The sequence below is a fragment of the Streptomyces sp. NPDC059994 genome (assembly GCF_042737755.1).
Taxonomy (GTDB): Bacteria; Actinomycetota; Actinomycetes; order Streptomycetales; family Streptomycetaceae; genus Streptomyces.
The window spans coordinates 1-51,779 of sequence record NZ_JBHWUR010000048.1; the positions used below are offsets into that span (position 1 = coordinate 1).

At 69.2% G+C, this 51,779-nt stretch carries 45 protein-coding genes and 3 pseudogenes; 16 read left to right on the forward strand and 32 right to left on the reverse strand.

From position 1 onward, the window contains the following. Positions 1 to 892: 892 nt before the first annotated feature. From ACFWA7_RS22810 to ACFWA7_RS22820, 3 genes are all read right to left on the reverse strand, one after another. Positions 893 to 1,435, reverse strand: a complete 543-nt coding sequence (locus tag ACFWA7_RS22810) for a DUF6207 family protein (RefSeq protein ID WP_385824850.1) — start codon at positions 1,433 to 1,435, stop codon at positions 893 to 895. A gap of 63 nt (positions 1,436 to 1,498) precedes the next feature. Beyond that, positions 1,499 to 2,617, reverse strand: a complete 1,119-nt coding sequence (locus tag ACFWA7_RS22815) for a fatty acid desaturase family protein (RefSeq protein WP_385824852.1) — start codon at positions 2,615 to 2,617, stop codon at positions 1,499 to 1,501. 7 nt (positions 2,618 to 2,624) lie between these two features. Further along, positions 2,625 to 3,680 (reverse strand): ferredoxin reductase, encoded by a 1,056-nt coding sequence (locus ACFWA7_RS22820; RefSeq protein ID WP_385824854.1) that lies wholly within the window; start codon positions 3,678 to 3,680, stop codon positions 2,625 to 2,627. Between the two features lie 87 nt (positions 3,681 to 3,767). Between ACFWA7_RS22820 and ACFWA7_RS22825 the strand changes: the two genes are divergently transcribed. Next, the gene (locus tag ACFWA7_RS22825; protein ID WP_385824856.1) at positions 3,768 to 4,907 is read left to right on the forward strand and encodes a PucR family transcriptional regulator; all 1,140 of its coding nucleotides are present in this window, start codon (positions 3,768 to 3,770) and stop codon (positions 4,905 to 4,907) included. 502 nt (positions 4,908 to 5,409) lie between these two features. Continuing rightward, on the forward strand, positions 5,410 to 5,748 hold the full coding sequence (locus ACFWA7_RS22830; protein WP_385824858.1) for a thioredoxin family protein: 339 nt from the start codon (positions 5,410 to 5,412) through the stop codon (positions 5,746 to 5,748). A gap of 429 nt (positions 5,749 to 6,177) precedes the next feature. Here ACFWA7_RS22830 and ACFWA7_RS22835 read toward each other — a convergent pair. Continuing rightward, positions 6,178 to 6,995 (reverse strand): IS5 family transposase gene (locus ACFWA7_RS22835; protein ID WP_385824892.1). Its coding sequence is split into 2 segments (ribosomal slippage): positions 6,178 to 6,650 and positions 6,650 to 6,995, totalling 819 coding nucleotides; the frame shifts between segments, so codons are not numbered across the junction. 419 nt (positions 6,996 to 7,414) lie between these two features. On the opposite strand from ACFWA7_RS22835, the gene ACFWA7_RS22840 reads away from it, so the two are divergent. The 4 genes and pseudogenes from ACFWA7_RS22840 to istB all read left to right on the forward strand — a co-directional run bounded on the left by ACFWA7_RS22840 (position 7,415) and on the right by istB (position 10,025). Beyond that, positions 7,415 to 7,867 (forward strand): hypothetical protein, encoded by a 453-nt coding sequence (locus tag ACFWA7_RS22840; protein WP_385546536.1) that lies wholly within the window; start codon positions 7,415 to 7,417, stop codon positions 7,865 to 7,867. Between the two features lie 529 nt (positions 7,868 to 8,396). Further along, positions 8,397 to 8,603, forward strand: coding sequence for a hypothetical protein (locus tag ACFWA7_RS22845; RefSeq protein ID WP_385824860.1), 207 nt, complete (start codon positions 8,397 to 8,399; stop codon positions 8,601 to 8,603). A gap of 111 nt (positions 8,604 to 8,714) precedes the next feature. After that, positions 8,715 to 9,227: a hypothetical protein gene (locus ACFWA7_RS22850; protein WP_385824862.1), complete on the forward strand. Its 513-nt coding sequence runs from the start codon at positions 8,715 to 8,717 to the stop codon at positions 9,225 to 9,227. Beyond that, positions 9,224 to 10,025, forward strand: a pseudogene (gene istB / locus ACFWA7_RS22855) (IS21-like element helper ATPase IstB). The gene ACFWA7_RS22850 and the pseudogene istB overlap by 4 nt, the downstream one beginning before the upstream one ends. Before the next feature lie 83 nt (positions 10,026 to 10,108). Here the strand turns inward: istB and ACFWA7_RS22860 are convergent. The 3 genes from ACFWA7_RS22860 to ACFWA7_RS22870 form a co-directional block, all read right to left on the reverse strand. Next, entirely contained in the window at positions 10,109 to 10,519 is a 411-nt protein-coding gene (locus ACFWA7_RS22860) for a RidA family protein (RefSeq protein WP_385546545.1), read from the reverse strand. 172 nt (positions 10,520 to 10,691) lie between these two features. Next, the gene (locus tag ACFWA7_RS22865; protein ID WP_385546550.1) at positions 10,692 to 10,862 is read right to left on the reverse strand and encodes a hypothetical protein; all 171 of its coding nucleotides are present in this window, start codon (positions 10,860 to 10,862) and stop codon (positions 10,692 to 10,694) included. A 56-nt stretch (positions 10,863 to 10,918) separates the two neighbouring features. Further along, the gene (locus tag ACFWA7_RS22870) at positions 10,919 to 11,527 is read right to left on the reverse strand and encodes a hypothetical protein (RefSeq protein WP_385824864.1); all 609 of its coding nucleotides are present in this window, start codon (positions 11,525 to 11,527) and stop codon (positions 10,919 to 10,921) included. Positions 11,528 to 11,626: 99 nt separating this feature from the next. On the opposite strand from ACFWA7_RS22870, the gene ACFWA7_RS22875 reads away from it, so the two are divergent. Next, a complete protein-coding gene (locus ACFWA7_RS22875; protein ID WP_385542577.1) occupies positions 11,627 to 12,154 on the forward strand; it encodes a hypothetical protein in 528 nt (175 codons plus the stop codon). On the opposite strand, the gene ACFWA7_RS22880 is transcribed toward ACFWA7_RS22875, so the two are convergent. Beyond that, positions 12,066 to 12,608: a TnsA-like heteromeric transposase endonuclease subunit gene (locus tag ACFWA7_RS22880; protein ID WP_385824866.1), complete on the reverse strand. Its 543-nt coding sequence runs from the start codon at positions 12,606 to 12,608 to the stop codon at positions 12,066 to 12,068. The genes ACFWA7_RS22875 and ACFWA7_RS22880 overlap by 89 nt on opposite strands. On the opposite strand from ACFWA7_RS22880, the gene ACFWA7_RS22885 reads away from it, so the two are divergent. The 6 genes from ACFWA7_RS22885 to ACFWA7_RS22910 all read left to right on the forward strand — a co-directional run bounded on the left by ACFWA7_RS22885 (position 12,489) and on the right by ACFWA7_RS22910 (position 18,538). Further along, positions 12,489 to 12,896: an Lrp/AsnC ligand binding domain-containing protein gene (locus tag ACFWA7_RS22885; protein WP_385824868.1), complete on the forward strand. Its 408-nt coding sequence runs from the start codon at positions 12,489 to 12,491 to the stop codon at positions 12,894 to 12,896. The genes ACFWA7_RS22880 and ACFWA7_RS22885 overlap by 120 nt on opposite strands. 746 nt (positions 12,897 to 13,642) lie before the next feature. Next, a complete protein-coding gene (locus ACFWA7_RS22890; protein WP_385824870.1) occupies positions 13,643 to 15,487 on the forward strand; it encodes an RICIN domain-containing protein in 1,845 nt (614 codons plus the stop codon). Positions 15,488 to 15,559: 72 nt separating this feature from the next. Continuing rightward, a complete protein-coding gene (locus ACFWA7_RS22895; RefSeq protein WP_385824872.1) occupies positions 15,560 to 16,114 on the forward strand; it encodes a hypothetical protein in 555 nt (184 codons plus the stop codon). A gap of 38 nt (positions 16,115 to 16,152) precedes the next feature. Next, positions 16,153 to 17,028: a papain-like cysteine protease family protein gene (locus ACFWA7_RS22900; RefSeq protein ID WP_385824874.1), complete on the forward strand. Its 876-nt coding sequence runs from the start codon at positions 16,153 to 16,155 to the stop codon at positions 17,026 to 17,028. A gap of 11 nt (positions 17,029 to 17,039) precedes the next feature. After that, complete coding sequence (locus tag ACFWA7_RS22905; RefSeq protein WP_385542562.1) at positions 17,040 to 17,903, forward strand: hypothetical protein; 864 nt, start codon at positions 17,040 to 17,042, stop codon at positions 17,901 to 17,903. A gap of 164 nt (positions 17,904 to 18,067) precedes the next feature. Next, positions 18,068 to 18,538, forward strand: a complete 471-nt coding sequence (locus ACFWA7_RS22910) for an SAM-dependent methyltransferase (protein WP_385542559.1) — start codon at positions 18,068 to 18,070, stop codon at positions 18,536 to 18,538. 318 nt (positions 18,539 to 18,856) lie between these two features. Here the strand turns inward: ACFWA7_RS22910 and ACFWA7_RS22915 are convergent, their stop codons facing one another. Continuing rightward, complete coding sequence (locus ACFWA7_RS22915) at positions 18,857 to 19,453, reverse strand: transposase (RefSeq protein ID WP_385824876.1); 597 nt, start codon at positions 19,451 to 19,453, stop codon at positions 18,857 to 18,859. Between the two features lie 192 nt (positions 19,454 to 19,645). Here ACFWA7_RS22915 and ACFWA7_RS22920 point away from each other — a divergent pair, with 192 nt between their 5' ends. Further along, on the forward strand, positions 19,646 to 19,867 hold the full coding sequence (locus ACFWA7_RS22920) for a hypothetical protein (protein ID WP_385542552.1): 222 nt from the start codon (positions 19,646 to 19,648) through the stop codon (positions 19,865 to 19,867). Positions 19,868 to 20,427: 560 nt separating this feature from the next. Continuing rightward, positions 20,428 to 20,805 carry a hypothetical protein gene (locus tag ACFWA7_RS22925; RefSeq protein ID WP_385542549.1) on the forward strand — a complete coding sequence of 126 codons (378 nt, stop codon included), beginning with the start codon at positions 20,428 to 20,430 and terminating at the stop codon, positions 20,803 to 20,805. Here the strand turns inward: ACFWA7_RS22925 and ACFWA7_RS22930 are convergent. The 21 genes and pseudogenes from ACFWA7_RS22930 to ACFWA7_RS23030 all read right to left on the reverse strand — a co-directional run bounded on the left by ACFWA7_RS22930 (position 20,739) and on the right by ACFWA7_RS23030 (position 43,555). Continuing rightward, on the reverse strand, positions 20,739 to 20,942 hold the full coding sequence (locus ACFWA7_RS22930) for a hypothetical protein (RefSeq protein ID WP_385824898.1): 204 nt from the start codon (positions 20,940 to 20,942) through the stop codon (positions 20,739 to 20,741). The two genes, ACFWA7_RS22925 and ACFWA7_RS22930, sit on opposite strands and share 67 nt — an antisense overlap. Positions 20,943 to 20,972: 30 nt before the next feature. Continuing rightward, entirely contained in the window at positions 20,973 to 21,962 is a 990-nt protein-coding gene (gene hypE, locus ACFWA7_RS22935; RefSeq protein WP_385542586.1) for a hydrogenase expression/formation protein HypE, read from the reverse strand. Between the two features lie 76 nt (positions 21,963 to 22,038). Then, on the reverse strand, positions 22,039 to 23,163 hold the full coding sequence (gene hypD, locus ACFWA7_RS22940) for a hydrogenase formation protein HypD (RefSeq protein WP_385542546.1): 1,125 nt from the start codon (positions 23,161 to 23,163) through the stop codon (positions 22,039 to 22,041). Beyond that, positions 23,160 to 23,480, reverse strand: coding sequence for a HypC/HybG/HupF family hydrogenase formation chaperone (locus tag ACFWA7_RS22945; RefSeq protein WP_385824878.1), 321 nt, complete (start codon positions 23,478 to 23,480; stop codon positions 23,160 to 23,162). The genes hypD and ACFWA7_RS22945 overlap by 4 nt, the downstream gene beginning before the upstream one ends. 66 nt (positions 23,481 to 23,546) lie before the next feature. After that, a complete protein-coding gene (gene hypF, locus ACFWA7_RS22950; protein WP_385824894.1) occupies positions 23,547 to 25,916 on the reverse strand; it encodes a carbamoyltransferase HypF in 2,370 nt (789 codons plus the stop codon). Positions 25,917 to 25,933: 17 nt separating this feature from the next. Then, the gene (gene hypB / locus ACFWA7_RS22955) at positions 25,934 to 26,758 is read right to left on the reverse strand and encodes a hydrogenase nickel incorporation protein HypB (RefSeq protein ID WP_385824880.1); all 825 of its coding nucleotides are present in this window, start codon (positions 26,756 to 26,758) and stop codon (positions 25,934 to 25,936) included. 3 nt (positions 26,759 to 26,761) lie between these two features. Further along, on the reverse strand, positions 26,762 to 27,154 hold the full coding sequence (locus ACFWA7_RS22960) for a hydrogenase maturation nickel metallochaperone HypA (RefSeq protein WP_385542537.1): 393 nt from the start codon (positions 27,152 to 27,154) through the stop codon (positions 26,762 to 26,764). Between the two features lie 157 nt (positions 27,155 to 27,311). Further along, positions 27,312 to 27,419 carry a DUF6893 family small protein gene (locus ACFWA7_RS22965; RefSeq protein WP_385542534.1) on the reverse strand — a complete coding sequence of 36 codons (108 nt, stop codon included), beginning with the start codon at positions 27,417 to 27,419 and terminating at the stop codon, positions 27,312 to 27,314. Between the two features lie 39 nt (positions 27,420 to 27,458). Continuing rightward, positions 27,459 to 28,025 (reverse strand): hydrogenase maturation protease, encoded by a 567-nt coding sequence (locus tag ACFWA7_RS22970; protein ID WP_385542531.1) that lies wholly within the window; start codon positions 28,023 to 28,025, stop codon positions 27,459 to 27,461. Then, a complete protein-coding gene (locus tag ACFWA7_RS22975) occupies positions 28,022 to 29,464 on the reverse strand; it encodes a hypothetical protein (RefSeq protein WP_385824882.1) in 1,443 nt (480 codons plus the stop codon). The genes ACFWA7_RS22970 and ACFWA7_RS22975 overlap by 4 nt, the downstream gene beginning before the upstream one ends. Further along, entirely contained in the window at positions 29,461 to 30,156 is a 696-nt protein-coding gene (locus ACFWA7_RS22980) for a DUF6084 family protein (RefSeq protein ID WP_385824884.1), read from the reverse strand. Before ACFWA7_RS22980 ends, ACFWA7_RS22975 begins: the two co-directional genes overlap by 4 nt. Then, positions 30,153 to 30,809, reverse strand: coding sequence for a DUF5947 family protein (locus ACFWA7_RS22985; RefSeq protein WP_385542522.1), 657 nt, complete (start codon positions 30,807 to 30,809; stop codon positions 30,153 to 30,155). Before ACFWA7_RS22985 ends, ACFWA7_RS22980 begins: the two co-directional genes overlap by 4 nt. Further along, complete coding sequence (locus ACFWA7_RS22990; protein ID WP_385542519.1) at positions 30,806 to 31,408, reverse strand: hypothetical protein; 603 nt, start codon at positions 31,406 to 31,408, stop codon at positions 30,806 to 30,808. The genes ACFWA7_RS22985 and ACFWA7_RS22990 overlap by 4 nt, the downstream gene beginning before the upstream one ends. Then, positions 31,405 to 33,186: a nickel-dependent hydrogenase large subunit gene (locus tag ACFWA7_RS22995; protein WP_385542516.1), complete on the reverse strand. Its 1,782-nt coding sequence runs from the start codon at positions 33,184 to 33,186 to the stop codon at positions 31,405 to 31,407. Before ACFWA7_RS22995 ends, ACFWA7_RS22990 begins: the two co-directional genes overlap by 4 nt. A 141-nt stretch (positions 33,187 to 33,327) precedes the next feature. Next, a complete protein-coding gene (locus tag ACFWA7_RS23000; protein WP_385824886.1) occupies positions 33,328 to 34,416 on the reverse strand; it encodes a hydrogenase expression protein HypE in 1,089 nt (362 codons plus the stop codon). 48 nt (positions 34,417 to 34,464) lie between these two features. After that, entirely contained in the window at positions 34,465 to 36,240 is a 1,776-nt protein-coding gene (locus ACFWA7_RS23005) for a hydrogenase maturation protein (protein WP_385824888.1), read from the reverse strand. Between the two features lie 392 nt (positions 36,241 to 36,632). Then, entirely contained in the window at positions 36,633 to 36,971 is a 339-nt protein-coding gene (locus ACFWA7_RS23010) for a PRC-barrel domain-containing protein (protein ID WP_385542580.1), read from the reverse strand. A 466-nt stretch (positions 36,972 to 37,437) separates the two neighbouring features. Beyond that, positions 37,438 to 37,640, reverse strand: a pseudogene (locus ACFWA7_RS23015) (fasciclin domain-containing protein); the annotation flags it as partial. A 199-nt stretch (positions 37,641 to 37,839) separates the two neighbouring features. Beyond that, positions 37,840 to 38,028 (reverse strand): hypothetical protein, encoded by a 189-nt coding sequence (locus ACFWA7_RS23020; protein ID WP_385542508.1) that lies wholly within the window; start codon positions 38,026 to 38,028, stop codon positions 37,840 to 37,842. Positions 38,029 to 38,125: 97 nt separating this feature from the next. Further along, the gene (locus tag ACFWA7_RS23025) at positions 38,126 to 42,382 is read right to left on the reverse strand and encodes a hypothetical protein (protein ID WP_385824890.1); all 4,257 of its coding nucleotides are present in this window, start codon (positions 42,380 to 42,382) and stop codon (positions 38,126 to 38,128) included. A 660-nt stretch (positions 42,383 to 43,042) separates the two neighbouring features. Continuing rightward, positions 43,043 to 43,555, reverse strand: coding sequence for an RICIN domain-containing protein (locus tag ACFWA7_RS23030; protein ID WP_385542502.1), 513 nt, complete (start codon positions 43,553 to 43,555; stop codon positions 43,043 to 43,045). A 439-nt stretch (positions 43,556 to 43,994) separates the two neighbouring features. Between ACFWA7_RS23030 and ACFWA7_RS23035 the strand changes: the two are divergent. Then, positions 43,995 to 44,372, forward strand: a pseudogene (locus ACFWA7_RS23035) (IS110 family transposase); the annotation flags it as partial. 19 nt (positions 44,373 to 44,391) lie between these two features. Here ACFWA7_RS23035 and ACFWA7_RS23040 read toward each other — a convergent pair. Both ACFWA7_RS23040 and ACFWA7_RS23045 read right to left on the reverse strand, forming a co-directional pair. Next, positions 44,392 to 46,821, reverse strand: a complete 2,430-nt coding sequence (locus ACFWA7_RS23040) for a SpoIIE family protein phosphatase (RefSeq protein ID WP_385542498.1) — start codon at positions 46,819 to 46,821, stop codon at positions 44,392 to 44,394. Positions 46,822 to 46,982: 161 nt separating this feature from the next. After that, positions 46,983 to 51,479, reverse strand: coding sequence for a HAMP domain-containing protein (locus ACFWA7_RS23045; protein ID WP_385824896.1), 4,497 nt, complete (start codon positions 51,477 to 51,479; stop codon positions 46,983 to 46,985). Positions 51,480 to 51,779 lie beyond the last annotated feature (300 nt).

Below are 51,779 nucleotides of genomic sequence, written 5' to 3' on the forward strand. Positions count from 1 at the left end.
GGCGGCAACAACTCCTCGACCAGCAACCACTGTTCATCCGTCAGATCCGACGGATAACCCTCCCCAGCAGCACTCATACACCCCTCAACGAGCGACCCGCACAACCGGCACGGGAGACCTCAAACGCGGTCTGAGAGGGGCAGCAGCCCAGTCCCCGCCGCTGGGGTCGTTGTACCCACCGACATAAATGATCTGAACGCCCCCAGCGCACCTGCGGACTGGCTGCGCGGGTGGTCTGGTCGATGGGGCGCTGGACTGCGACGGCGACGGTGAGACGGCAGGCGGGCTCGGCCTCGGTGTCGTGGTGTGAGCCGGCGCCGGCGACGTCGTGCGGTGGCTCTGCGTCGGCGGTGTTGTGCCGTGGCTCGGCGACGGCGGCGTTGTGGCGTGTGTCTGCGGCCGCGGCGTCGTGGTGTGGCTCGGCGAAGGCGGCGTCGTGGTGTGGCTCGGCGTCCGCGACACGAGATGCGTCACCGGGGGTTCCGCCGTGACGAAGGTCGAAGGCGTGGGGCTGGGGGATCGGGCCTGGGCCGCAAGGCCTGAAGAGAGAACAATGTGGCCGATGGCCAGACCGCTGGCCGCGATGACCGCCACCCGGCGGGCCGGCCGTATTCGCAGTTGGGTATGCCTCGGCAGCTTGATTCGCACACTGGCCTCCAAAGAACCGCATAGCGGCTCTGGCGGTAACGCTATGCGTCGGCCGTGAAGATCACCTTTGGTGCTGAGCCATGCGGGTCATGGTGATGGCGATGCCGCACCCACAGGCGGGGCAGCGGCGGGCACCCGGCTGCGCGGACCAGGGCCGGTCATTCCTCGTCGGCCGCGTCCGGGTTGCCCAGCGGACGCCGGCTGCCTGGCAGCTCAGAGAGCTGGAACGAGTACCGCCTGTCCCTCATGACGGCGCCCGAAAGCCGGCGTGACGCGGAGAGGGCCCCGCCTGCCGGGGCGTCCGCCGCCGTGCGGAGCTACACCCCGCACGAGGTCGTCGCCATAAACCTCTGGATCGGCGGCCGCCGCTACCGAGCCGCGGCCATGGCCCACTACGACACTCCCGACGGGCGGCGCGCCTACCAGATGGCATTGTGGCCCGCTCTGCCCGGGGAACGCCGTAGCGGCTGGTACTGGTGGAACCCCGCCACCATGACACGACACGACGGGACCTCACCCCATGACTCAACCCCTCCCCCCAGGACCTTCTCCCTCCCGACCTTCCCCGCCTGCGGACATTGCGGGCCTGGCACGCAACGTGGCTGGCCCGCATCGACCAGGCCATCGCCGACCTCAAACGACAGGAAACCGAACGCAAGCAAGGCGAACGGCAGCGGCCACCGGCACCCGACTGGGCAATCGAATACACCTGGCGCACGTCCAGGCAGCGCAGCCGGACACCGGGCTGCCCCGGCTCCCGTGTCGTACGGTCTGATGTCGCCCGCAACGGATTTCACCGAACCCGGCGGAGCCGCCGGTACGGCTGAAAGATCTGAACCAATACCGGGAATCAGGCCGCGACGAGCTCCTGCTCGCGGTCCGGCGTCTTGACCTTGGGCTTCTTGTTCGGCAGCGAGAGCCGGAAGACCTTGTGCCACGCGGAGAACACCTGCTTGGGCAGTGGCCCGGTGACGTACTCCAGCTCGTACTTTTCGAACAGTGCGCGCACCTTCACCGCGACCTCGGCGTACCGGTTGCTCGGCAGGTCCGGGAACAGGTGGTGCTCGATCTGGTGGGACAGGTTGCCGGTCATGAAGTGCATGGCCTTGCTGCCGCTGATGTTCGCCGAGCCCATCATCTGGCGCAGGTACCACTGGCCGCGCGTCTCGCCCTTGATCGACCGGCGCTCGAAGACCTGCACGCCCTCGGGGAAGTGCCCGCACATGATCACCGAGTGTGACCAGATGTTGCGGACCAGGTTCGCGGTGAACGTGGCGGCGAGCGTGGTGAGGAATGACGGGCCCGACAGCAGCGGGTGGATCACGTAGTCCTTGAGCACCTGCTTGCGGATCTTGCGGCCCACGGCCTTGGCCCGCGCGCGGAACTCCGGGTTCTTGCGGCGGCGCTTGTGCAGGTTCTTGGCGAGCTCCAGGTCGTACGCTGCGATGCCGTACTCGAAGAAGCAGGCGTTGATGAAGTTCCACAGCGGCTGGCCGAGGTGGAACGGGTGCCACTTCTGGTCCTCGTCGACGCGCATGATGCCGTAGCCGAGGTCGTTGTCCTTGCCGATCACGTTGGTGTACGTGTGGTGCAGCTCGTTGTGCGAGTGCTTCCACTGCTCGGCCGGCGAGACGTGATCCCAGTCCCAGGTGGTGGAGTGGATCTTCGGGTCCCGCATCCAGTCCCACTGGCCGTGCAGGACGTTGTGGCCGATCTCCATGTTGTCCATGATCTTCGCTACGGACAGACCGGCGGTGCCGAGCAGCCACGCGGGCGGGAAGATCGAGAACAGCAGCACGCCCCTGCTGACCAGCTCGAGCTTGCGTTGCGCCGAGATGACCTTGCGGATGTAGGCGGCGTCTTTCTCGCCGCGGCCGGCGATCACCTCGTCGCGGATCGCGTCCAGCTCGCGGCCAAGCTCCTCGATCTGCTCCGCGGTCAGGTGGGCGGTGGGGTCGATGGCGGTCAAGGTGCTCCTACCGTTCGATGTCGCAGGGGCCCGCCGCGGCGGACACGCAGGTCTGGATGAGGACGCCCGGCTCGGCCTCGGTGATCTCGCCGGTGCGCAGGTCGCGGACGGCGCCGGCCTTGAGCGGCGTGATGCAGCCGAAGCAGATGCCCATGCGGCACCCGGAGGGCATGAGCACGCCGGCCTCCTCGCCGATGTCCAGCAACGGCGTGGCGCCGTCCGCGTCGACGGTCTTGCCACTGGCGCTGAACGTGACCTCGCCGCCGTCGCCGACGACGACGATGCTGGGGCGGAAGCGTTCGGTGTGCAGGCGCTCTTGGACGCCGTGCTCGCTCCAGTGCTCTTCGGCGGCGTCGAGCAGGCCCGCGGGCCCGCAAGCCCAGGTCTCGCGCTCGGCCCAGTCGGGCACGAGTTCGTCGAGACGGGCGATGTCGAGCATGCCGTCTGTGTCGGTGTGCACCTCGGTGAGCCGCAGCTTCTTGTCCGCGACCAGGTCGTGCAGTTCGTTGCGGAAGATCACGTCTTGCGGCTTCGGCGCGCAGTGGACCATGACGACGTCGTCGAACTCGATGTCGCGCAGCATGCCCATCACGGGCGTGATGCCGCTGCCGGCCGTCAGGTAGAGCACCTTGGCGGGCTTGGCCTGCGGCAGCACGAAGTCACCGGTCGGCTGGTCGAGCTGGATCAGCGTGCCCGGTTTCGCCCTGCGGACCAGGTGGTCGCTGACCTTGCCGTCCGGGATCGCCTTCACGGTGATCGTGACGCGGCCGTCCTGGCGGTTTGTCGGCGAGGTGATGGAGTAGGCACGCCACAGGCGCACCCCGTCGACGTCGACCCCGATCCGCACGTACTGACCGGCTGTGTGGCCGCGCCAGCCCCGTCCCGGCCTGATCACGACAGTCGCGGCGTCACCCGTCTCGGGGTGCACGGCCTCGATGCGCCCACGCAGGTCAGCGCCCGCACGCAGCGGGCTGACCAGGTCGAGGTAGTCCGACGGCAGCAGCGGCGTCGTGACCATCTCCAGCAGTTTCCACGCCCTGCTGCGGAGGGCTGCACTCGTCATGACTCCAGCTTGCTGTGCCTCAAGGTGTAAAGTCCTGACCGGAGGACGTAAATCTGGTCGACTGAATTGTTCGCAGGGAACAAAAACGTGAGCCATGCAATCCGGAGGGCCAGCGAACTGGCCCTTGATGAGACGACGGTCACCGCACTTCGGGCCGCGCTGAAGACCACCGCCGACGAAGTCGTCCAGGCGATCATCGATGAGGTCCCTTCCTACGCCAACGCCCTTTCGGGCCGCATGGGCGCCTCCATTCGCCGAGCCGTCCGTACCGCCCTGGGGCACTACCTGGACCTCGCGAGCGGGAACGCCACAGGCGGTGACGCCGGTGACGCAGCCTACGAGCTGGGCCGCGGCGAGGTGCGCGACGGCCGTTCGATGGACGCCCTGCTCAGCGCCTACCGCGTCGGCGCCCGCGTGGCCTGGCGATGCCTGGCAGCGGGTGCCGTACCCGCAGGTCTGCCCGCCGCCGAGGTCGCCAAGTTCGCCGAGCTGACCTTCGCCTACATCGACGAGCTCTCCGCCGCGAGCGCCGCGGGCCACGCCGACGAACTGGCTGCCCGGGGCAGGGCCCACGAGCGCCACCTGGAACACCTGGCCCGCGACCTCCTCGCCGGCGCGAGCCCGGACGTGCTGCTGGCCTCTGTTCAACGGGCCGGGTGGCAGCCTCCGGTTTCGCTGACCGCGGTCCTGCTGCCCGCCGCCCATGCCAGGCCTGCCTACCGCGCGCTCGACCCGAGCACCCTCGTCCTCGACGATCTGCCGGACGCCACCGGTGTGCTGCTCGTCCCCGATGCCGACCGATCACATCTCTTGCGGCAGCTGACCGACCGCACCGCCGTGGTCGGCCCGGCCCGGCCGTGGACTCGTGCGTCCGCCTCGTACGCACGAGCCGTACGCGCGCGCTCCCTCTCCTCTGATATTCGCGACACCGAGGACCATCTGCCCGAGCTGGTCCTGAGCGCCGACGTGGACGCGTTCGCAGACCTGCGTGCCCGAGCCCTCGCACCGTTGCGGACCTTGCCTGTCGCGACCGCACGGCGGCTGGAGGAGACATTGCGGGCGTGGCTGCTGCACCAGGGCAGGCGGGACGAGGTGGCGGCGGCGTTGTTCGTCCATCCCCAGACAGTCCGGTACCGGATGTCGCAGCTGCGGGAGCTGTTTCCGGATCTCGCATCGCCACACCGGGTCCTCGAACTGACGCTGGCGGTCGGTCTTCGGGGCAACTGACGCGTACTTCGACCGTCCACGACCGCGTCCGCGAGCGGTCCAGGAATCGTGCCTCGTTCTCGGTGTCATCAGCTGGCTCATGACAAGGCCTCGGGAAGCCCGTCGGGGCGCTGTCTCTGAGAAGCGCGGTGGCGGATACGGCTCGACTGGATCCGGTGGACGAGGCGCACCGGCCCGCTCGTCGACGCGCTCATCGAGCATCTGGTCGGCGATCTGGGCCACTATGCCCTGGAAAACGGCTTTCATATCGTCGTGGAGGGCGCTGTCCTGGCACGAGCTGACCCACGGGCGCGCGGCGGGCTGCAGCTGGGTGACCGGCGGGGCGGCCAGGCCGGGTCACCAGGGGCGGGGCCGGGCCGCTCGCGCCGGGGACCCCCGTGGCTCTGCGACGGCCCCATGCCTCCCTTCCGACAGGTCAACCGGACGACCGACCGGGCCGGCCCGGCACACCGCGCGAGGGATGATGGGGATGGAATGACGGAACATGAGATCAGGAGCATCCATGGCAAAGCGGGTTCACCGACCCCGTGAGGACGCGGAGTTCAATTTCATCCTCGGGATGAGCGGAGTTCCGGTCCTCGCATACTTCACCGGGACATGGCCCAAGGCAATCGAGCCCTGCCGGGTGATGGACCTCGTCGTGGGTGGCATCGCCGACGACTACACGGGCCGCCTGACGGCCATCCGCGCCGACATCACGCGTTGTCCGGCCGCAACCGAGCGATACGGGATCACCGGAGCCCCGTCCTACGTCCTGCTGAAGGAGGGAGAGGCGGTGGCGCACGGCACGGGGCCCATGACCATCACCGAGGTACGGAAGTTCCTGGACGGCCACCTCTGAGCGGCCGCTGCGGCACGTGACCGCGACGCCCGTCACGTCTCGCCTATGGAAGCCGCGCCGCCTGCAACACCTTGGGGCTGAGACACCCCCACAGGTCACATAACCCCGTCGAAAACGGTGCCCTGCGGCAGATACGCCGCCGCGCTCACGATCTCGGCGAAGGCATCAGCCAGGGTTCCGCCGCTGCGCGAGCGGAGCCTCACCCGGCCCTGCGGCCCGTGACCCACCAGCGCCCGGAAGCCGTCCCACTTGGGTTCGGCGACACACCCGGGCGGGAGCTCGGGCTTCTCGGTGGCGGCCGGCCGCCAGCGTCGGTTCGGGCAGCGACCAGGAAGAGGGCATGGTCGAGTCCTTCCATCATGCGCCTTGCGTGCTGGCCAGTGTCGCCCGGTCAGCGGAGCAGGACTCCTGTGCCAATAAGACGGTGTCCTACATGGTGAGGTTGCAAAAACGTTTGTAGCAGCAGATGGCGGCGGCCAGTCCGAGAAAGGCCAGGTAGTTGGAGGGTTGGCGTTCGTAGCGGGGACTGAGTCTGCGGTAGCCGGTCAGCCAGGACATGGCCCGCTCGATCACCCACCTGCGGCGGCCGAGCCGTTCGCTGGACTCGATGCCCTTACGGGCGATGCGGACCCCGATGTGCTTGCCCCATAACCATTTCCGCAGGTGGGGCACGTCGTAGGCTTTGTCCGCGTGCAGCCGCTGGGGCTTGAAGTAGCGGCCCCGGTAGGGGTCGTGTCGCGTTTGGTGGCCCTCGACCATGGGCTTCAGCGCGAGGCTGTCGTGGACGGTCGCGGCGGAGATGCCGACGACCAGGGGCAGTCCGTTCGCGTCCGACAGGGCGTGCATCTTGGAACCCGGCTTGCCCCGGTCCACGGAACTCGGACCTGTGTGTTCGCCCCCTCTTTTGCCCGCACGTGCGCGGAGTCCAGCACGACCCGGGAGACATCGATGAGGCCGGCGTCGTCGAGGCGTTGGAGCACCGCTTCGTGGCGGCGGCCCCAGACGCCGGCTCTCGACCAGATCATGAAGCGGCGGTGCACTGTCGATTTCGACACCCCGAAACACGGCGGCAAGGCTCGCCAGGAACAGCCGCTGACCAGTACATAGACGATCGCCGCGAACAGCGTCTCATCAGGAGTGTCCAGCGTTCCGCCACCCTGCGGCCGCACCTTCGACGGCGGGATGAGGGGCTTCGCGATCTCCCAAAACCCATCCGGGACAATCCAACTCCACGTTCCCTGGCCCATGTTGAACAGGGACACCCAGCATCACCACATAGGACACCGTCTTGGCCGGTCAACGCCTTCTTGAACATGCACAGTCCTTCTTCCGTCGCTGGGCGCGGGCCCGCCCGCTCGGCGGGCCGACCGTGACAGCAGCCGATCATGACGACCGGTCGCCCCGCACGGGCCCGCTCCCACGCCGGCCGAAATAGCCCGAGATGGTGTGCGCGCTCCGCAGGGTCCGCGGCCGGCCAACGCGCCGGCCTGTCGCCTCCTGATCCGTCAACTCCGTGTCCTGAATTGGACGTTGACGAGCCGTCGTCATACGATTTCAAGTCGTTCACGGAGTGATCACTTGATCTTCACCTGACCTGTGCAATATCACATGTCATGTGAAGCCGTTCGGGATCCGCCCGAGGCCCCTCCTTGCAGGGAGATCCACCATGAAGCGTTCGATGTTCCTCACTGCCGCCGTCGCGAGCCTCAGCCTCGCCGCCCTCACCCCGGCGATCGCCGTCGCCGCCCCCGCGAATGCCACCGAAACCGTGGTCTCCTGCGGCAACTCCGGCCTCCAGTCCGGCCTTTCGACCCGCCTGTGCGCCGAAGTCACCGGCAACACCGTCGCGTTCGTCGGCAAGATCGGCCTCGCCGGCCCGCCCTCCCCGGGCAGCCCGGCCCCCACCCCGAAGGAACTCACCACCACCTTCACCGCCACGGTCGACGGCACCCCGCTGCCGAACGCCACCAAAATCGCCCTCTTCAACAACACCAACCTGGACGCCCCGGGCCTGAGCGCCAACGTAGCCTGCGGCTCCACCATTCGCGCCACCTTCGGTGTCACCAGCTACCCCTGGACGGCGCGTCCGGTCTCCCACGAGGTGACCGTCACCTGCTGACCCGCCCCCCGTGAGCGCCGGGCCGGACAGGGACCCTGTCCGGCCCGGCCCCGGCTCCCCGGTGGTGCAAAACACCTGACACCCGCACCACCGGGGTCCCTCCCGTCCGACGGACCGCCGCCCGGCCGCGGCCGCGTCAACCGATCGGCTACCCCCGCCGTCCACCGCTGCGCGCCCCGTCGCCAACCGCTCTGCCGACCGCCACCGGCCCCCGCGCGGCAGCACCATGGATGCCACGGGCACCCGCCCGACGGGCCGGGCCGGCCGTATCTTGCGCCAGTGGCACCTCATGACGGCAGCCTCCGCTGCCGCGGCCGGGCGACGAAGCCTTCGAGGCCTTCTCCGGACTCGCTAAATCGCTCGAACGCCCGCCCCAGCCCTCCTGCCTGAGTAAGGAAGTGCCCCCAACACGGCGGTGACGCCTCTGTGCCAGCCCGACTTCCTGGGCAGAGATGGCCATGGCGAGCCGCAGGATCCCACGCGCCGGTGAGCGGAGCGGGCGTGACCGGACCAGCCCGCCCTCAAGGGCGTGGCTCTCGCGGGGCAGGATCGGATCTTCCACCGGCTGGTCGAGGAGCACGGAGCGGACGTTTCCTACGGGGTGGTGCGCAATTACGTCGCTGGCCGGAAGCCCGAGATCCTGGTCGAGTCCGGCAAGGCTCCGCTGGAGGCGTTCGTCCGGCAGACCCACCTGCCCTGCCCGGCCATGAGGCGGAGGTCGACTTCGGTGACGTGACCGTGCGCCTGGCCGCCGAGCTGGTGACCTGCTACCTGTTCTCCTTCCGGCTGTCGTACTCGGGCAAGGCCGTCCACCGTGTGTTCGCCTCCTGCGGCCAGGAAGCCTTCTTTGAACGGCACCGTCCGTCTGGATCTGGACCACTACCTGGAAGTCCTGGTTCGCAAGCCCGGCGCCTTCCCCGGCTCCACAACCCTCGAACAGGCCCGTTCGGCTGGCAGGTTCACTCCTGTCCACGACGCCTGGTGGGACCAAGCCCGCAAGACCCACGGTGAGCGGGACGGCACCCGGGCCCTGATCGAGGTTCTCCTGCTGGGGCGTCATCTGCCGCACGAGCATGTCGTCGCCGGCCTGGCCGCGGCTCTGCGGGCCGGGGCCATGACTGCGGACGCGGTCGCTCTGGAGGCCCGCAAGGCCACCCAGGCCGAGACCGAGCCCGCTCCTGCGGCAGGCCAGCTGGTTCCCGGGAAACCGTCGGCGACGGTGACGTCCCTGCACGAGTGGCGGCTCGCGCACCTTCCTGCGGACACCAGGCCGCTGCCCTCGGTGACCCCCCCCTATGACCAATTGCTCCGCCACCGCCGAACCAGCGGCGGTGACCACTGTGAGGGAGAAGCACAGTGACCCTGCCCCGCCAGCGAGGCTTGACCGGACAGGCCGCCAACGCCGCCATCGACACCGCCTGCCGGATGCTGCGGCTGCCCTTGATCCGCAACGAGTTCTCCGACATCGCCGACCGGGCGGTGAAGGACCAGATGACCTACCGGGGTTTCCCTGCCGAGCTACTGATGACCGAGTGCGACGACCGGTCCCGCCGCCGCTCGGAGCGGCGGATCAAGGCCGCAGGCTTCCCGCGGGAGAAGTCCCTGCGGGCCTTCGACTTCGACGCCAACCCCAACATCGACGCCGCCACCATCCACACCCTGGCCAGCTGTGAATGGATCAAGAAGAGCCAGCCACCCTGCCTGATCGGCGACTCCGGCACCGGCAAGTCCCACATGCTCATCGCCCTGGGCCCCGAGGCCGCCATGAAGGGCTATCGCGTCCGCTACACGCTCGCCACGAATTTGGTGAACGAGCTGGTCGAGACAGCCGACGAGAAGCAGCTGAACAAGACCATCGCCCGCTACGGCCGCGTCGATCTCCTATGCATCGACGAGCTCGGCTACATGGAACTTGATCGCCACGGCGCCGAACTCCTCTTCCAGGTCCTGACCGAACGCGAGGAGAAGAACAGCGTCGCCATCACCTCCAACGAGTCCTTCGGCGGCTGGACCAAGACCTTCACCGACCGACCCCCGGCTCTGCGCGGCCATCGTCGACCGCCTCACCTTCAACGGCACCATCATCGAGACCGGCACCGACTCCTGCCGCCTCGCCACCACCCGCACCCGCGCCGAGGAGCCCGCCAAGTCCAGCTGATCTCTGCCGCTACCTGCCTTGATGGCCAGCCGTCCTGGCGAACGGCTGGCCGTCCCGCGTTTGCGGTGTCCTTTGAAGAGGTCTCAAGAATCGAGCACGGCGGCGACGGCCTCGATCTCGACGAGTTGGTCGTTGTAGCCGAGCACGGTGACGCCCATCAAGGTGCTGGGAACGTCATGGTCGGCGAACGAGTCCCGGACTACCTGCCAGGCGGCCACCAGGTCCTCCCGCCGGGTCGATGCGACGAGAACCCGTGTGCTGATGACGTCCTGGAGTGACGCACCTGCGGCAGTAAGAGCAACCTGCATGTTCTCGATCGCTTTCGCTGCCTGGCCCGCGTAGTCCCCGATCGCTGCCGTGGAACCGTCATCGTTCAGCGGACATGACCCGGCAAGGAAAATCAGGCGTGACTCGGCGGGCGCCGTGGCCGCGTAGGCGTACTCGGCGACGTCGGACAGGGAAGCGGAGCGGATCAAAGTGATGGCACGAGCCACGGTCGTGGGGGCCTTTCTCCTCGGGTACTGAGCGCGGACATCCTGCCAGCACCCCAGCGGCTCCCGCCTTCCCTTTTATCGCCGCCCCCACGGCAACGCCGTCACTTCTGCTCGACATTCAAGAACCGCATGATCACTAACTGACGCCGGAACCAGTCGACAAACGCTGTTCCTAGAGATCAACGAAGCCACGCACCCCGAAGAGGCAGCCGAAGGCCGCGTAGTCGCCCTGGTCGTACAGAGGCCACAGATCCATCGCGCAGACCCAGGGCTCACCCTCGTAGAAGTCCGTGCCGGCGCCGGGATGGCGGAACTCGATCGCGCCATGGATATCCGTACTCACGGTGCCTGACGCTACAACCCCTCGCAGCCAGGGTCTTGTGCGAGCCCCCACGCCGCTCAGGAGGCAGCGGGAACGGCCTCGCAGGCACGCTCCTTGTGCCCGGCGCCCTCACGCCGGCCCTCGATAGCCGGGCGCAGCGCAACGCATGCCGCGGCGGCCGCGGCGCCGAGAGCCGCGCACACCGACCACAGCACCGTGTTGCCGCCGGTGTCCATCGCCCAGGCCGCCAGGTGCAGTGCGGCCAGCGCGGACAGACCCAGCATGCAGCCCCATACCCCGGCGTAGTGCCGCGTGCGTGGGCGGGGGCAAGGTCGGCCACAGCCGTCATGGCGGCGGCGAAGAACAGCACTCCCCCCCATCGTCCATATCCCTGTCGCCGCGGCGTATCCGAGTGTGTCCTGGCTCAGCAGATGTGCGCCCATGCCCGCCCCGGTGAACAGGGCGCCCGCCGTGCACACGGTGGTGGGGCTGAAGCGGCCGATGAGCGGCTGCAGCAGCGGCTGGTACACCAGCACGCAGGCCGCGTTCACCAGACACACCATGCCGTAGGCGCGGGGCGAAAGCCCGGCCCGGTCCATCGCCAGCGGCAGGCCGAACAGCATCTGCTGATACACCAGCAGCCAGGCCAGCGTGGGCCGGTCAAAGCGTGTGTCCGAGCAGGGCACGATAGGACCGGTCGGTTCTGGGGGTTCTACGCTGGCCGGGTGGGCCGGTCCGACCATGACGGGCCTGGTGATGGGCAGCGCTGATGGATGAGGTGGGGTATGGCTGTCAGCGAGTTGGTACGCGCTGAACTGGCGCGGCACGACTGGACTACGTTGAGGTGCATCTGCGGTGACTCGGCAGAGCACCTGCCATTGCTGTTCGAGACTCTGCTGACTGCCGAGACACTCCAAGACTCATTCGGCTACAGCCTGGACGGCCACGTCGAGTACGGCACTGTCATCAACGAGTGCACCCCGCCGGCCGTCGGCGTCATCCTTGCTGCCCTGGCAGGCGAGGTGTCACCGACGATCCGAAGCGAGTTTCTGGACACGCTGGTTCGCGTGGCCGCCGGTTCGGACTGCAGAGGCGCGTCGCCTGTGGAATGGGCGGGTGACGAGTGCCGCGCCATGGCGCAGGAGGGCTTCTGGGTGCTCGTTCACATCGGCCTCAGCGGTAGCGCGGAGGACGCCGACGCGGTGGCCGACATCTGCGAGTACTTCAACCTCGGCGATCAGAAGTCGGCCTACTATCAGGCGTTGCTCCGAGACCGTGTACAGGCGAAGACAAAGCGCCGAGCGGCTCGCTGACGGTCGAGTAGCCGAGCACCGGCAGCACTGCCAGCCGGTCCCCGACACGCTCAGCCCCGGCCAGCAGCGGCATCGGCTGGGCGAATGCCTCTTCCAACTCCCTTGCTACTTGGTTCTGTTGATTGCTCGGGTGTCGGTAACCCGCCAGCCACTTCACGTTCGCCAGCAGCACCGGATCGATCAGCCCCACCCGGCGAAACGACCAGCCAGCCAACTCACAGGCCCGGGCCGTGGCTGCGAACGCCTCCGCATCGTCCGGTCCGATCTGCCCGTCCGGGTGAACATCGACGACCAAGCCGCCCCCGTCACCCAGCCGTACGAAGAAGTCCGACACATGCCCGCGTCCACCTCGTCGGCCCGGCCAGAACAGCCGGAGGGCTGTCCCACCAGGCCCCTCACCTGGGGATCGAAGTCCAGCAGCATCGCGTGGTGCCGTTCCAGATGCGACTCGCACGACACCGTCCCGCCGGACGTCGCCACCCAGTGGCCAATCTCCTCCTCCGCGCAGCCCCCCGACCACCTCGCGACCGCCGGACAGGCACTGGCCGACCACCACGCCGTCCACGGCGCGTTCGCAACCTCCGGCCCCTGCAATCTGCACGCCGCCGCGTACTTCCCCGACCTGACCGCGCTCTACGAGTTCCTCTCCCGCGACCTGACCGGCCTGGGCACCACCCACGTCGAATCCGCCATCGTCAGTCGCACCGCCGAACGCCTCGCCCCACCCGCCCCCAACCGCTGACGAGGCGGACTTCGTAGGCCACCGCCGCGTCGGGTGGCCACATCGCCGAACGCTCCCTCAGATGAGGGCAGTTCGGCCGCGCGGCAGGGGCAACCGGGCAGTGCTCGCTAATCCAGACTGGCGGTCAGGGGTGAGGGCGCCCTTTTCAGCAGGCTGTAGCCGAGTACCTGCAATGGGTCATCGGCGGTTCCATAAGCGCGCCTTGGGCTTACCTAAACGGATTCCCCAAGAATGTGATCTTGGGTGAGAGCGTCGACACGCTGTGCAATTGCACACAAGTGGAGCTACTCATTCCATGATAACGATCTTCCTAAGTGGCGCCCCTCGGGTTTGCCATCCATTGGAATGGACCTTTGGTTCCCGTGCAGTCAAATCCCGTACAAGGACCGGAACTTGGGGGCCGCGTCGGCTGTTCCCGCGCATTGTTCTGCAGTGCACGCTCCCATTCCCCGCACAAAGCGGCCCTGTCAGTCCGTGCATCCCTTCTGGCACACTTCCGGCCAACCACAACTCCCCCACAGAAATGAGGTGTGGCCTTGTCCGGTCGCAGAAGACAGGTTCAGCAACGGCGGCGAAGACGCGGCATTCTCGTCGCAGCGGTAGCCGTCACGGCGGGAGCACTCGTCGGTACAGCGGCGCTCGGTGGCGTCTTCGACCACCACTCGTCCCGACCTGAGATCACCGCGGCGCGGGCCGCCGTGGACGGTCCCGCTCCGGCACCCGCACACGACAAGACCCCGGAACCGGTGGCCCGAATACCCAACGAGGACCGCAAGCGCGGCCTGGTCTACAAGGGCCTGAGTTCCGCGCCCAAGGGTGACCGTTGCGCCGGCGTCCTGCGCACCGCCGACGGCCGGTGCACGCACGGTCCCGACAAGCCGCCCAAGGGGGTGGACATCTCCAAGGACACGCCACCCGCCGTGAAGACACAGGGAGCGGCCGGAACGCCAAGCCGCCCCGCCACCCAAAAACCCTCCACGGAACAGCCGTCCTCCGGCACCACGGCCTCTGTGGACGCCCGCCAGGCGGGCACCGCCGCCAAGACGCCGCCCGCCGCCCCCACCCGGGGCACCGGAAGCGGGAAGGCGGCGCCGGGTGGTCAAGCGGTGCAGTGCGACGGCGACGGGAGCACGGGCAACCGGGTACAGGTGGTGTACGCGCACGGTCCCGGCAACGACCGGTACGGCGAGTACCTGGCGTCGTTCCGCAGGTGGGCCGCCGACGCCGACACCATCTACTTCGCCAGCGCGCAGGAGACCGGGGGCGTACGGCACATCCGGTACGTGACCGGAGCCGACTGCACGCCGTCCGTGCTCAACGTGGAGGTGGCGAGCTCGGCACTCGCCGAGTTCGGTGCGCTGAACTCCGCACTGGCACAGAAGGGTTTCGACCGGCGCGACCGCAAGTACATGATCTTCGCGGACGCCAAGGTCTACTGCGGCATCGGCACCTTCAACGGTGACGAGCGCCCCGGCGCCGCCAACCTCAGCAACTTCGGCCCCTCCTACGGCCGCACGGACGCCGGCTGCTGGAGCGGTTCCACCGCGGCGCACGAGCTCGGACACAACCTCGGTGCGGTGAACAACAGCGCACCGAACAGCAGCCGAGGCGCGCACTGCACCGACGAGTGGGACATCATGTGCTACTCGGACACTCCGTACTACCCCACCATGCGCAACGTCTGTACCGAGCGAAGCCAAGACGAGCGCCTGGACTGCAACCACGACGACTACTACAACACCAGTCCACGGGCGGGCAGTTACCTCGCCACGCACTGGAACGTCGCGAACAACCAGTTCCTGATGACCGGCGGTGGAACCCGGCCCGACCCGGACCCGAGCCCCACCCCGACCCCGAAGCCCACGCCGACGCCGACGCCGACCGGCAGCACCGGACCGACGACGGGCCCCGTCCCGGTCCTCGGGCAGCTGACGTCCGACTCGGCCGTGGTCAGCTGGCCGACGGCGTCCTCCGTAGCCTGGTATCAGCTCCTGCTCAACGACAGCCACCTGGCATGGGTCCAGCCCAACTCGGCGCGGGTCTACAACCTGCGGCCCGACACCGACTACAGGCTCGCCGTCTCGGTCCGCGACCAGGCCGGCCGCGACTCCGGACCCGGCCGCGCGCTGTCGTTCCACACCCCGCCCGTCGGCGGCACCGCTACCAAACCCGGCACGCGGTACACGCTGACCAATGGTCACACGGGGCTTGCGGCTGAGATCTGGGGCGGCGGGAGCGCGGACGGCACCGTCCTGGTCGGTTCCCAGCCCAACGGGTTCACCCCTCAGCAGTGGTACTTCGATGACGTTGCCGGCGGCAGTGCGCGCCTTCGCTCGGCCGTGTCGGGCAAGTGCCTGCAGATCGGCGGTGCCGCGGCCCCCGGCCAGTGGGTCGCCCAGCAGCCCTGCTCCGGCAGTGACGCCCAGCAGTGGCGACTCACCAAGTCGGGAACCGGCCTGCGCCTGACCGCCAAGAACAGCTCACTCGTCCTGGGCGTCGGCAATAGCCCGTACTACGGAGCCTGGCTGCTCGAACTCCAGGACCCGGACACCTCCAACTACCAGAACTGGGCCCTGCAGAAAGCATCCTGACCCCCCACTGACGGCAGGGGCCGTCCTCATACGGCCCCTGCCACCCCCCTCACACCGGAGAGCCACCCCCTCATGCCCGATCGCCGCTTCACGGCAGTGACCGCCGCCCTCACCGGCCTGCTCCTCCTAGGCTCCGCGGCCACGGCACACGCCCACGGCGACACCATCCATCTGACCGTCACGGGCGTGTCCGCCGGCCACCCCGTCACCAAGGCGACCTGGGAGGACGACGGTCACCCCGTCAACGAGAAAGTCGCCGGCACCCTCACCGCCACCTCGGCCGACGGCACCAGCGTCGGGCCCTGGCGGTTCGTACCGGTAGCCGGTGAGCCCGGAACGTTCACCACCGCCGAGGCTCTGCCCGCCGGTCGCTGGACCATCACGGCACAGACAGCCTTCCCGGCGCTCGGCCGCGCCGAGTCCCAGGCCGAGGTGGCCCCCGCGTCGGTCGCCCCGCCGCCCGCCGCGCCGGCAGCGGCAACACCTCCGGCGGCAGCACCTCGTACCGAATCCGACGGCGGACCGGGCGTAGGCGCCCCGTTGGCCATCGGCGGCGCCGCGCTGTTCGTCGCCATCGGTGGCCTCGCCACATTCCGAGTGCGGCGCCGCCGGAACCGCCCTTCCTGATCAGGACGACCACCTTGATCAAGACAAAGGAACCCCCCATGCACAGATTCCGCAGGACTTCCCGCATACCCGCTCATACGCCGACCCGCAGGCCGGGCCGCAGAAGGACACTCGCGTCCACAGTGGCCGCCGCCCTGTCCGCCGGCCTCCTGCTGGCCGTCGCCCCGCAGGCCCAGGCCGCCATCACCGGAACAGTCGTCGGCGGCCAGGGGAATTTCGCCACCGTCAACCAGCGTTCTCTGCCCACCCTGTCCTCCAACGTCACCGGCAGCTCTCCGGTCGGCGACCACATCCCGATGGTCTGCCGGACCACCGGCGACGCCGTGGAGAACAACTCGCGCTGGATCTGGTCCGGCGCGTACTACCTCGCCGACGCATTCATCCGCGAGGACACCGGCAGCCTGCCGGTCTGCAGCTCCACCCGGCCCACCAGCTGGACGGCCCTCAACATCGGCATGCAGAAGCAGGTCCAGAACCAGTGGTGTTGGGACGCCTCCGGCCTGACCATCGCCAACTACTGGGGATACACCGGCTACACCCAGTACGACTTCTGCCGACTGGCCGCCCAGAACAGCTGGCTGGACTGCAACAACCAGCCCGCCACGCTCGACGACATGGCCAACGCCCTCAAGAACATGGGCTTCCGCAACAGCGGCACCGACCTGTACCGCAGCGCGTCCTTCAGCGAGACCCAGAACGAGATCGCGAACGGGCGCCCGTTCGCCGTCCGCATCGGCTGGACCTCCGGCGGCGGCCACATGAACGTCATCTACGGCTACGACAGCACCAGCAACATGGTGGCAGTCGGCGACCCGTGGCCCAGCACCCAGACCTACACCTGGTGGAACTACTCCACCTACGCCGGAAACAACTCCTTCCGGTGGACCCACACGCGCACAGGCATCCACGGCTAGGGAACCCCACCATGCACCGTACAACCACACGCGCAGCCATCCTGTTCGCCGCCGCTGCCGCCACCCTGTGCGCGGGCGCTCCCGCGCAAGCCGCCGATCGCCCCACCGCACCCGCCGCGACCGACTACACCGCCGCTCAGCAAGTGCTGCGCTCCGGCCAGGTCCACGACACCGTCTCCCGCTTCCTGACGGCCGCCGAGCACCGTACGCCGGCCGCCGGCGCAGACGGCGGCACGGCCGGCAACCCGCGCGGTCTCGTCCAAGCCCCCACCACCTCACCCGGTTTCGACCTCAAGAAGCCCGTACCGCTCTACGAACTCGCACCCGAGTTCGTCACCGGTAAGACCAAGCCGACCGCCGCCTCGGCTCTGCGGCTCTCCTACCTCGTCTCCCGTGTCTCCGCGGCCAATGGCCACCAGGCCGCCGTCCTGCTCGCCCGGAAACAGGGCGGCCACGCCTGGGAGCTGGCGGGGATCCGCGACGGCGACGCGGACGTCAGCACCGCCGAGCGCGGCACCGATCAGGCACAGACCTTCATGGAACCTCAGATCCACGCCTGGTACCGGGTGACCAGCAATGGCACCGTCGAACCACTCAACAAGGAGGCCGGCGTGGCCCTCCAAGGCAAGCCGCACGTCACCCTCAAGGCCTACCAGCAACTCGTCGCCAAGCGCTACAGCGACAAGCTCCCGGGCTCGGCCTACGACCGCAAGGGCCTCGCTGGCGGTTACGCCCCTGTCGAAGACCGGGCCGCCACCACGACGGCCGCTGCCGCCGGTTCCTCACGTCCCTGGCTCCCTGCCGCCTCCGGCGCGGTAGCCCTGTCGGCGGCAGGCGGAGGGCTCCTGCACCTGCGCCGCCGACGGCGCTCCTGACGTACAGCGCCGCCGGGACGAGTTCCCGGTCAGGGTGCAGCGGGTGAGGCGCCGGGGTCGGTCAGGGCGAGCGCCGCCGCGCCGACGATCCCGGCGTCTGTCCCGAGCAGCGCCGGGACGAGCGTGAAGCGGGCCGCGAACGGCAGGGCCGCGTAGGTGGCGAGGTGACGTTGGCGGGGAGTGAAGAAGACGGCACCGGCCTGGGCGACGCCGCCGCCCGGTTCGATCCCAGCCGGCCGGTCGCGGCCCTGCTGCACGAGGTGCTGCCGTGGATCGGCGACGACCAGCAGGTGGCGAACGCCGTCGCCGCACTGCGGGAATGGCTGCCGCCCGGCAGCGCCTTGTCCATCACCCACGCCACCGCCGACTTGTCACTCACGCCCCACACGCGGGCCCAGCTCACGTCCCTGTGGGACGAAGAAGCAGCCTGCGCCTTCCGGCCCCGCACCCGCAACGCGATCAACGCGCTGTTCGGCGACTGGGACTTGATGGATCCCGGCCTCGTCCCCACCGCGCGCCGGCATCCCGAGCATCCCCACGCCCGCGCCCCCGACACATACTCCGGCGCCTTTGCCGGACTCACCCTCAAACCCCATGCCCCCGACGCCGACGCCGAGGAGCACCCATGTACCTGATGAGACCACTCACGGACGCAGACCGTCCGCTCGTCGAGAACCTGCTCGTCGCGCGCAGCGACCGGGAACGGCAGCGTCTGTCTCCCATGCGGGAGTAGGTCTCGGCGGGAGCGGGAACGACCACGGCGGTGTGGCGGCTGGCGAGTCTCACGACGGTGAGGAACCGCGACTTCCGGTCGACCAACGTGGCGACCTGGCTGTTGTTCGAGCCGATCACCAGATCGCCTTCCAGATGCCCCAATTCACGGCGGTCCTCGGCCTCTTGGAGCCGTTCCTCCATCGGTCGGGCATCGGTGATCTGTGATCGCCACTGGCCCTTCACCGTGTGACGCTTGTTCTTCCGGATCGGCGTCCGGTTCGCAGGCGTTTGCAGAGCTCGCGGGGGATCACTTTCCATCGGGTGACGTAGACCGACCTGTAGATCGTCTCGCGGCTGATCGCCATCCCTGGGTCGTTCCCGTGATGCCGACGCAGACACCCGACGATCTGCTCGGGCGACCACTCGTGCATCAGCAAGGTCAGCACCGTCTGCCTCAGCGCGGGTCTACGGGCAAGCAGGCACTGCTTCGGGCGCCGGGCGCGCTCACGTGCCCTCTCCTGTGCAGCGATCGCCCGGTAAACATCGCGTCCGCCATTGTTCTCGACCTCACGGCTGACCGTAGACACCGCACGCCCCAGAAGACCGGCTATGGTCCGCAAGGACTCGCCAGCATGAAGCCCGCGCGCGATTTCCTCCCGCTCACCCATGGCCAGGCTCCCGGCGCGCACCCTGCGGGATACGGGAGCGATCCCTCCGTGGTGCTTGAGGACGGTGAACACCGAACCGGGCGGCTTGCCGATCTGCCGGGAGATGACGCTGATCGACTCCCCGGCCCGCCAACGCCGCCACAAGTGGGCCTTCATCTCGTCCGACATCCCCGGCCGACCCATTCTCGCCACGCATACCGTCCTCAACCAGCACTGTTGCACTCACCGGTTGAATCTAAGCGCCTGTCCTCGGCAAACGAGTGCACCGCAGGTGGTAGGCGCAGGTGTGTCCGGGCGGTGGGGAAGCGATGGACTGTGATGCCTGGATCAGCCCGGCACGCCGTGAGAGAGGATCGCACGATGGAGCAGTCTGAGCTGGAGACCAAGGTTCAGGAGCTGGAGACGGCCCTGGCCGTCCAGGAGGCGAACATGGCCGGGGCGCAGGCCACGCAGGCCGCGACGCAGGCCGGGATGACCTCGACGTTCGGCGCGACGCACGCCGGAACGTGGTCCGTAATGGTCACCGGCAGCGTCGCGCTGCTGGTGGGGATCTTCCTCGGCCTGGCCATCGCCAAGGACTGACGGCCTCTCCCGCCCTACCGGGAGCCGCCGTCCGGCTTTGCGCCGCCCTCTGCCCGGCCTCTCGGCCGGTCGGGGGGCGGCTCGCTGTTCGGTGCCGGTGGCCAGCAGCTGCCGGCATGCGCCTCACAGGTGAACGTTCCCCATGGGTGGGTGTGTGAAGACTGCAACGGCCCTGGGGTCACCCGTTTGCGTGTCGCAGGGTGCGCGCGAGCTCGGCGACGCCCTGGGCGAGGACCGTGCTCCGGCCGGTGGCCCCGAGTCGTTCAGCGCGGTCCGGGTCGACGGCGCCGCGTACGGAGGTGGGCGGCTTCTGCCGTCCGGTGACGGCGTCGGCCTGGTCGGGCCCGAGGATGTGGCATCGACCCCTGCGACACCTCCCAGCGCCAGGCGGTTGATCTTGGATGCGGTCTGGGCCCGAATGAGGCGTCGGAGCGCCTACGCACCTGACCTGGGCACGCTAAGCGTTGCCGATCTACCCTAAAGTGGGAGAATTTAACTAATTCGCGGCTCGGCACTCGCCGCCGTGAGTCGTCATCGATAGAGAACAGGCAGGCCGGGCCATGGCGAAGAAGCCGAAGTCGTCCCACCCCTCGCACGGCGAGGGGCCGAGCCGACACGCAGGGACCGGACAGCACGGCTGGTCGCCGGATGTAGACGAGACGAGCCAGCAGGACAATCCGAGCGCGCACCGCTCCTTCCATCCCGAGCGGCACGCACCCGAGAAGGGCGCCGGAAGAAAGGTGGCCCGTGAGGAGTCTGCTGCGGTGCCGGGCGACCGCGTCAAGAGCACTGGGCGACGCGGCGAGGAACAGACCCGAGGCGGGGCCTCCGCCGAGAAGGGAATGCACGACACTGGCCCCAGGGGCCGCTCTCAGCGCCCCAGCGGCACGAAGGACGCCTCGGCGGTCACCGGCGTGGACCCGAAGGACCCGAAATAGCCTTCCCCAAGGCTGACGAACCAGCGGGTCCGCCGCTCGATCCGGATACCCGCGCCGCGCACGGCGGACGGTGAGCGGTGGCAGAGATCTCCAGCAATGCGGCCCGGGCCGGCCGCCGCCCGAAGGGCCTGGTTCATGCCGCCGAGGAGACCGGAGCCCCAATGCGGTCAGCAGATCCGTGGTAGCTGTTCACCGATCGGCAGGTCCACCACCCGCGTACCGCCGAGGGCGGTGCGTGCCACGACCATGCCCGGGTGCTCCTCAACCGCTTCGCCGATAACCGCCGCCCTCGTTCCCATCGGGTGCGCCCGCATCGCGCCGAGGACGGCGTCCGCGTGGACACGGGGGACGAAGGCCACCAGCTTGCCCTCGTTGGCCACGTACATCGGGTCGAGACCGAGGATCGCGCAGGCGTTGGCGACCGGGGAGGGTACGGGAACGCGGTTCTCGTGGAGCACGACGCCGGTGTGGGCTGCCGCCGCGATCTCGTTGAGGGTTGCGGCAAGGCCACCGCGGGTGGGGTCGCGCAGCACATGGAGATCGGGGGTCACGGCCAGCATGGCCTCGACCAGACCGCCCAGGGGTGCGCAGTCGCTCTCGATCTGCACGCCGAATTCGAGGCCCTCCCGCACGCTCATGATCGCGACTCCGTGGACGCCGATGTCGCCGCTGACGATCACGACGTCGCCCGGCACGACGCGCTGGGGCCGCAGGTCGACGCCGGGTGGGACGAGGCCGATGCCGGCGGTGTTGATGTAGATGCCGTCGCCGTGTCCGGCCTCGACGACCTTGGTGTCGCCGGTGACGATTTCGACGCCGGCCGCGCGGGCGGCGTCGCCCAGCGCCATGGCCACCCTGGCGACGATCTCGACCTCCACGCCTTCTTCCAAGATGAATCCGCAGGAGAGGTAGGCGGCCTTGGCGCCGCTCATCGCCAGGTCGTTCACCGTGCCGTTTACGGCGAGGTCGCCGATGCTTCCTCCGGGGAAGAACAGCGGTCGGACCACGAAGGAGTCGGTGGAGAAGGCAAGCCGTGCCCCGCCCAGGTCCACAGCCGCCGAGTCGCCGAGCTGAGCCAGCGTCTGGCCGCCGAAGGCGGGCGCGAAGACGTGCTGGACCAGTTCGGCGGAGAGCGCTCCGCCACCGCCGTGGCCCATCACGATCCTCGGCTGGTCCCGCAGCGGGGCCGGGCACGTCCAGGCGGCGGGGTCGGGCAGATGGACCTTGGTGCTCTCAGACAACGGGGCTCGCCTCCAGCGATGGGTTCGGCAGTTCGAGGCGCCGGTAGAGGTAGTAGGCGGCGCACGCGCCCTCGCTGGAGACCATCGTGGCGCCGAGCGGGGTGCGAGGAGTGCAGGTGGTGCCGAAGGCCTCACAGGCGTTCGGCTTGAGCAGCCCTTGAAGGACCTCGCCACTGCGGCACTCCGCGGGTTCCCGGGTATCGATGCCGGCCACCGAGAAGCGGAGTTCGGCGTCGTAGTCGCGGTAGCGGGAGGAGAGCCGCCAGCCGCTGCCGGGGATGACTCCGATGCCGCGCCAGGCGCGGTCGGTCACTTCGAAAACGTCCTCCAGCATGGCCCGCGCGGCCGGGTTGCCCTCCGAACGCACGGCACGCGGATAGGCATTGTCCACCCGGTGCTCGCCGCGCTCCAGTTGCAGGACGGCACGCCTCACGCCCTCCAGGATGTCCAGCGGCTCAAAACCGGTGACCACGATCGGCACCCGGTAGCGCTCGGCCAGTTCGGGGTACTCACCGACGCCCATCACGCTGCACACATGTCCGGCCGCGAGGAACGCCTGCACTCGGCAGTCCGGGGACTCCATGATCGCCTCGATGGCCGGGGGCACCCGGACGTGCGAGACCAGCAGACTGAAGTTGGTGATGCCGAGCTTGCGAGCCTGATACACCGTCATGGCGTTCGGGGGCGCGGTGGTCTCGAAGCCGATACCGAAGAACACCACCTGGCGGTCGGGGTTCTGCTGGGCGATCCGCAGGGCGTCGAGCGGCGAGTAGACCACGCGGACGTCACCGCCCTCGCTGCGGACCCGAAACAGGTCGCGGCCGGTGCCGGGGACGCGGAGCATGTCACCGAACGAGCAGAAGATGACGCCCGGCCTAGAAGCGATCTCCAGCGCCTTGTCGATGACCTCCAGCGGGGTGACACACACGGGACAGCCCGGACCGTGGATCAACTCAACCTGATCGGGAAGGAGTTGATCGATGCCGTGCCTGATGATGGTGTGTGTCTGACCGCCACACACCTCCATCAACGCCCACGGCCGGGTCACCACGGAGTGGATGCTGTCGAGTAGCCGCCGCGCAAGGCCGGGGTTCTGGAACTCGTCGATATATTTCACTGCTGAGCCTCCTGCACGGCTTGATCCTCTCCGGGCCACGGGGCGCCCCCGGCCTCCGCGGCCAGCTCCCACGGGTCGCCGAACTCCTCCTGGAGCAGACCGAGGGTGGTGAACAATTCGAGGGTCTGCCGCGCTGACTCCTCGTCCAGGCGCTGGAGCGCGAAACCGACGTGCACGATGGCGTACTCGCCGACCTGGAGGTCCGGTAGATACTCCAGGCACACTTCCTTGACCACGCCGCCGAAGTCGACGTTGGCCATCCGGGTGCCGTCCCGTTCCTCGATGTCCAGCACTCTGCCGGGTACCGCCAGGCACATGGGGGTCTCCTCACTGAAAGTAGTCCGTGGGCCGGGGCGCGCCCGGTGACGGGCGAGCACGGGAAGTCAGGCGCCACCGGGCGGGCGGCGGGCACTGGCGCGCGCGGCGACGATCAGCTGACCGAGGGCGAGGCCTCCGTCGTTGGGAGGCACGCGGTGGTGTCGCAGGACAGTGAAGCCGTCCGCGCGCAGCGCGCCCGCGCAGGCGGAGGAGAGCAGGGAGTTGGCGAACACGCCCCCGCTCAGAGCCACGGTGTCCAGCGCGTGGTCCGCCCGTGCTCGCGCGCACATCGCCCGGCCCAGAGCGGCCACCGCGTGGTGGAAACGCGCGGCGACGAGTGCGGGGGAGGCTCCGGCGCGTACGTCTGCCACGACGGCCTCGATCACGGGAGCCGGGTCCGCGGTGACCACGCCCCCCGGCGAGACGTCCCGCAGTGTGAACGCGTATCCGCTCGGGTCCGGTTCGGCCGCGGCCAGCGCGGCGGCCTCCAGTTCGATGGCCGCCTGCGCTTCGTACCCCGATCGGTGGCAGATCCCCGCGAGGGAGGAGACGGCGTCGAAGAGGCGGCCCATACTGGAGGTAGGTACGCAGTTGAGGTTCCGCTCCAACTGGCGCTCCAGTACGGCGCGTTCGTCCGGCGGGCAGGCGGCCACCGGGGGCAGGTCGGCCGTCCAGGCGATGCCCGCGGACCACAGGTGCGCAAGGGCCATCCGGTAGGGCCGATGTACGGCCGCGTCGCCGCCGGGCAGTGGCACGTAGGCGAGGTGTCCATATCGGGTGAACCCGTCGTAGTCGGCCAGCAGGATTTCCCCGCCCCACACCGCCGAGTCATCCCCGTAGCCGGTGCCGTCGAAGGCGATGCCGATGACCGGCCGGCTGCCGTCGAGCCCGTGTTCCGCCATCGCCGCGGCCACATGCGCGTGGTGGTGCTGGACGCGCACCAGCGGCCGGCCGTCCGTATGGCGCACGGCCCAGTGCGCCGAGCGGTAGCCGGGGTGCCGGTCGGCCGCGAGGAGCTCCGGCGTCACCCCGGTGACGGACTCCAGCTGTGCTTCGGCCCGCGCGAAGGCGTGCTGGGTAGCGAGGTCGTCCATGTCGCCGATGTGCGCGGACAGCCAGGCCCTGCGGCCCTCACCGAGGCAGAACGTGTTCTTCAGATCGCCCCCGACGGCGAGGGCCGGCGTGACGGGCACCGGCAGAGCCAGCGGGAGCGGGGCATAGCCGCGGGCTCTGCGGACCATCAGCTGCTCGCCGTCGCAGATCCGTACCACCGAGTCGTCGCACGGTACGTGGATGGGGCGGTCGTGGGTGAGCCAGGCGTCCGCGAGGGTGCCAAGCCGCTCGATCGCCTCATCGTCGTCGGTGACGATGGGCTCCCCGGCCAGGTTGCCGCTCGTCATGACGAGCAGCCGTGGGCCCTCGGGATCGGTGGGCAGGCCGAGCAGCAGATGGTGCAGGGGGGTGTACGCAAGCATCACGCCGAGGTCGGGGCTGCCCGGCGCGACGGCTTCGGACAGCCTCGGCCCACCCATCGCCGTCGGGTCGGCGACCCTGCGGCGCAGCAGCACGATGGGCCGAACGGCGCCGCTCAGCAGTGCCCGCTCCGCCGGGCCGGCGTGCGCGAGGTGTTCCACGTCGGTGACATCCCGTGCCATGAGCGCGAACGGCTTGTTGCCGCGCGCCTTGCGCTCGCGCAGCAAGCCAACCGCTGTGGGGTGGGTGGCATCGCAGGCGAGGTGGTAGCCGCCCAGTCCCTTGACGGCGAGGACGGCACCCCGCGCCAGAAGTTCGCGGGCCCCGGCGACGGGATCACCGGCGATCATCTCAGGTGGGCCACTGGAGGCGGCGCCCAGCAGGCGCAGGCGTGGCCCGCAGGCCGGGCAGGCGATGGGCTGCGCGTGGAAGCGGCGGTCGGTGGGATCGGCGTACTCCCGGGCGCATTCGGCGCACATGGGGAAGTCCGCCATGGTCGTCCGGGCCCGGTCGTAGGGCAGGCCAGTGGCGATCGTGAAGCGGGGGCCGCAGTGGGTGCAGGTGATGAACGGGTGCCGGTGGCGCCGGTCGCCCTCGGCCGCCAGTTCCGCGAGGCACGCGGCGCAGGTGGCCACATCGGGTGAGAGCAGAGTACGGGCGGGGCCCTGGGCACGGGAGGGCACGATGACGAAGCCCTGGCCCCCTGCGGCCGGCACCTCCTCTTGGCTCACGGACTCCACGACGGCCAGCGGGGGCGCGTCGGCGGCGATGCGTGCGCAGAACCCCGTCACTGCCGCTGGTGTGCCTTCCACCTCGGTGATCACGCCGTCCCCGGTGTTGCTCACATGCCCCGCGAGACCGAGACCGGTGGCCAGCGTGTAGACGTAGGGCCGGAACCCGACGCCCTGGACGACGCCCCGGACCGTGACCCGGCGGCGCACGGCCTTGGCGGCGAGAGTCATATCGGGCTGGGTGGAGGTCACGGGTGACGGTGTTTCGCGGCGCCTGGCGCGCCGGCGTGGGTGCGTGCGGGACCGTGCAGGTCGGAGGGGGGCCCGGCGGCGTCGTGATGGTGTTCGTGGCTGTGCTGCTCGTCATGGTGGGGGTGTTCAGATGGCCGCTGTGCCATCACTGGCTGGTGGACCCCGCCGCCGTCGGCCGCGGCCACCGCCCGGTCGAGCAGATCGCCGATGCCAGGACCGCGGCGGGCTGAGGTGAGGAGCACCTCCACTCCCGGGTTGACCTGAGCGACGTGTGCGCGGAAGGCCGCTTCGTCGAATTCGACGACGTCGGCGATGTCGCTCTTGGTCACCACCACCAGGTGGGCAAGGCCGAAGGCGGTGGGGTACTTCAGGGGTTTGTCCTCTCCCTCGGTCACCGAGGCGAGGACGACCCGCAGGGTCTCGCCCAGGTCGTAGGAGGCGGGACAGACCAGGTTGCCGACGTTTTCCACGAACAGTAGGCGGGTGTCGTCGGGCAGCCATCCGTCGAGGTGGCCGCCCAGCATCGCCGCCTCCAGGTGGCACAGTCCGTCGGTGAGGACCTGTTTGACCGGGACGCCCGAGCGGGCCAGCCTCCTGGCGTCGTGCTCGGTGGCGAGGTCGGCAGTGAGGGCGGCCACCGGGATGCCGCGTTCGCGCGCCAGGAGCAGCTCGCGTTCCAGCAGTGCCGTTTTCCCGCTGCCCGGGCTGGACAGCAGATTGATCACCGAGGTGCCGCGGGCGGCCAGTTCGGCCCGCAAGGTTCCCGCGCTCGCGTCGTTCTTGGCGAGGACCGCACGGTGCAGGTCCACTTCTCGGCACATGGTTCAGCACTCCTCGGGGATCGGTTCGCGGTCCCGTTCGCTGGGCGGGCCGTCCTCCCAGCGCACTCCGACGATCTGGAGCTCGCGGCCGCGCAGGAGCTCCGCGGCCGCGTCGCCGCACGCCGGGCAGCACAGCTGCGGGGGCATGCCGACCGCCCATTCGTACGCGCAGGGCCCGCAGCGGGCGCGTCCGGGCACGGACTCGGTGATGAGTTCGGCGCCTTCGAGAACCGTCCCCGCACAGGCGAGTTCGAAGCTGAAGGACAGGGCGTCGGGGACGACTCCGGCCAGCTCACCGACTTGGAGCCGCACTGCGGTGACCGCCGTCGCGCCGGCCCGGACCGCTGCTTCCTCCACCTGGCCGACGACGGCCATCGCGATGGACATCTCATGCATCGGGCCGCCTCCGTCCTGGCGGAGGTCGCAGCCGTGCGGCCAGCCCGCCAGGCACCATTACACGGTGACTGGCGCAGGGCTCGCGTCGTGGCTCGCCGACGCCGGGGCCGACGTACACCGTTCGACGCAGCGGCCGTGGGGCGTGCGAGGGACACTCTCACATGCGGCGCATGCGCAGGTAACGCCTGATGTCGGGCAGGACCTGCTTCACCAGGGCTGCGAGCGCGGCGGTGGCCGCGACCTTGCCGATGACGGATCTCTTCATGGATCTCTCCTCTCCTCACGTGCCGAGTCACTTGGCTGCTCACAAGCCATACGTTCGGGTGGCAGCCGGTGCTGGCGCCTCCCGCTTCGCCGTACCTCGCTCGTCGCGCTGTACGAGGTCGAGCACCCACTGCACCGCCTCAGGCACGGCGGCCGCCACCGGCGCGCTCAGGCCGAGGCATTCCTCTACCGAGAGGGGTTCGCATCCGATCACCAGCGTGCGTCGCGGGGGCCGCGCCCCGGTGCCGGCGCAGAGAGTGTCCAGCAGGGCGAGCACCGTGTCGGGCGACATGTGGTGACCGTCGACCACAGCGCCCTGGGGCGCCTCGCTTCCGGGCGTACCCGCCTCGATGAGGTAGAGCGACCCCGGGGCGCCACCGCGAGCGGTGGCGTCGAGCAGGATCAGGGTGTCGTAGCCGTCGAGCAGCTGGTAGGCGAGGTGCACACCGCGCACGCCGAAGTCCACCGCCTCGACACCGGGGGGCAGTTGGTGCTCGTGCAGGGCGCGTACGGACTCGACCCCGAAGCCGTCGTCGCCGAGGAAGACGTTGCCGACGCCGGCCACCAGGGTGCGGGCGATGTCCTCGCGGCGCGGTGTCCCGCTCATGTCTCCTCCGGGTGAGCTACCTCGTCGGGCTGGAAGTACAGGAACCGGCCCTGTTCACGGCGGATGTCGGCGCCCGGATCCCCCTCGACGGTCACCGCGAGGTGCACTGCGCCGTCGACGTCGTGCAGCACCGCCTCGACCTGGGCGGTGCGCCCGTGCAGGAAGAGGTCCTGGGCGTCGCTGCGACGCAGTCCGGGCCTGAGGAGTACGCGGCTGCCCGCGCTCACCGGGCGCCCGTCGATGACGACCTCGTCGGTCGCCGGGTCGAAGCCGGCGTCGCTGGCGGGATCCCACCAAGGCTTCTCCGGCCAGGGAGCGATCTGTCCGGCGTCGGGCCACACCTCCGGAGCTGTCGGCTGCGGGGTGGTGCCGGACGGTCCGGTGATGTCCCGCAGGGTGCGCACCGCGCCATGCAGCCGCTCCAGCACCTCGGGCGGCATCGAGTCGGCCAGGTCGATCACTGCGGCCGCCTTCGCGTCGGTGCCGCGTGCCTCGCGCTTCTCCTCGTCCGTGAGGGCAGCGGTCCGCAGCGCGAGGATCTCGTCGATCTCGGTGGCGTCGTATAGGGCACCCGGGCTCTCCGGGGCGATGGCCGGATGGTCCTCCAGAATGATCGGAGAGGACAGGACGAGATCCGTATGCCCGGGCGCGCCCGCCAGCACCGGCCACGTGTGCAGATTCCGGCAGGCCGCCACCGCGCCCCTGGCCCACTCGGGCGGGTCCGTCATCGAGAGGAACGCTCCGGAGCCGATGTGCAGCAGCAGGTGGGCGGCGACCAGCGAGTGCGGCAGCACCGCTTCCCGGTCGAGAGCGACGCCCTCGTCCGGTGTCCATGAGCTGGTGTTCTCGACCACCGCCGTCAACCGCAGTACCCGGTACGGGCCTTCGACCTCGGTCGCGTTCAGGCGCAGGACGCCCTCGACCGGCCGGGCGTGGCGGACCAGACGGCCCACGATCGCGCCCTGGGCGTCGTGTACGGGTTCGGTCTCTTCGCCGGCCGGCCGGCTGAAGGTCACGCAGCGGCCGCCGCGGGTCAGTTCGGCGACGGTGGTCGACACCTCCACGCGCTCTTCGGCGCCTTCGTCCCACGGGACCAGGACGCGGTCGGGCAAGTGGAGTTCCGGGACGGTCTCGAAAGTGCCGTCCGCCAGGGCCCGTTGCACCGTGCGCCGCCGTGCGCGCAGGAATCTCAACTCGGCCGAGAACGCGGCATCCGCCTTCGGTTCCATCAGGCACTCGGTCTGCTGGAAGCTGTGCTCCGCCGTGTCGGCCCCCCACACCGGCGGGACAAGGACCCCGAACTGCCAGCGCAGCCGATTCTTGGCCGCCGAGGCGCGGTAGGGGTAGAGGACATAGCCCTCGAAGAGCACGGCGTCGGCAACCGCCCTGGCCGATGCGAACCGGGTGTCGGCCTCCGGGCTGAACACGGGTGCACTCACGGGGAAGTCCTCTCGGTGACTCGCGACAGCAGGGCCTCCAGCGGTGTCCGGTCCCGGCCGAGCGGGGGCTCCGCCGCGTCGAGGAGCGCGTGCACGGTCGCCTCCCAGGACGGCAGCGATGCCCGGGAGCGGAACGCGAGCAGAGCGTCCATCGTTTCGCGCGGCAGCCGGATCCAGCCGCAGCCGGGGAAGTGCTGGTGGAGCATCTCGCGCCACACCGCGACCGGCATCCGGCAGGACGCTTCCCGGTCCCAGGGAACCGGCTCCACCTGGAATCCGCCGACTCCGGTGAAGGCAGTGCCGGAGAACAGCATCAGGAGCGGCACCTCTCCCCCGGTCAGCGCACCGAAGTACCGGCTCGCGGCGATGTCCATGTCGTAGGTGCACGGCACCACCAGATCGGTCTCCGTCTCCCCGGTGAAGCTGGGGACCATGACAGACACCTGCGCGAACTGCACGGGTTGCATCGTGCCGCCCCAGCGCGAACGCTCCCCGAACAGATCGGCGAGGCCCGCGGCCTCCTCGTCGTCATAACCGCGTCTGACCGGTTCGATGCGGATCTGGCAGCGCAGCGCGAGGGCGTGCACGCGGGCACGCCCGGACGCGGTGACGCGCAGCCGGAAGACCAGGGTGGGGCCCGCGGCGTAGGGGTCGGCGCGTACGCCCTCGCACGCGAAGGAGAATTCGGTCATGGCCGCCCCACCCGGTCCACGCTCGTGACGCGGGACCCGACATGGGCGAAGAAGTCCGCCAGCGCGGCGCGCGCCTCCGCTCCGCCGTCGAAGCCCTGCCACAACAGCCTCATCCGGCCGACCAGTTCGTAGCAGATGTCGATGGGGACCAGGTGGCATTCGACGTGCCCGTCGGTGCGGTGGAACAGCAGCGCTTCGACGTCCGGTTCGAGTACGGCGGCCAGCCGGCTGCCGCTGAGCACGGACTGCCAGACGGACGGTTCCAGTTCGCTCTCGGTGGCCCCGGCCGGACTCGGATAGAGCGCGACGTACCGGTCCAGCGCGGCGTTGCGGAAGAAGAAGGCGACGCCCACAGGGATCTGCAGGAGCCCCCACGTCGTGTCGTCGAGGTGCATGCCCGGGTCGGTCAGATAGCGGTCGGGGACGGCCCGGAAGCGGCCGCCTGCGGCGCCGGACTTGGCGAAGAGCAACGCACACGGGGTGCAGGCGCAGGCCAGGACGCGCCGCTCGGTGTCCACGAGGTGGCGGTGGGCGTCGTCGGCGAGCGCGGCCGCGCACAACTCGCACCGCTCCTCACGGGGCGCCGGAGGCTCCGCGAACCTGCGCAGTCCCCGGGCTCGCGGGGGGCGCCGGCCGGTCGGCGGGGCGCTCACCGGGCCCGCGCCGAGTCAGGTCCGCCCGTGGGCGCGCTGTCGGGTGGAGCCGTGCCGATCTGAAGCAGTACGGGAGTGCGCTCGGCCGGTGTCTCCCCCAGCTCCACGGAGCTGACCTCCGGTGCGTAACAGGCCAGGGCGGTCTCGACCGCGGTGCGGGCGGCGGCCGCCGTGCTCTGGCACCCGCAGCCCGTATCGGCCCCGGCGGACCGCAGGCGCAACGTGCCGGTGGCTTCGTCGAATGCCACGAGCTCGACGGCATGGCCCTGGACACCGCCCAGGGCGCGGGCGACACGAGTGACGGTGTCCTCGGGGTGCAGGTCGTGCAGGACCAGCAGGCTCGTAACGAGGTCGTCCTCCAGCAGCGCCGAAAGACCACCCCTGCCGGACCCGTCGGAAGCGCGCGCCTCAAGCAGCCCTACGATCCTGGCCAGGCCGGCGCCGTAGAAGTCCATGAGGACGCGGACCAACTCCTCGGCGGCCGCGGCGGCCTCACCGTCACCTGCGGCGGTGAGCCGTTCGAGGATCTCCTCGATGCGGCGGCCGGCCTGCTCGGCGTTGGGGGCTGGTGTCACGCGGTCGGTGGTCTGCGCGCTCATCCGCTCAGACCGCTCAGGCCGGTCGGCATGTGCATCGTCTTGACCGTCTTGCCTCCGCCGACGTACATGTGCACGCCGCACGGCAGACAGGGGTCGAAGCTGCGCACCGCGCGCATGATGTCGATGCCCTTGAAGTTCTCCGGCGAGTTCTCCTCGAAGATCGGCGTGTTCTGCACGGCGTCCTCGTACGGGCCGGGGGTGCCGTAGGTGTCCCGGGTGCTGGCGTTCCAGGGAGTCGGCGGGTACGGGTGGTAGTTGGCGATCTTGCCGTCCCTGATCACCATGTGGTGGGACAGCACACCGCGCACGGCCTCCGTGAAGCCGACGCCGAGGCCCTCGTCGGGCACTTCGAACTTCTCCCACGTCTGGGTTCGCCCGGCGCGCACCTCTTCCAGGCCCTTTTCCGCGCAGTGCAGGGCGATGGCGGCGGCGTAGGCCTGGAAGTACGTGCGGGCCCGGTTGCGTTCGAGGGCGTTGCTCCACTGCGGGATCTTCCACTCGAAACGCGTCTCGGGCTTGGTCATGGTGCGCGGCAGGGTGATCACGACACTGTGTCCGGTGGCCTTGACGTAGTCGGTGTCGACAAGCCCGGACAGTGCGGTGGACCAGAGCCGCGCGATGGGGCCGCCTCCCGTATCGAGCGCCAGGTAGTCCTTGCCGTCGAACCAGCGCGGGGACATCACCCAGCTGTACTTGTCGCCGAAGTCGCGCTTCTGGGGGGCGGGGATGGTGTGCTGGTTCCAGGGGTGGCGCGGGTCCACGGGGTTGCCCAGCGGGTCGTGGGTGACGAACTGCTCCTGGCCCTGCCAGTCCTCGTAGTAGGAGGAGCCCAGCAGGATGCGGATGCCGAGGTTGATCTCGGTGAGGTCGTTGGTGACCAGCTTGCCGTCGACGACGATGCCCGGGGTGACGAACATCTTCCGTCCCCAGTCGGACATGTTGGCGTAGGTGAAGTCGCAGTGTTCGGGGTCGTTCAGGGCACCCCAGCAGCCGAGGAGCACCCGCCGGCGGCCGACTTCCTCGTAGCCGGGCAGGGCCTCGTAGAAGAAGTCGAAGAGGTCGTCGTGGAGCGGCACGACGCGCTTCATGAACTCCACGTACCGCATGAGGCGGCTGAGGTAGTCGGTGAAGAGCTGTACGGAGGCGATGGTGCCCACGCCGCCCGGGTAGAGGGTGGAGGGGTGCACATGGCGGCCCTCCATCAGACAGAACATCTCCCGGGTGTAGCGGCTGACTTGCAGGGCCTCGCGGTAGAACTCGCCCTCAAGGGGGTTGAGCGAGCGCATGATGTCGGCGATGGTGCGGTAGCCGTGCTCGCCGGCGTGCGGCGCCTCGGTGCGTTCGGCCAGTTCCAGGACGCCCGGGTTCGTCTCGCGGACCATTTTCTCGCAGTAGTCGACCCCGACCAGGTTCTCCTGGAAGATGTTGTGGTCAAACATGTACTCGGCTGACTCGCCGAGGTTGATGATCCACTCGGCGAGGTGCGGCGGCTTGACCCCGTAGGCCATGTTCTGGGCGTACACGGAGCAGGTCGCGTGGTTGTCACCGCAGATCCCGCAGATCCGGCTGGTGATGAAGTGCGCGTCGCGGGGGTCCTTGCCCCGCATGAACACGCTGTATCCACGGAAGACCGATGAGGTGCTGTAGCACTCGGCCACCCGTTTCTGCTTGAAGTCGATCTTGGTGTGGATGCCGAGGCTGCCCACGATCCGGGTGATCGGGTCCCAGGCCATCTCCACCAGACCGTTGTTTTCGCCGGTCTTGGTCTTCGGTGCCATCTGTGTGCAGCGCCCTTCTTCAAGTCGTCGCGCGTCACGTCTTCGTGGTGTGCGGCGCCGTGCGTCACGACTTCGTGTGGGGTGGTGGGAACATGCTTCGGGTCGAACCGCCGGCGTCGGCCGGCTACCGCGGGGCTGGTGTCACCAGGGCGGCCGGTATCCGGTGGTCAGCCGGTCGCCGGTGTGGCGCCACTTCGGTTCCTTGTCGACGGTCTTGGCGGTGATCGTACGGAGCTTGCGGATCACCGCTCCGTACGCGCCGCTGGCGGTGCTCGACACCTTGCCTCCGGGCGGTTCGTCCATGAAAGGCATGAACTTGTCGGGGAAGCCGGGCATCGTGCAGGCAATGCAGATGCCGCCCACGTTCGGGCAGCCCCCGATGCCGTTCATCCAGCCGCGCTTGGGCACGTTGCACTTGACGACGGGGCCCCAACAGCCCAGCTTCACCAGGCACTTGGGCGAGTCATAGGTAAGGGCGAACTGGCCCTGCTCGTAGTACCCGCCCCTGTCACACCCCTCGTGCACGGTGGCGCCGAAGAGCCAGGTGGGGCGGAGCTTGTCGTCCAGCGGAATCATCGGCGCGGACCCGGCCGCCTGGTAGAGCAGGTACGTCAGGGTCTCCGAGAAGTTGTCCGGCTGGATAGGGCACCCGGGTACGCAGACGATCGGGATGCCCGCCTTGGACTTCCAGTCCCAGCCGAGGTAGTCGGGCACCCCCATGGCACCGGTCGGGTTGCCCGCCATCGCGTGGATGCCGCCGTAGGTGGCGCAGGTCCCGATCGCCACAACCGCGAGGGCCTTGGGCGCGAGGCGGTCGATCCACTCGCTGGTCGTGATCGGCTGGCCGGTTTCCGGGTTGTCCCCGAAACCGCACCAGTACCCCTCCTGCTTGATGCTCTCGTTGGGGATGGAGCCCTCGACCACCAGGACGAACGGGTCGATCTCGCCCCGCTCCCCCTTGAAGAACCACTCGATGAAGGTGTCGGATCCCCCCACGGGCCCGCATTCGAAGTCGATGAGAGGCCAGTGGACAGCGATCTTCGGCAGGCCGGGCAGCACACCGAGAACGATCTCCTCGATGCTCGGCTGCATCGCAGCCGTCAGGGACACGGAGTCGCCGTCGCAGCTCAGTCCCGCGTTGATCCAGAGGATGTGAATCGGGGACTCGTCCCCGGCGTCGGCACCCGACGCGTCCGCGGTAGCCACCGCGGTCGACGTAGCTGCGTCCATGGCACGCCTCCTAGGGGAGGAACACAACGAAAGGCCGCAGATCGGCCTTCACTCTCTTTGATAACAGTGGGCCGACACCTCCGCGACACCACTGACGACGGGTCCGCCGACGATCACTCGTCTGCCTGGCCTGGCCCCCGCGAGATGCGCCGGCATGCCGTCGGGACGAGCCTTGCGCACGAATGCCCCGCGCAGCGCGTGGTAGGGGGCGTCCGGGTCGAAGAACGTGCGCCGCATGTGGGCGAGCTCTCCCTCGCGGTAGGCGGCCAACGGTTTCGTGCCCTCCTGCCGCTCACGCTCCGCCTTCTTGGCGGCGATCCGCGCGTCGACAGACAGTGACGAGGCGAGCCGCACGGCCATCCGGGTTACCTCGGCGCCGAACTGCTGAGGGCCGCTATCGACCAGGCGGTCCACCAGGCCCATCCGCTGTCCGGCTGCAGCGCCGACCGGCAAGGCCTCCCTCATGAGCCGCTCGGCGGTCTCGGGGCCGACCCGGCGGGGCAAGGTGTACGTCCAGTACTCGGAGCCGTACAGACCCATCAGCCGGTAGTGCGGGTTGAGTACTGCGCCCGTCCTGCACCAGACCTCGTCCGCGGCCAGGGCGAGCAGCACTCCGCCGGCCGCGGCGTTGCCGCCGACGGCAGAAACAACAAGGCGGTCTGTGGTCGAGAGCACGGCCTCCACCAGATCGTCCATCGCGACGATGTTGGCCCAGGACTCCTCGCCCGGGTCGGCGGCCGCCTCGATGACGTTCAGATGGATGCCGTTGGAAAAGAAGTCGCGGTTGCCGCCCAGTACCAGGACCGAGATGGGACGGGAGCAGGCCGCCCGGTAGGCATCGAGCAGACGGCGGCACTGACGGGTGCTCATCGCGCCGCCGGGGAAGGAGAACGACAGGAATCCGGCCCCGCCCTCCTCCCGGTAGCGGATGTCCGACCAGGTTCCGTCCGCGACGCCCGGGTACCCGACTGCCGGGTGTTCCGGCAGGTCCGGCAGAAGCCGGCCGAGGGCGGTGACGGCCGGCAGCTTGAAGGTGGCCGGCCCTCCCGGGCGGCGCCGGGGACGTAGTTCGGGCAGCCATACGGCACCGTCGACGGTCGCCCGGCACACCGCGTCGGCCCGGATGGCAAGCAACTCGCCGGGCTGGCCGCGCAGTTCATGCTCCGGCTGCCCACCGTGCAAGAACCACTCCGCACCCAGCAGCTCGTCCAGCACTCCTGGCTGGGAGTCCGCGGCGCGCAGCGCGCGCAGCACGGTCTCGGTGGTGTCACGGTCCCAGTGGATACGCCGGTACTCCTGGCCGAGGTACGGCCGGACGTGCGGTCGCCGGGCCTCGGGAATGTCCCGCTGGGCGCGAGGGCGGTAGGTTCCGCTCGCGAAGCGTTCGACGGCACTCAGCAGCGCCGTCATCGCGGCGTCGGCCACCTCGTTGCGATACAGGTCGCTCTTGCCCACCGGTGCGACGGCGAAAGTCTCTGTCGCCCACACGTCCCCCGCGTCCATCTCCGCGTCGGCTTGCAGAACGGTGACACCCCACCGGTCCGCCTGCTCGTGGATGGCCCAGTCGAGCGAGGAAGGCCCCCGGTCGCCCACCGGCCCCGGATGCACGATGAGGCAGGTGTGCGCGGCCCAGACGTCCTCGGGGATTGCGCTCTTCAGCATGGGCGCCACGAGCAGATCCGGCTCATGGTGGCGCACCGCGGCGCGCAAGGACTCGTCGTCCCGCGCGATCTCCACCGCCACGGTGTGCCCGTGCTCCCTCAATTCCGCGTGGACCCGTTGGGTCAGGCTGTTGAACGCGCTCGCGATGAGCAGGATGTGCACGGCAGCCTCCCGACTTCCCCGCAGCCACGGAACGCCAGTCCGGCCGCGCCTCCGATAGTCGACCAGAACGCCCCCCCATGGCGATGCCACAGGCGGGGGCCTCCCCCGAAAGGAGCCCGGCCCAGGGCCACCCGGCGGCGCGGAACACGACCGGGCTCGCGCCTGACGGACGAGAGGTCCTGCGCTCAGCCGCCCGGGCGCCCGCGGGCGAGGACCAGCACGGCCGAACGTCCGCGCCTCCTGGGTATACCGCTGCCCGGCTGATGCATACCGTTCACCATCCGTCCTGGGACCCGGCCGAGCGGCTGTCCACCCGTTCCTGCTCCGGCACGCAATGAGCTGCGCGCGCCGCGGCTCCCCGGCCGGGGGGGGAGCCGCAGCGACCGCCTGGGTCAGATGTGACCGCGGCCGTAGTACTGGCCAAGCTGGTCACGGTAGGCGGCGTCGTCGCGGTGCTTGTGTTTGTCGTACTCGGGAGAGTCCTTGATCTGGTCCTTCGTGAGGTTCACATTGACCTTCTCTTCTTTCACATCCACGCGGACGACCGTTCCGGCGGGCAGCATGACGTGCTTGCCGAAAATCCACGGCCCGGTGTCGACGACGATGTACGAGGAGCCCACTTCCTCGGTGGCCTCATCCACCTTTCCGATATGGCCGTCGCTGGCCTCGACCTTGAAGCCGACCAGACTGGTGCCGGGCGTGTAGTGCGACTCGGGGTCGTAGCTCCACATGTCAGTCACAGAGATCTTCTCCTTCTGAGGGCCGCTATCGCGGCAGGTGCTCGGGAGGCTGCAACGGCTGTCGGGGCTGCTCGCCCCCTCTTCATCGAGCCAGTTATCACTATCTGCGCGAGCCGGCAGAAGCCAACGGCCGGCACGGTCGGAGCCCGTAGACCCCTTGTCCAACCGATGCGGACTTGCTGGCCAGCATGCAAACAAGCAGCACAGACAGGATCTCGGTCTGCTTCGTGCGTAACGGGCGTTCCAGCATGAGCCGCCAGTTCCTTGAGGGACGGGTATGGTTCTGGCTTCGCCAATCCTGCCCGTATCAACAGCTGCGGCAACAAGCCTCTACGCCACCCGGCCCAACTGCCACCCAGTCGGCCGCTTCCTCCAGGGAAGTCGTCAATCCGGGCTCCGCAGTCGCCGTCGGGTCCGCCTGCTCGGGGACGCTCCAGAGCCCGGGTGGCCTGGCATCATCCAGGTCCGCCTTGGGGACTTCGCGAACGCGTCGTTGGTGGGCGCGAAGACGGTGCTGTCCTTCGCGTTGTTCAGGGTGTCCACGAGACCGGCCTTCTTCACGGCCGTGACTGGGCTCGCCAGGACCGGGTTGTGGGACGCGGCGGTGGCGTCCGGGTCCTTGGCCATACCGTCGAACGAGCCCGCGCCGTCCTTGGGGACCGGTCGTCGTCACCGTCGACTGAGTGGCAGCCGCAGCTGCGCGCACGCTGCCCCGCATAGGCGGTCCTTGAGAATCGGGTTCTCAGGCTCCGCTCGCCCTGTTCGGCCAGCACCGGGTCCAGCTCCACCGCGGTAACGGCGCTCTGCCCGAGCAACGAGAGCCGTTGAATTGACACCCCGGGTTGGCAAGGTGAGTCAGTCATGTGGCAGCTCTCGCCGCATCGATCATCGCGCCGATCGTCAGCAGGATGGCCGGGAGGGCGATCAGCAGGAAGGCCATGGCCCAGCCCGTCCGCGCCGTGGTCTTGTTCGCGATCCTCCGGCACAGCAGGGTCACCGGCACGAGGTAGAGGATCGCGGCGAAGAAGGCGACGTACAGGATGCCCATGAGGAGTTCTCCGATGGTGTGCGCGAGGAGAAGGGGGGTGGCCTGTAATGGCCACCCCCCTTCTTCCTCGCATTACATCACGCGATGGCCGACACGGTCACCGGGTGAGAGGGGCAGTGAACTCGTTGGCCGGGTCGTCGCAGTGGACCACCTTGTTCGGCCGGTTTCCCGGTCCGTCACCGATGATCGGTGCCGGCGCGTCGACCCCCCACGGGTTGCCGCCGCTGCCGCGGGTGGCCGCCGAGCAGGTTGCATAGGCGTTGCCGTTGGGAGCGGTGGCGGGGAAGTTGGAGAAGTTCCTCCAGTCTCCGCCGTTGATCCGGTGGTTCGACGGGCGGCCGAGGTTGTCGGTCAGCTGGTCGTCGATGTACAGGTACAGGTCGGGCATGTAGGACTGGAAGACGATGCCGTTGGACGGAGTCGCGTCGCCGTTCCTCTGCAGGTGCATCGGCTTGACGGACCCGTCGGCGCAGAAGGCCGCGGCGATGTCCTGCCAGATCGGAGGTGCATTGCCGATCATGGAGCCGCCCATGTTGTTGTTCCAGGATCCGGAGTTCTTGAAGAACATCGCGTAGACGTCTCCGGCGAACCGCTTCACCGCGTGGTTGGCCTGCAGGCTCGCGTTGACCTTGTCCACCCACGCCTTGACGTTGTCGTTGATCGACTTGTGGCCGATCATGGCGCGGTAGCCGTGCACGCCGCCGCCGATGGCGCGGAAGTCGACGCACTGCTTGGCGTCGTCGATGCGTGCCCCGCGGAAGTGCGGGAAGTAAGCCTGGCCCGGAGTGTCCCCGTCCGTGTAGGGGTGGGAGGTGTGGACGTTGCCGTACTCCAGCGCGTCCTGCGTGGTGTAGTCGATGTCCGGCGCCGGAATCCCGTAGTCCGCCTCGATCGTCTTCATGATCTTGGTGACGAAGTGGGGCAGGTGGGCGTTGCCGACGCGGGCCCGGTAGTTCGACCCGGCGCTGCCGTCAACGATCTTCCCGTCCTCGCCGACCACGAACGTCACGTTCACATCAGACTTGATCTTGTAGCTGTTCGGGTCCCGGTACGCCTCGGAGGCGGGCTTGGACACGTCAGGGCGCAGGTTGGACATGGCCATCCATACGGGGATCGACATCGCGGGGGCGGAGCCGTCGGCGCGCGGTGCCGATCCACCTTCCTTGATGTCCTTGGCCCACTGATCGGCCGCGTCCCACGTCTGCTGCCCCGTGCACTCGCCGACGGCCTTCGCCGTCGGGCAGCGCGCCTCGGAGGACAGACCGCGGGCGTCGGCTCCCTCCGGGTTGTTCCACAGCGGCCCCTTGTCGGCCAAGCCCAGCCCCCAGTCGTAGAGGGACTTCATGGACCGCACGGGCGAGTTGATCTCCGTCGACACCGGCCAGTTGGAGTTGAGCTCCTGGTTCGGGTCGAAGATCGCGGCCGCGGTCAGGGAGCGTTGGACGAACCTGCCCTTGATCGGTTTGAAGGCGACGGAGTTCCAGGCGATGTCGCGGTCGGCGGTGGCCCCCTTCGAGTAGTTGGTCAGTGTCACCTTCGGCGTGGAGGTGAACTTGTAGGCGCCCAGCGGCACCCACTGGCCGTTGTTCGCGTCCTGGTCGACGTACCGCTCGTACGGGCCGCCGACAGCGCCGCTGATGACGTACTTCGCGTCCTTGGTCTGTGCTCCGGTGTCGGGGATGTAGGCGTAGACGGCTGCGAGGTCGTACGTCTTGCCCGCCGTCCACTCGCCTTCGATCGTCATCCGGTTGCCGTCGCCGCCGAGGTGGTTCTCGTCACGGGTGTGGGTGTACCAGAAGTGGCCGCCGTGGCCGCCGCCGATCGAATGCAGATCGGCTTTCGCCTCGTAGTGCTGGTCCCAGTCGGGATGGAAGGTGAACTGGAAGCTGCCCGTCGACGCTGCCGCCCCGCAGGCCGACCACGTCGGTGTGCCGGTGGGGATGGAGGTGACGACGTCGGAGCCCGCCGGGGCGGCGGCGCACACCGGACTGCCGTTCTTCAGCCGGTAGCCGCGGCCGGGCTCGGCGCGCAGGGTCTGGTACTTGATGTTCTCGTGCCCGCACGTCTGCGCACAGTCGGGCTTCCAGGTCGCGTTCTCCTGGTTCCACCAGAACTGGCGGTAGCAGGCCTCGTCCGGGCAGTCGACCGGGTTGGCGGGGTTGCAGTTGTTCTTCGTGTTGCAGAAGGTGCTGATCGGCGGGCTGACGCGGGAGCGGTCGGCAACGGTGGTCCACCAGGCGGGGTTGAAGCCGGCGGAGTTGAACCCCGATTCGCCCTTCCAGTCCTGGCGGCCGTCCGTGGCGTAGGAGAAGCCGGTGTCGATGGACCAGGCGGACCAGCCCATCACCTTCATCTCGTACGGCCAGTACTGCGGGGTCGCCGCGTCACGGATGTTGTTCGTGTTGAGGCTCACATCCATGAACGGGTGGTCCCAGGCGCCCTTCTTGTACATGGGGTTGGCGGGGTTGTTGTACCAGCCCAGGCCCCAGCTGCCGCCGTTCTGGCCGGCCGCCGACTTGGGGTTGAAGCCGAGGTTGTAGTTCCAGGCCGCCGTGAACCAGTTCTCCACGCGGGAGGGATCGTCGTTGTTGACCGTGATCTTCTGCCCGTCGGCGTGCACCTCGTTCCACTTGTCGGTGAGGATCTTCATGGAGGCGGCGATGTTGGTGGCGTAGTCGACGGCGATTGCCTTCTGCAGCGCCGGTTCAAGGCTCGTTTCGCCGGTCTTCTCGTGCCCCTTCAGGCGCATGCCGTCGGTGACCTGGCCGACGCCATAACCGCAGTCGGACTTGTCCCAGTTGATGCGCCAGTAGCCGAGCAGGGTGTCCTTCGCGCTGTGGCCGTAGTAGCCGTCCACGGCTGCCAGCGGGCTGCCCATCTGGCCGGGGACCGCGCCGGATTCGGCCTGCCACAGGTTGGACTCCTGTGCCAGGATACCGAGCAGCACGTTGGCGGGGATCCGGCCGCCTCCCTTCAGCTCCGGGCGGGGGAAGAGGCCCTGGGGGTCGGTCGAAAGGAGCCCGGCCTGGCCGCGGTAGTCGCCCTGACGGATCCAATTGCTGCGCAGCTCGCCGCGTACGGCCATGTCCACCGCCCACTCGACCTGGTTGGACGTCGGCTGCAGCGCCTGCACACTCATGTCGTTACGGGAGACGGAGCACCAGCGGTCGGTGTCACGGGGGTCGTGGGAGTCGGGCGCGGCCGCGGCCGCACGGGGCAGCGTACGCGGCTTGGCGTCGCCGGTCAGGGCGGGGGAGAGACTCTCGACGGGGCTCTGCCGCGTCGGGGCGACCCGCTGCCGCACCTCCTTGCCCGTCGCCGTGACGGTCGACGTGACCGTCATCGTGGTGTCGTCGTCCGAGGTCTCGGGGGCCGTCCCGGAGCGGGAACGCACACCCGCCTCGGGCTCGGCCGGCCTGTCGAAGTCCTTTCCGGCCGCCTTGATCCGGGTCAGTCCGGCGCGGACACCGGGCGTGAGTACGGGGGCGACGGCGAGGCGACCGTGGGAGGAGACGTCGGTGTCGGCCGGCGCGTCGAGCCGGGTGACTCCGCTCCCCTTCACCTTGACGTTCTGGGGACGGCCGGTGAGGAAGACGCGGCCCTGCGCGCCGGGCACCAGCTCCAAGTCGCCCAGGTGCCCGTTGGCGACCGTGAGCGGCTCACCGCTGCCGCCGTACACCTTCGCCTGCGCCGTCTTCGTGTCCTTGCGGTCCACGAAACCGATCCGGTCCCCTGCCATGGGGCGGATGTCGAAGGGGATGCTGTCGCCCCTGGCGAGTCGGCGGACCTTCCCCTTGCCGTCGATCCGGACGAGATCGCGGCCCAGACCGGCGACGACACCGCCCTTCACCGGTGCCGCCGACGAAACCTGCCCTCGCAGCTCCCCCGTCTTCACGACCGTGGCGCCGGCCGTGTCCACGGTGATCACCTGCGTCTTCACCTGCGCCACGTCGTTCATGTCGCGGTACTGGGTGAAGGCGGCCGTGTGCGTGGTGGTGTTACAAGTGGGGTCGAAGTAGGCGAGCGTGGCGGTGAACGGCAGCTTCGTCACCTCACCCGTCCTGGTGTTCACGATCGCCGTGAACGCGCCGCCCTGCATGAGGTCGGGCTTGTTCGTGAACGCGCGCGGGGCATACACAGCGGCCACATGGGAGTCGTCCATGACGCACTGGTTGCCGATCCAGGAGTCGGCGGGCACTCCCGGCTCCGCCAGCGCGGCGACCGTCTTCCACTCGTACGCCTTTGCTTCATCGGCGACAAGTATCTTGAAGGCCTTGGCGTCGGCCGCGCCGGTCACAGCGCGGTCCTCGGAGGTCTTCCAGCCCTTGCCCAGCGTCTCGTCCGGACTGTCCACACGTCCGGACGCGGCGGGTGGAGGGGCACCCCCGGTGGAGGGCCTTGGCGCGGCAGCCGCAGGAACGGCTTGCAGTAAGCCCCCGGTCAAGGCCGCACAAGCAGCCAGCGCGGCTACCGGCACGCATGCCCGTCGGATGGATCTCAAGAGAGAACTCCCCCGTATCTCGTCGGTCAGGGGCTGTGCCCGCTTGGGCACAGCCGAGTTCACCCGGCCGGTGGGACCAAGCCTTCGCAGGGCTGCCCCCGCCAGTGCGGGCGTGTATTGAGCTGGTCCGCACATCCCGTGCGGCCAACAGATCTCCGATGAACGGCTCGCCCCGCACACCTGCGGGCGGCGGTCACCGGTATGCGCGGTCTCGGCGGAGCTGGAAAACCCCCGCCCATACCGCAAGTCATGAGGCCCGTCGCAGCCAGGAGCAGCGGCCGAGCAGGGGGTCTACCTGCTCTGACCGGTCGCGCGCAGGGCATCACATGCCGCGTGAGCGGACATGACCAGCACTGTTGTCCCGCAGCCCACAGCGGCCGGACAGCGGGCAACTTCCCCTGCCGCACCTGTGCGTTGCGGCATCACACCCTGCCGGCTGACAGCCTGTCCTTGAACCCGCGTGCCTGCTGAGCCCCGACCTCCGGGCCGGGGCCCCGTCCACCGTGCCGTCCGTCAGTACCGCATCTGCCAGTGCTGCTCCGGCGGAAAGTCGGAGGCGCAGGTCCACAGGGTGAGGTAGGTGCCGTTGCCGGACGAACCGCCCTTGTTGGTGAGGCACTTGTCCGAGTAGTTGGTCTTGATGGACCAGTCGCTCGACCAGAACTGCTGGCTGCGGTTGTTGCCGCTGTCGTCGCACGGCCACAAGGTGAGCACCGCGCCGTTGACGTTGTACCCGTCGCCCTGCGGGGTCAGGCACTTCCCGCTCGCCTTGTGAACCATCTGGTAGCCGTCGTGGTCCCACTTCTGGAGCTCGTCCCCCGTGCAGGTCCACAGGGTGATGATGGTCCCGTTGGCCGTGCTGTTGCCCTTGGGCGTGGCGCACTTTGCGGGGTACCAGGTGCCGGGGCCGACCGGGGTGAAGAGCTCTCCCCAGTTGGGGCCGGCCGCCGAGGCCTGCGGGGCCATGGCCGTATGGAAGCCCACCGCCAGGAAGACCGCCGACAGAAACGCCACTGGCTTGCGCATGACACGCCTTTCATCAGGGAGAGATACCGTCTGCAACACCGGTGAATCTAGCCACGGCCGCGAGGCAAATGACAAGGTCGCAGTTGTCGCCTCAGGTACGGAAGGCCGCTACGGGCCGGCGGCCCAGCCTGCGGTATGAGCCCCTCTCACCGGCCCCCCTCGCTCCACCCCACCCCTTCCCCCGTGATGTTTTTCGCGGTCCTGCAACGGGGCCGCTGGCCTCCGGGCCCGGTATGACTGTGTCCCCCTGTCTAACGGATGACCTGGGGGGGTGTCACCGGGCCTGGGAGGTGCCGTCGGAGACGCTGATGAGAGGTCCGGCCACCGCCCAGCCGGGCACAATGCCCGGCCGCGAACGGGCGGCAGGTCTGCATAACGTGGATGCGCGCGTACGACACCACCGTCAAGGCTGGCACGTCAACACCCCGAAAAGGGCGCGATGTTCGACCCCGAAGACGTGGGCGTGTTCCTCGGCCTGGACGTCGGCAAGAGTGCTCATCACGGCCACGGACTCGCCCCGGCCGGCAAGAAGGTCCTCGACAAGCAGCTGCCCAACAGCGAGCCGAAGCTGCGGGCCGTCCTCGACAAGCTGACTGCGAAGTTCGGCACCGTTCTGGTGATCGTGGACCAGCCCGCCTCCATCGGCGCCCTGCCACTGGCCGTGGCCCGGGACATGGGCTGCCAGGTCGCCTACCTGCCCGGACTGACGATGCGGCGGATCGCCGACCTCTATCCGGGCGAGGCCAAGACCGACGCCCGAGACGCGCTCGTCATCGCGGACGCGACCCGCGTCAGGGGTCGGCTCCGCCGCTTCCTCCGAGCGGGGCGTGGTGGGTTCAGCGGACGGTGATCCCGATCAGGCAGGTGTCGTCGTCGGTGTCGGAACTGCTGTATCGCAGAAGGTGGTCGAGCCGACGCTCAAGCTCCGCATGGCCGTCGGCGGCTCCGGCTGTGCTGAGCAGGTCGTCGAGTGATTCCTCCAGGGAGCGGTCCCGGCGTTCGATGAGGCCGTCGGTGTACATCATCAGGGTGTCTCCGGCCTCCAGCTGGATTTCGCCCTCTTCGTAGTCGGCCTGGTCTATCGCGCCGAGCAGGATCCCGGCGACGGTGGGCAGTGCGGTGGCCTGACCGCCGCGCAGCAGGACGGGCGGGAGATGGCCTGCCCTGGCCCAGCGCAGAGCGCGGGTCCGCGGCTCGTACAGGGCGCAGATGGCCGTCGCGGTGACGTTGTCGGTCAGGTGGTGCGTCACGGTGTTGAGCCAGCCCAGGAGCTGGCCTGGGCCGGCGCCGGTGGCGGCCAGGCCGCGCAGAGCGTTGCGAAGGGCGACCATGCCGGTGGCGGCTTCGATGCCGTGGCCGGCGATATCGCCCACGCACAGGAGCACCTGGCCGGTGGGCAGGGCGAGGGCGTCGTACCAGTCTCCGCCGACCAGGTGGTCCTTCTCGGCGGGCCGGTAGCGAACAGCGACGCGCAGACCGTGTAGATCCAGCGGGCCGCGGCTGGGCGGCATGATGGCGTGCTGCAGTTGCAGGGCGAGTCGGTTGCGCTCGGCGGCCTGCTGTTCGGATTGGGCGAGCTGGTCGCGGGTGGCGGCGAGAGCGACCTCGGTCCAGTGTTGCGCGGAGACGTCCTGGTAGGCGCCGCGGACAGCGGTGATGCGGGCGTCGGCGTCGAGAACGGGTTCGGCGACGACCCGGATGTGGCGGGCGATGCCGTCGGCGCGCTGGAGGCGGAAGGCGGTGGAGGCGGGCCGCTGGTGGTGCAGCAGGGTGCGCAGGAACCGGCCGATGGTGTGTTCGTCGTCGGGGTGCGCATGGGCGGGCAGGCGTTCGAGCGGGATGGGCTCGGCGTGGGGCGGCAGGCCGTGGAGGTCGAACAGGGTGTCGTTCCAGGCGATCTCTCCGGTGCGCAGGTTCTCCTCGAACCCTCCGATGCGCCCAAGCCGCTGTGCGTGCTGCAGCAGGCCGGCGACACGGGCGGTTCCGTCTTCGGTCCGCCAGACGACGACCACACGGGTCCCGTGGCGGCTGATGCTCACACTGGCCCGGGTGGTCAGGGGGACGCCGTCGACCAGCGCGGAGAGGCTCATCCCCGGCGAGCGGAACGATTCACCGGTTGCCAGAACGTGTTCGATCTTCTCGAAGAGGCCACCCGGTTCGGCGGCCAGTGGGTAGGCCTCCAGCAGTCGAGCACCGACGACGGCGCTGCGCGGTCGGCCGGCGAAGTCCTCGAAGCTCGGGTTGATGTGCTTGATGAGGAAATCACCTGCCCGGGCGGCCGCATCCAGGTCCGGTTGCAGTACCAGGCAGGGGTCCTGCAGGCCGTGGACCAGCTCCAGCAGGTCGACCGTCTGCGAGTCGACGCCGCCCTCGCCGCTGCCGTTTACCGGCCGGGACTCAAGGGCGGTGGCGCACAGCTCGGCCAGGGCCTCGAACTGCCGTTGCAGCGACTGCGACTGCGCGGGCAGAGCGCCACGCCAGCAGATCTCCAGGACGCCGGTGATCCGGCCGCCCGCTCCGGCGGGCACCGTCAGCCGTCCGCCGCCGAACTCCCGCTGACCGATCGACGGGAGCCCCGCTGCGGCCAGCGACTCGTAGACCGCAGGGGCCCGGTCGATCAGCGCTCGGCGCGCCGGGACGGGCACACCGGGAGGGACGTGGCGCCAACGCATCGCCTCCTCCTCGGCGAACCCGGCGCTGCCCGCCAGAGTCAGGGACTGGTCGGAGTCGGCCGCCCAGATCGCCACAGCCTGCGCCCCGAGCGGCCGCAACGCCTGCTCAAGCACCGACTGCGCCACGGCCTGGACATCGGAGGCACCCAGTATCCCCGTCTCGGCGCTGCGCAGCCGAACGCCTACTGACGGCTCGCCCGCGGAGGCCACGAACTCGCGGGCGAGGTCGGCGATCCGGTCGTGCGAGGCCTGGTTGACCAGGTCGGCCGCCAACTCCAGTACCGACACCTTCGACTGGTCGGCCAACGTGTCGAGCTGACTGCCGGCCTCGGCGGGGGAAACGCCCAGCCGCTCCACCAGGATCCCCTTGGCGAGTTCGACCAGCGCCCGCCCGTCCGCCTGCGCCTGCGCCCGGGTCAGCTCGCCGCGCAGCCGCTCGACCGTGGACGTCAGCCGACCTATCACGCCCCCGCCCGCCTGCGGGGTCGGCGCTTCAGGGGACCGGTCGGCCACTCCACGCTCCACCGCGACCGGGTGAGATGCCTGAGCTGCCCCGGATCCTGCTGTGGTCCGAGGCGGCTGGGAGTCGTGCATCGGTGTCTCCTCGGCTGGCGTGGTCGTCGGTGCGGCGGTCGGGCAGGCTGAAAGTCCGACGAAGATCTTGCAAGCGGGGCCCGACGTGCACCACTTCGAACGGTAACGCTTGCTGCGGTCTGGGGTGAATCCGACCGCTGGGGGAAGAAATCGGGGGCCTCCTAGGGGCGCAGCCACTGTTCGATGCGGGCGATCAGGTCGAGTGCGTCGACCGGCTTGGTGACGTAGCCGCTGGCTCCGGAGGCGAGGCTCTTCTCCCGGTCGCCGATCATGGCCTTGGCGGTGACGGCGATGATCGGCAGGTCCGCGTATTCGGGCATCGCGCGGATGGCGGTGGTGGCGGCGTAGCCGTCCATCTCCGGCATCATCACGTCCATCAGGATCAGGTCGATACCGCTGTGCCCGGTGAGGGCGTCGATCGCCGCGCGTCCGTTCTCGGCCTGCAGCACCCGCATGCCGTGCAGTTCCAGGATCCCGGTGAGTGCGTAGAGGTTGCGGTCGTCGTCGTCCACGACCAGCACGGTCCGCCCGGCGAGTGAGCCGTCGACCTGCTGGGCCGGTGCGGCGGCCGGACCCTCGGTGCGCACCAGCGGCAGCACGTCACCGGGCTGGTCGGCGCTCAGGTGGAGGGCGATGCGTTCGCGCAGCTCGTCCAAGCTGGAGAGGAGTTCGAGTGGCTGCCCGGTGGCCCGCTGCTGCAGCGCCTGCTCCTGCGCGGCGCCCAGGCGGCGGTTGTTGTGCGCCAGGACCGGCACGCTGTGCAGGGCCGCGTCGCGGGCCATCTCCTCCAGGAAGTCCAGGGCCGCGCCGTCGGGCAGGTCGAGTTCCAGCACCACGCAGTGGCACGGCGTCGCGGCCAGCGTCGCCGCCGCCTCCTGGGCGCCAACCGTGGTGATAACCTCCACGGCCGCGCGCGGGTCCCCGAGGTTCGGGTGGCCCGCGAGGTCGGCGACGGCACTCTCCGCGACCAGCGACAGCAGGCCGCGCGGCCGCTCCTCGATGACGAGCAGCCGCTTGGGCTGGGCCACTTCGGCTACCGCTGGGGGCGCCGACGTCTCAGTCCCGCCCGCAACGGGATCCAGGTCGGTGGAGCTTGTTTCGAGCGCCGCACGCGAGTTCTGGGCATCCAACTCCACGAACTCGGGCCGCGCGGCGGGCAGGTACAGGGTGAAGGTGCTTCCCTGGCCCGGCACGCTGTCCGCGGTGATCGCACCGCCGAGGAGGAAGGCGATCTCCCGGCTGATGGACAGGCCCAGGCCGGTGCCGCCGTACTTGCGGCTGGTCGTCCCGTCCGCCTGCTGGAATGCCCCGAACACGCTCTCCAGGTGCTGGGGCTCGATCCCGATGCCGGTGTCCACGACGTGGAAGGCGATCACCGGGCCGTCGTCGCGGCGGGCGACCTCCGGCACACGCGCGTCGTCCGCCACCTCGATCCGCAGCTCCACGCTGCCCTTCTCGGTGAACTTGACCGCATTGGACAGCAGGTTGCGCAGCACCTGCCGCAGCCGGTAGTCGTCGGTCAGCAGGTCGGCGGGCACCGCCGGCGCGGTCTCGATGGTGAACCGCAGGCTCTTCTGGCTCGTCAGCGGGCGGAACGTGGACTCGACGTAGTCGAGCAGCTTTCGCAGCGGGATCCGCTCGGGGGTGACGTCCATCTTCCCCGCCTCGACCTTGGACAGGTCGAGGATGTCGTTGATCAGCTGAAGCAGGTCCGAGCCGGCGGAGTGGATGATGCCCGCGTACTCGACCTGCTTGGCCGTCAGGTTCCGGCTCGGATTCTGTGCCAGCAACTGGGCGAGAATGAGCAGGCTGTTGAGCGGGGTACGCAGCTCGTGGCTCATGTTGGCCAGGAACTCCGACTTGTAGGTCGACGCCAGGGAGAGCTGGTGGGCGCGGTCCTCCAGTTCTTGGCGGGCCTGCTCGATCTCCAGGTTCTTCGTCTCGATGTCGCGGTTCTGGGAGACCAGCAGGACCGCCTTCTCCTCCAGCTCCGCGTTCGAGGACTGCAACTCCTCCTGCCGGGCCTGGAGTTCCGCTGAACGGGCTTGGAGCTCACCGGTCAGCCGCTGGGACTCGCCGAGCAGCTCGTCGGTGCGCGCGTTGGCGATGATCGTGTTGACGTTGACGCCGATGGTCTCCATCAGCTGCTCGAGGAAAGCGCGATGGACGGGGGTGAAGGTTCGCACGGTGGCCAGCTCGATGACGCCGAGGACCTGCTCCTCCACCATGATCGGCAGCACCACCAGCGAGACGGGCTCAGCCCGCCCCAGGCCCGACGACACACTGACGTAGCCCGCCGGAAGGGCGTCCACGGCGATCGTGCGTCGGCTGCGGGCCGCCTGGCCGACGAACGACTCTCCGAGCCTGAAGCTGGTGGACTTCGAGCCGGGAGGGAAGGCGTACGACCCGATCAGGTTGAGGGACACGGTGTCGTCGGCGTCCTCCGCGAGGTAGAAGGCACCGTACTGGGCCGACACCAGAGGCGTGATTTCGTCCATGATCAGCTCGGCGACCACCGCGAGGTCGCGGCGGCCCTGCATCAGGGCGGAGATCCGGGCCAGGTTGGACTTCAGCCAGTCCTGCTCCTCGTTGGCCCGGGTAGTCTCGCGCAGCGACTCCACCATGAAGTTGATGTTGTCCTTCAGATCGGCGACCTCACCGGAGGCGTCGACGGTGATCGAACGGGTCAGGTCGCCGGCGGCCACCGCGCTGGTCACCTCGGCGATCGCACGGACCTGACGGGTGAGGTTGCCCGCCAGTTCGTTGACGTTCTCGGTGAGCCGCTTCCAGGTGCCCGAGACGCCCTCGACCTCGGCCTGCCCGCCGAGCCGGCCATCGCTGCCGACCTCGCGGGCCACCCGGGTGACCTCGGCGGCGAACGCACTCAGCTGGTCGACCATCGTGTTGATGGTGGTCTTCAGCTCCAGGATCTCGCCCCGGGCGTCTACGTCGATCTTGCGGGTCAGGTCGCCCCTGGCGACGGCGGTGGTGACCTGGGCGATGTTGCGGACCTGGCTGGTGAGGTTGTGGGCCATGAAGTTGACGTTGTCGGTCAGGTCCTTCCAGGTGCCCGCGACGTTCGGCACCCGGGCCTGGCCGCCCAGCGTGCCCTCGGTGCCGACCTCGCGGGCCACCCGGGTCACCTCGTCCGCGAAGGCGGAGAGCGTATCGACCATTGTGTTGATCACCCCGGCCAGCGCGGCGACCTCGCCCTTGGCCTCGACGTTGATCTTCTGCGACAGGTCGCCCTTGGCGACCGCGGTGGCGACCTGGGCGATCGAGCGGACCTGGCCGGTGAGGTTGGAGGCCATCACGTTGACGTTGTCGGTGAGGTCCTTCCAGGTGCCGGAAGCGCCGCGGACGGTGGCCTGGCCGCCAAGGTTGCCCTCGGTGCCGACCTCGCGAGCAACCCGCGTCACCTCGCCGGCGAAGGAGGAGAGCTGGTCGACCATCGTGTTGATGGTCTCCTTCAGCTCCAGGATCTCGCCCCGCGCGTCCACCCGGATCTTCTGCGACAGGTCCCCCTGGGCGACCGCGGTGGTCACCTCAGCGATGGAGCGGACCTGGTCGGTGAGGTTGTCGGCCATGACGTTGACGGACTCGGTCAGGTCGCGCCAAGTGCCGGACACGTCGCGCACGTCCGCCTGGCCGCCCAGCTTGCCCTCGGTGCCGACCTCGCGGGCCACCCGCGTCACCTCCCCGGCGAAGGAGGAGAGCTGGTCGACCATCGTGTTGATGGTCTCCTTCAGCTCCAGGATCTCGCCGCGCGCGGTGACGTTGATCTTCTGCGAGAGGTCGCCCTCGGCTACCGCCGTGGCGACCTGCGCGATGGAACGGACCTGCGCGGTGAGGTTGCCGGCCATGAAGTTGACCGAGTCGGTCAGGTCCCGCCAGGTCCCCGAAACGCCCTTCACGTCGGCCTGGCCGCCGAGGATGCCCTCGGTCCCGACCTCGCGGGCCATCCGGGTCACCTCGTCCGCGAACGCGGACAGCTGGTCCACCATCGTGTTGACGGTGTTCTTCAGCTCCAGGATCTCCCCCCGCGCGTCGACGGTGATCTTCTGCGAGAGGTCGCCCTTGGCGACGGCGGTGGTGACCTGGGCGATGTTGCGGACCTGGTCGGTGAGGTTGCCCGCCATGAAGTTGACCGAGTCGGTCAGGTCCCGCCAGGTCCCGGCGACGCCCGGCACCTGCGCCTGCCCGCCGAGGCGCCCCTCGCTGCCGACCTCGCGGGCCACCCGCGTCACCTCGTCCGCGAACGCGGACAGCTGGTCCACCATCGTGTTGACGGTGTTCTTCAGCTCCAGGATCTCGCCGCGGGCCGCGACATCGATCTTTTGTGACAGGTCGCCCTTGGCGACGGCGGTGGCGACCTGGGCGATGTCGCGGACCTGGCTGGTGAGGTTGCCGGCCATCGCGTTGACGGAGTCGGTCAGGTCCTTCCAGGTCCCCGACACGCCGGGCACCGCTGCCTGCCCGCCGAGCTGGCCCTCGGTTCCGACCTCTCGCGCCACCCGGGTCACCTCGGAGGTGAACAGGGAGAGCTGGTCGACCATGCCGTTGAACACGGTGGCGATCTCGCCCAGCAGGCCGTCGGCATCGTCGGGCAGCCGCGTGCCGAAGTCGCCGTCGCGAACGGCGGTCAGCCCGGCCAGCAGGCGCCGCAGGTCCGGTTCAGCGACCTGCGCGGTGCCGACGCCCGTCGTGCGCTGTGTGGGGGGCTTCGTCGATCCGACCATGAGACGCCGCCTTCCTCGTAAAGCGCCAGGCCACAGGCCCGCCACCGTCAACGCCCGACCCGGCTTCGCGCTCGGCCAAGGGCCGCGCCGAAACCGGTCCGAGCCGATCATATCGTCCGGGACGGTACCTCACCCGGCCCGCAGACAGCGAACCGCATAGCACCGGCGGAGAGTTACCTGGCCCCCGCAGCCGCTGGTACCGCTGGTAGATCCCACGCG

What these genes read in the sequence shown, in the direction of transcription:
- ACFWA7_RS22820 (WP_385824854.1), bottom strand. Translation starts at nt 3,680, where the DNA reads ATGACGAGTGCAGCCCTCCGCAGCAGGGCGTGGAAACTGCTGGAGATG.
- ACFWA7_RS22830 (WP_385824858.1), top strand. Translation starts at nt 5,410, where the DNA reads ATGGCAAAGCGGGTTCACCGACCCCGTGAGGACGCGGAGTTCAATTTC.
- ACFWA7_RS22840 (WP_385546536.1), top strand. Translation starts at nt 7,415, where the DNA reads ATGAAGCGTTCGATGTTCCTCACTGCCGCCGTCGCGAGCCTCAGCCTC.
- ACFWA7_RS22875 (WP_385542577.1), top strand. Translation starts at nt 11,627, where the DNA reads ATGGCTGTCAGCGAGTTGGTACGCGCTGAACTGGCGCGGCACGACTGG.
- ACFWA7_RS22885 (WP_385824868.1), top strand. Translation starts at nt 12,489, where the DNA reads ATGCCCGCGTCCACCTCGTCGGCCCGGCCAGAACAGCCGGAGGGCTGT.
- ACFWA7_RS22895 (WP_385824872.1), top strand. Translation starts at nt 15,560, where the DNA reads ATGCCCGATCGCCGCTTCACGGCAGTGACCGCCGCCCTCACCGGCCTG.
- ACFWA7_RS22900 (WP_385824874.1), top strand. Translation starts at nt 16,153, where the DNA reads ATGCACAGATTCCGCAGGACTTCCCGCATACCCGCTCATACGCCGACC.
- ACFWA7_RS22905 (WP_385542562.1), top strand. Translation starts at nt 17,040, where the DNA reads ATGCACCGTACAACCACACGCGCAGCCATCCTGTTCGCCGCCGCTGCC.
- ACFWA7_RS22915 (WP_385824876.1), bottom strand. Translation starts at nt 19,453, where the DNA reads ATGTCGGACGAGATGAAGGCCCACTTGTGGCGGCGTTGGCGGGCCGGG.
- ACFWA7_RS22920 (WP_385542552.1), top strand. Translation starts at nt 19,646, where the DNA reads ATGGAGCAGTCTGAGCTGGAGACCAAGGTTCAGGAGCTGGAGACGGCC.
- ACFWA7_RS22925 (WP_385542549.1), top strand. Translation starts at nt 20,428, where the DNA reads ATGGCGAAGAAGCCGAAGTCGTCCCACCCCTCGCACGGCGAGGGGCCG.
- ACFWA7_RS22930 (WP_385824898.1), bottom strand. Translation starts at nt 20,942, where the DNA reads ATGAACCAGGCCCTTCGGGCGGCGGCCGGCCCGGGCCGCATTGCTGGA.
- hypE (WP_385542586.1), bottom strand. Translation starts at nt 21,962, where the DNA reads ATGGGCCACGGCGGTGGCGGAGCGCTCTCCGCCGAACTGGTCCAGCAC.
- ACFWA7_RS22945 (WP_385824878.1), bottom strand. Translation starts at nt 23,480, where the DNA reads ATGTGCCTGGCGGTACCCGGCAGAGTGCTGGACATCGAGGAACGGGAC.
- hypF (WP_385824894.1), bottom strand. Translation starts at nt 25,916, where the DNA reads ATGACTCTCGCCGCCAAGGCCGTGCGCCGCCGGGTCACGGTCCGGGGC.
- hypB (WP_385824880.1), bottom strand. Translation starts at nt 26,758, where the DNA reads ATGTGCCGAGAAGTGGACCTGCACCGTGCGGTCCTCGCCAAGAACGAC.
- ACFWA7_RS22960 (WP_385542537.1), bottom strand. Translation starts at nt 27,154, where the DNA reads ATGCATGAGATGTCCATCGCGATGGCCGTCGTCGGCCAGGTGGAGGAA.
- ACFWA7_RS22965 (WP_385542534.1), bottom strand. Translation starts at nt 27,419, where the DNA reads ATGAAGAGATCCGTCATCGGCAAGGTCGCGGCCACCGCCGCGCTCGCA.
- ACFWA7_RS22970 (WP_385542531.1), bottom strand. Translation starts at nt 28,025, where the DNA reads ATGAGCGGGACACCGCGCCGCGAGGACATCGCCCGCACCCTGGTGGCC.
- ACFWA7_RS22980 (WP_385824884.1), bottom strand. Translation starts at nt 30,156, where the DNA reads ATGACCGAATTCTCCTTCGCGTGCGAGGGCGTACGCGCCGACCCCTAC.
- ACFWA7_RS22990 (WP_385542519.1), bottom strand. Translation starts at nt 31,408, where the DNA reads ATGAGCGCGCAGACCACCGACCGCGTGACACCAGCCCCCAACGCCGAG.
- ACFWA7_RS22995 (WP_385542516.1), bottom strand. Translation starts at nt 33,186, where the DNA reads ATGGCACCGAAGACCAAGACCGGCGAAAACAACGGTCTGGTGGAGATG.
- ACFWA7_RS23000 (WP_385824886.1), bottom strand. Translation starts at nt 34,416, where the DNA reads ATGGACGCAGCTACGTCGACCGCGGTGGCTACCGCGGACGCGTCGGGT.
- ACFWA7_RS23010 (WP_385542580.1), bottom strand. Translation starts at nt 36,971, where the DNA reads ATGTGGAGCTACGACCCCGAGTCGCACTACACGCCCGGCACCAGTCTG.
- ACFWA7_RS23020 (WP_385542508.1), bottom strand. Translation starts at nt 38,028, where the DNA reads ATGGGCATCCTGTACGTCGCCTTCTTCGCCGCGATCCTCTACCTCGTG.
- ACFWA7_RS23030 (WP_385542502.1), bottom strand. Translation starts at nt 43,555, where the DNA reads ATGCGCAAGCCAGTGGCGTTTCTGTCGGCGGTCTTCCTGGCGGTGGGC.
- ACFWA7_RS23040 (WP_385542498.1), bottom strand. Translation starts at nt 46,821, where the DNA reads ATGCACGACTCCCAGCCGCCTCGGACCACAGCAGGATCCGGGGCAGCT.